The sequence below is a fragment of the Paenalcaligenes sp. GW821-LYS-B07-1 genome (assembly GCF_058803365.1).
On sequence record NZ_CM179516.1, the window covers coordinates 170,143 to 226,617 of the forward strand.

The following is a 56,475-nucleotide window of genomic DNA, read 5'->3' on the forward strand; positions in this document are numbered from 1 at the left end:
TGGTTAATGAGTTGATCGAAATTGTTGGTGTTTAAGTCTTGAACCATGATGGCCTACCTTACTCAAAAAGAATGAAATTCGGACGCTGGCATTGCCGTGTCAGCAGAAGGATCTGCCTTTGCTTTTCATTCAATAAATTAATTGAATGATAGTGAAAAGTACAATCTAGGTCAATTCAAGTAGGCATTGAGGTGTTCTATACGGCAATCTGTCGCATAATAGCTTTTGTACTAGGCGTAGCAGAATTTACCCATTTGCGAAGTGCTTGCAGGGCAGGCATGGCATAACAACTAGGAGCAGAATTATGATGTTCAGACGTGACCCTTTTCATATTCTAGAAGCGTATATTCAGTCTGTTGGGGATATGCAGCAAAACTATGCTCAGCTGAAAACCGCACTGCAAAACATCAACAACATCATTGATTTTGCCGAGCACAAAGTGGGTGCTGCCCTTGAAGCTGAACAGGCAGAGGAAATCAGTGAGGTAGGTTTGCAGTGGTTGGAAGGTGTGCGTCAGGGCGGCAATATGGATACGCTGCGCGACCAAGCCAAACAAGCGCTGGACTAAGCTAGACCACATACGGCTACACCAAGAAAAACGCCCCTTACGGGGCGTTTTTTTCTGGCATAACTAGCAAAGCGGTATCTACATCCGGCTAAAAGCGATCCACCCTAAACGGATGTATATCCATAGGCAAATGCTCTCGGCAAATCAATCGTGCAATCAGTTCTCCGGTAATAGGGCCTGTGGAAAAACCGATGTGGCCGTGCCCGAATGCGCACAGCACTTGTTGATGGCGCGGAGCAAAGCCCAGTACCGGCAAGCTGTCGGGGGTAGAGGGCCTATTGCCAGCCCATAGCTGTGAGGTATCCATGCTGTGGGCTAGCCCCAAGGCTTCGCGAGCAGCAGGGTATAGCCGCTCAAGTTGAATAGGATTAGCACGACTTTGTGGGTGTGCCAGTTCAACGCCGCTCAGTAAGCGCAACTGATCTTGCATAGGAGCAGCCACGTAGCCTGCAGCCACATCGTACACCGCACGCCGTAAGGCTGGGCCTTCGGGCATAGGTAGGCTGACGTGATAGCCACGTTCAGCCACTAGCGGAATACGGTAGCCCAGTTGTTGGCACAGAGGCGCACTTAATGCACCCGCTGCAAGCACTACGGTTTGGCTTTTGTAATGTTGCTGCTTACCGTACAACTGTATGTAGCCTTCGGCTGTATGTAGCTGTTGTACTTGATCGTTTACCCATCGGCCACCTTGTTGCTGGAATAGCTGCTGGTAGGCCAAGAGTAACTCACCGGGTGTGGCGACTGTAGCGGTTTCCGTTAGCCAAATAGCGCGGTGAAAAGGGTGCTTAATCGCAGGTTCTAGCTCACGTAAGGCCTGTGTATCTAACACGTCGAATTTCACGCCATGACGTTCAAACAGTAGGCGATCGGCCTCGCTACCAGCAAAACCTTCTGCACTTCTATATAAGCGTAGCCAACCTTCTTGGCGAATAAGGTGCTCGCTGCTGGTACGTTGCGCCCACTTTTGGTGATAGCTCAGTGCCGTGGCAGTAAAAGGGGCGAGTGCAGCTACGGCTTGTTCGCGTCGCTGAGTGTTCGCGTTCGCCATAAAGCGCAGCAGCCATGGCGCTAGGAAAGGTAGATTGCTATAGCGTATACGCAAGCCGTTATCCCGGTTCAGCGCGTAGCGTGGCAAATGTTTCCAGATACCAGCGCTGGCCATGGGAAAGATAGAACCATTGCTGATGACGCCGGCGTTGCCAAAACTGGCTTTGTCGCGTTCGTAGCCCGCATCAATAATGGTGACAGATAGCCCACGCTCTTGCAGCGCCAAGCCGCAGGCAGTGCCAACCATGCCGCCACCAATAATGGTGACGGCAGGAGAAGATGAGTAGGGATCCATAGCGGGTGGCTTAGAACACGACGTCCGAAGGAATATCGCTAGGCTCAATGCCCGCTAACTTCAAGCTGTCTAGAATCCAGCCACTGATTTGGCCCAGATCACGGTTGTAATCCACCCAAACGTTTAAGAAGTCACGCCAATCAGTATTGGTCTCTTTGGCAAAGGCCAAGTTAGAGGTCAACCCTACGATGGGGTCAGTCAGCATAGAGAACTTGCCGATGCTAGGGTTCTTTTTCACGGCAGTCAGACCCAGCAGCACAGCGAACACAGCGCAGTCCACTTTCTTGCTTTGCAGCGCTAGCATCACCTCATCGCGTGTAGCGAAGGCGGTAATTTGGGCTTGTGGTGCATAGCGGCGTGCGGCCATTTCTTGTGTGGAACCTAAGTCTACGGCGATGCGCACTTCAGGCTTGTTTAGGTCTGCCCATTTACTGGCTTGAACACTTTCCTGCGCCACAATGCCGTAGGGGTGCAGATACGTGGGGTGCGAGAAACCAATGGATAACGCGCGCTGTGGGGTGGGGGTGAGCGCCATCGCCAAGTCCACTTTGCCGGTTTGCAGCTGTATCACCGAGTTGCCGTAGGTGGAATCCACATATTCCAGTTCCACATCCAGAATCTTGGCGATGTCCTTAGCCATTTCTACCGATGCACCCGACCATTCTTTGGTAAAGGGGTCACGGGTGAAGTATGGAGGCTCACCTACCAGCGCTGCAATGCGTAGCTTCTTGGTGCGACGAATACGCTCCAGTGTGGACTCAGTGCCTGAGGGGGCGGACTGAGCACTTGCACTGGCAATAGGCAGGCTCAGACCTAGAGCGGAAGCGGCGGCCAGCTTAGCAAGTTGGCGACGGGACATCTGATTGGGCGCATCGTTATTGTAGTGGTCCATGGTTGTCTCCTATAGGACTGGTTACAGCGTGGTGTTGATCCCGTTGATGGGCAAAATCAAGAATGGTTTCTATGCGTTGAGCAATGTGTAGCAAAGCATGGTCTTGGTGGTGCTTACCCAGCAGTTGTATGCCCATAGGTAAGCCTTCCTCGCTGATTGCACTAGGCAAAGCGATGGCGGGTTGTCCGCTTAAGTTGGCAATGGCATTGAGGTTGGGTTGGGTAAGAAAGTAGAACGTGTCTACTTGATTCAACGGACCGGCTACCGCTGTGGCTCCCGGCAGTAGCAAAGCATCTACCGCTTGTAGGCTATGTTCCAAGGCTTGGGTCAGTCGTAGCTTGTCTTGTGTGGCTTGCAGATAGGCGCTGGCAGGGATGTTTTCTCCTACTAAAACGCGACCTCTGAAAATTTGGCCGTATGCCTCAAAGTGTTGGCGCACTTTAGGACCAAATACGTAAGCCACTTCAGCCATCATTAAGAGTGCGCTGCTGGTGTGCAGTGCTTCTAAACTAGGAAGGGACACCGGTACTATCTCTACACCTGCGCTTTGCAACTGCTGTTGTACCCCTTCCATCACGCTGTGCACTTCGGGCTGTAGTAAGGCTTTCAGCCCCCAGTGGCTGGTAGGAATTCCTAACCGTATGGGGCGATTGGGTGCAGCAGAGCGTGTAGCCTGTGGGCACAATGCTGTGAAAATTCGTTCGCAGTCTTCCACGCTATGCGCCAAAGGCCCAGCATGGTCCAGACTGACGCTGAGCATACGTACACCGTCTAAGGGCACCGCACTATAGGTGGGTTTTAGCCCCACTAGGCCGCAGTTTGTACTGGGTGATCGTATAGAACCTGCTGTGTCTGTACCAATAGAGGCCATACAGAGCTCAGCCGCTACGGTGGTGCCAGAACCGCTAGATGATCCACCCGGAAAGTAACCGGCTTTCCAAGGGTTGGTCGCAGGGGGGACAGGCAGGTCGAAGGAGGGGCCGCCAAACGCAAACTCATGGCAGTTGGCTTTGCCCAGAATGATGGCACCAGCAGCGCGTAACCGTGCCACAGCCGCCGCATCTTGTGTGGCTGCTGGTTGGTGTTGCTGTGAGAATGAACCGCCACTGGTTTTCATCCCCGCTACATCCATGTTGTCTTTGATGGATAGGCCTACGCCAAACAGTGGGGGTAAGGCATTAGGGTGGGTTTCCAGCTGTTTCTGCTGTTGTGCGGCTTGTTTTAAGGCGCTGTCAGCATGCCAACTGATGTAGGCGTGCAAGTGCGGTTGTTGCTCAGCGATGCGATCCAACTGCGTTTGCACCACATCGGTGATACGTAATTGGCCACTGCGGTAGGCTTTTTGTAAGGCGGCAATATGACGAGGAATCATGACGTAGACTCCAACACCGATTGCACAGCAATAGGGTCCGTAGGCGTGTGTGTTTGATGAGCAATCAGTTGGGCGATGAGTTGCAGCCCGCGCTGGAACTCCTGCTTTTCCTCGGCGCTAGCGGCATCCGGTAAGGTAGTCGCAAGCACAGTCTGTAAAGGTGTTTCAGGCATGAGCGCCTCGCTGGCTAGCGTGGTGAAAGTGGCTAAGAAACGCTTGGGTAGCGGGTTGCTGTGGGCTGTCTATCAGCAGTTTTGCAGGCCCCTCCTCTACCACCACACCGTCTTTCATGAACAGCACTCTATCGGCCATTTCACGAGCGAATTCTATTTCGTGCGTGACGATCACCATGGTCATACCTTCTTGGGCCAAGGTGCGCATCACGTTGAGCACTTCGCCTACCAACTCGGGGTCTAGTGCCGAGGTGGCTTCGTCAAACAGCATCACGCTAGGTTGCATTGCCAAGGCACGCGCAATGGCAACACGCTGTTTTTCACCACCCGATAAACGGTTAGGGAAGAACTCTGCCTTGTGTAGTAGCCCCACTTTTTCTAGCAAGGATTTGGCTTGCTCAGCCGCTTGTGCGCGACTGTGTTTGCGCACGGTGATAGGGCCTTCCATCACGTTTTGCAGCACGTTCATGTGTGGGAACAGGTTGAAGTGCTGAAACACCATACCGGTAGACGTGCGAAAGCACGCTTGTTCAGCATCACTGGGTTGGCGCTTTTTTTGGCCGAAGTCAAAATGTATGTCGCCTACTTGTACTGTCCCGCCATCGGGCTGTACCAGTAAATTTAAACAGCGTAACAAGGTGGATTTCCCGGACCCTGATGGGCCTATCAGGGCCAGCACGGCTCCCTTAGGCACCTCTAAGGAAATATCTTTAAGCACCACATTGTCGCCATACGCTTTGCGCAGATTTCGTACATGAATCATGGTCGTGCTCCCTAGTTGCTGCGAGCCAAACGGTTTTCAATGTGCTGCACCAGCAAGGTGGCTGGGAACAGTACAACGAAATACGCCAAGGCCACCACGGTATAGACCTCTAGTGGGCGGTAGGTTTCGTGTGCAATAAGCTGCCCTTGATACACCAAGTCCGGTACGGCCAGAACCGACACCAATGAGGTGTTTTTCAGCTGCAAAATAGACTGGTTCATCAACGGTGGGATCATGCGTTTGAACGCTTGCGGCAAGATCACACGGCGTAAGGCCTGCCACTTGCGCATGCCTAGTGCTTTGGCGGCTTCAACTTGCCCGGGGTCAATAGACACAATCCCAGCACGGATGATTTCCGAGTAGAAGGCTGCGCCATACAACGACAGGGCCAGTAGCGCCGCAGTAGGGGCTGACAGATTGATATCAATCAGTACGGGTAGGGCGTAGTAGAACCAGATCAAGATGACCAGAAACGGAGTGCATCGGAATAATTCTACGGCTCCGCGTAGCGGGATGCCCAATGCACGTGGGCTGCTGATGCGACCCAGTGCGACAAACAAACCCAGCACTAGCCCGAAAGCAATGCTGAGCACGGTATAAAACAAGGTGTATTCCAAACCTGCCAGCAGGATTTCCTTGTAGCGCCAGACCTGGCTGAAGTCCCATTGATACATAGGCCTATAGCTCCGTATTACGGCAAACAGAATGGGAAAAAGCGGGCGATTACCCTAGACGTAAACCGCCATCTATAGAAAGTTTCTGACCGGTCACATAGCGGGCGTGCGAACTCAGCAAATAAGCTACTGCGCCAGCTACGTCATCAGGTTGGCCAAAACGTCCTAGAGGGGGCATGGGTAAGCGATTTTGCCAATCCACATGTGGATAACGTTGGCTGTCTTTGAGGGTATAGCCAGGTAATACACAGTTGACGGTCACGCCAGTGGCGGCCAGTTCTGCGGCAAGGCTCATGGCCAAGGCTTCGGCAGTGGCTTTGGCGGCAGCGGTGAGGGGGTAGAGTTCACCAGGTTTGAAGCGGTGCGCCACAAAGGAGCTAGTGAGCACGATGCTGCCACAGGAGGATTTTTCTAAATAGGGTCTAGCGGCTTGTACCAGCTCAAGAAATGCCCCTGCCATGCTTTGTACGGCTTCAGCTAAGTCGTGAGACGACGCTTCTTGCAGGTTTTTCTTGCTGGCATGGCCGGCATTGCTGACGACTTGGTCTACGGTGCCGAAGGTTTGTACACAGGTTTCTACTATACATTTGGCCTGTTGGGGTTCGTTGAGGTCGGCAAAGTAGCACTCCGCTTTAGCACCCAAGGCGCGTACGCTGTCTAGCACTTGTTGCATGGCTTGTTTGCTGCTGTCATCAGCGCCACGCGAATGTAAGAGAAGGGAGGTGTGTTCAGAGGCGAGTGTGCGAGCGATGGCCGCACCAATACCTGAACCAGCACCCGTAATGAGGATGACTCTATGTTGTTCCATGTTGCTCCACCGTTGTTATACCTGTATTCAGGTTTTCTTATATCTATGTCGATAAGAATTTTATTAAGGGCAGCATAGCATGGAGCCTATGCTTGCAGAAGTGGCGGCACGTAAATAAATGCTTCGAGTTTAAGGCGTAAAAAAAGCCGGGAATCTGGTGGATTTCCCGGCTAGTTATCAGGCGTTTACTTCAGTAATCGCCACTGACCATCTTTCACGATGATCATCTCACGACCACGCTCATCAAAGCCGCTGTGATCTTCAGGAGTCATGTTGTACACACCTTGTGTGGCCACAAGCTCAGTGGTTTGTTCCAATGCATCACGCAACGCAGCGCGGAACTCAGGCGTACCGGGTTGAGCTGTTTGTGCAGCAACAGGAATTGCTTTTTCTAGCAACAAGCCTGCATCAAATACGTTCGCACCAAAGGTAGCTGGGGCTTCACCATATTTGGCGGTGTAGCGGTCAATGTAGTCTTGAGCAATCGCTTTGGATGGGTTGCTGTCGTCGATTTCAGGCAGCACCAACATCAAACTAGCTGCTAGTACAGTGCCTTCTACTTCAGGGCCACCCAGCGACAAGAACGCAGGCAGTGCCGCACCGTGAGTTTGGTAGAACTGGCCTTCGTAGCCCAGTTTTGCCAAGGTGACTTGTGGCAGCACAGCGGCAGCGCCAGTACCGGCGATCAGCACGGCATCAGGCTTAGCAGAGAACACTTTTAGTGCTTGGCCTGTCACGGAGTTGTCTGAACGCACATAGCGTTCGGTAGCGACAATCTCAATCCCGTTTTCAGCAGCCAGTTGGTTAAACACGTTCAACCAGCTTTCGCCGTAGGCATCGTTAAAACCAATGAAACCTGCTGTTTTAACACCGTTGTCCACCATGTGTTTCACCAAAGCAGAGCCAATGATGTCATCGTTCTGCGTGGTTTTGAAAATCCACTTTTTCTCTGGCGTCATGGGCAAGATCACAGCAGCAGCACCCACTGGCGACAAAATCGGCGTACCGGATTCTGCGGCAAAAGGGATCAAGCTAATCGCATGCGGAGAGCCAGTAGGCCCAATCAACGCATCGATTTGGTGCTCAGAGATCAGCTTACGGAAAGCAGTCACCGTTTGGTTGGTGACGCTAGCATCGTCCAACGCAATGTATTCGATATCCAGATCGCCAGCTTTCTTAGGTAGCAGAGGAACCGTATTGTTTTGCGGAATGCCAACCATGGCAGTAGAGCCGGTGGAGGAGGTAATGACCCCTACCTTGACTTGGGCAGAGGCGATGGGTGATTGCAGAGCAAAAGCAGTAGCCAGAGTCACCAGCAAGGTACGCAGTAGCATGAGTTCCTCGTAGAGAAAGCGGGATAAGGATGGACAGTAGGAATGCAATTTCACACTTCAAGCTAATAATTTTAACGCATAACCTGTGTTGCTTTGGTCTTTAGCGCTAAAACGAAAAAACCTCTGGTGTTTTGCCAGAGGTTTTCAGCTATTTACGCCAGCATTTTCACACTGGCTTGTAGGTAATAGCAGTGCTGTAAATTACAGCATTTCCACTGCGATAGCGACGGCTTCACCGCCACCGATACACAGAGAAGCAATACCGCGTTTCAGGCCTTTTTGTTTCAACGCACCTACCAGTGTTGCGATCAAACGCGCACCGGATGCACCAATAGGGTGACCCAATGCTGTCGCGCCACCGTGAACGTTCACTTTGTCGTGAGGGATGTTCAGCTCTTTCATAGCAGCCATGGTGACCACGGCGAAGGCTTCGTTGATTTCAAACAGGTCTACGTCTTCAATTTTCCAGCCGGTTTTCTTCAGCAGTTTTTCAATTGCACCTACAGGAGCTGTAGTGAACCACTCTGGCTCATGAGCAAACTGTGTGTGGCCTACGATTTTTGCCAAAGGTTTTACACCCAGCTCGCCAGCGGTGGAAGAACGCATCAATACCATAGCTGCTGCACCATCCGAAATGGAGGATGAGGTTGCGGCAGTGATGGAACCGTCTTTTTTGAAGGCAGGGCGCAAGGTTGGGATTTTTTCAGGCATCGCACGTTGAGGTGCTTCGTCTGTATCAACAACGGTGTCGCCTTTGCGGCCTTCTATAGTGACTGGGGTGATTTCAAAGGCAAAGCTGCCATCTTTGCTGGCTTCTGTGGCACGGCGCAGAGATTCCAGCGTGAACGCATCTTGTTCTTCACGGGTGAACTGGTATTTGTCTACGCAGCTTTCTGCAAACAGGCCCATCGCTGTACCTTTTTGGTACGCGTCTTCTAGGCCGTCCAATGCCATGTGGTCATACACAGTGGAGTGACCATAGCGGTAGCCTTGACGACCACGCAGCAACAGGTAAGGAGCATTGCTCATGCTTTCTTGGCCGCCAGCAACAACGACGTCAGCACTACCACCTACCAGCATATCGTGGCCAAACATGGCAGCACGCATACCGGAACCACACACTTTGTGTACGGTGGTCGCACCTACGCTTTTCGGCAGGCCAGCACCAATAGCGGCTTGGCGTGCAGGCGCTTGGCCTTGGCCAGCTTGTAGTACGTTACCCATGATCACTTCGTCGATCAGGGCAGGATCAATACCAGCGCGCTCTACAGCGGCTTTAATGGCAACCGCACCCAGTTCGTGAGCGGCTAGGGAAGAAAGACTACCCATCATGGCACCCATAGGGGTACGGGCAATCGAAGCAATCACAACAGGATCTGACATGGCAAGAGCTCCTCGGGTTGTTGTAGTCAGGTTGATGTCACTCCATTATCCATTAAATTGCTGCACTGCGGCAATTATCTAATCGCTTAGTAAGGGGATAGGGATAAATATTCTCTAATCTACCCTGTGCGACACGCTCTCGGCATTGATTCCACCATTGCGCATCCAGCAATTCTGCATGGTACTTTTTGAAGGCTTCTTTGATACGTGGGTCGCCCAGCAAAAAGTATTCAAATTCTTCGGGAAATACGTCGTTCTTACCAATGGGATACCACGGTTCGCCGGACATTTCAGCCTCTTCGTTGGGCGCGGCTGGAATGGTGCGAAACTGCATTTCCGTCATACGTTGAATTTCATCGTAGTCATAGAAAACAAGGCGTCCCAAGCGGGTAAGGCCAAAGTTCTTGTACAGCATATCACCCGGGAAGATATTGTTTGCTGCTAATTCACGTATGGCGTCGCCGTATTGTTTAATCGCGCCTTCAATGGCGTTTTCGCTGGCACGAGACAAGAACAAGTTCAGTGGCAGCATGCGGCGCTCAATGTACACATGGCGCAAAACCAGTGAACCGTCGCTTTCTTCTATTTGCGACGGTACTTCACGGCGCAATTCTTCCAGTAATTCAGGGTCAAAACGGTCTAGCGGTAAGGCTACTTGTGAATATTCCCAGGTATCGGCCATACGCCCTGCACGGTCGTGTTTTTTCACCAGTTGATAGCGTTCCTTGACAGTGGCGTGATCCATGCCGCTTTTGCGTATGCGGTCGCGTATCAGCTTGAATACGTAAGGGTACGACGGCAAGGTAAACACGCACATCACCATCCCTTTAATACCGGGCGATAAGGTGAATTGGTCTCTAGAATGTGCTAAATGGTAGAGAAAATCGCGGTAAAACAGCGTTTTCCCTTGTTTTTGCAAACCGATGGCGTTGTAGAACTCGGCCTTGGATTTGCGGGGCAGCAAAGTCACCAAGAAATTCACATAGGCGGATGGAGTCTCCATATCCACCAAGAAATAGGCGCGAGTAAAGCTGAACAGCGTACTGATGTCGTCACTGGTGTCCAACAAGGCATCCAGTGAAATGGTACCAGCGGGGGTGTGTGTCAGCGCAATAGCAAAGGGGTGAATGTTGCCGTGGTTGATAAAGCGCCCCACGATATACGCACCTTTGTTACGGAAGAACAGCGAGTTTAAGACTTGGAATTGGCAGTCTGGGCCTAAACGGTGGCCGGGATCATCAGGCAAGCGTTGGCGCAGCGTATGCACAATGCGGCGCGCCAAGATACGTACTTCGGCAGGCAAATCCGCGAACGGGGCGGCCAAGCCAAAATCCTGAATCATGGTTTTCAGGGTAGGCACCAAGCCCTGTTCTAACGGGTAATAGGCACGGTACGAAGGGCGGCTACCATCCAGATATTCGGTAGCGATAGCAGGGCGTACAAAGAGGAAATCGTTGTTGAAATAGTTACGATGCAGTACGCGGCAGGACACCGAGTTAAAAAACGTTTCTGCACATTCTGGCTGATGGTGACGTCGTAACAGCCCTACAAATTCCCGTTTTACCTGATGCCAAAATTGGTGCTGGGGTTCATCCAAATGGGTAAGTTGGCTATGCTCATCGGGCGTGGTGCGGTTTCCTTTAAGCGCTGAGCTAAGGATGGCGGCACATTCGCGTACGCGTATATCGTAATATTCGATGCGCTCACGAGACAGATGTTGTATGGCATGCCACGCGGCAGACTCGAACAGTACTTTGGCACGCTGCGCACTGTAACGAAACAGCGCATAGTGGCGGTTAAAGCCATTCAGAATGGTCTGGGCAATATCCAGTGGAGAAGGGCCTTTAGGTGAAACTGGGGTGATGCTGGGACTATCTGACTCAAACATGGCTGCGTGTTACCAAGGTGAAAAGTTCCAGAAAGTGCGCTTCAGCAAACAAAGATTGGCTGAGGCAAGGGGCTGTCCTATTATGCCTGTTGCACAGCACGAACGTAATGATTGGAGAAGACAGAATGCAAGATACCCAAGAAGCAGTGACCTATCCGTTTGGTGACACATTGCCTGAGCCTAGTCAGATCATGGAAGTTGCCCCAGGCGTTTTTTGGGCTCGCTTACCCTTACCATTTGCCTTAAATCACATCAACGTGTGGTTGTTGCGCGATGAGTATGAAGGGCAGCAAGGGTGGATGATTGTGGATTGCGGCGTGAATAAAGAGGTGATTCGCGAGCAATGGGAGCAGTTGTTTGCCACACAATTGCAGGGCTTGCCGGTATTGCGCGTGTTGGTCACTCACATGCACCCTGACCACGTGGGCTTGGCAGGCTGGCTGTGTGAACACTGGAAAGCGCCGTTGTACATGAGCATGACGGATTACACAGTGGCCTGTTTGTGGTCGCAGCGTCGTCATGATGCCAAAGCAGCGCAGCAAAGTGGTGAGAACGCGGCGGCGCACTTTGGGCGTAACGGTTTGAGCGACCCAGAGTCCCAACAAAAAATCAAAGAACGCGCGGGCTATTACCCTGGGTTGGTGTCCGATATGCCCAGCAGCTTCCACCGTTTGATGGCAGGTCACAGCATTACGATTGGTGCTAACCAATGGGAAATCATTGTGGGCTACGGTCATGCGCCAGAGCACGTATCGCTGTACAGCCCAGCGCTGAATGTACTGATTTCTGGCGACATGATGCTGCCACGTATTTCTACCAACGTCAGCGTGTTTGACCATGAGCCTGAAGCAAATCCACTGCCCTGCTTTTTGACCTCTCTGGATGAGTACCGTGTATTGCCCGAAGATGTGTTGATTTTGCCGTCGCATGGCAAAGTGTTCAGAGGTTTGCATGGCCGCATAGATGACTTGCAACAGCACCACAAAGACCGTTTGGTCGACACTTTAGAAGCCTGTGGTAGTGCCGGCCTGAATGCCGCAGGGTTGGTGCCCGTGCTATTTAAGCGCGAGCTGGATCTGCATCAACTCACCTTTGCGATGGGTGAAGCCTTAGCTCACTTGCATGCGCTGTGGTACGAGGGTAAGCTGCGCCGCGAAAAACGCGCAGATGGCATCTATTATTTCGTGTGTAGCTAATGCCATCGTGGCTGCACCGCCTCTGCAGACTTTATGCTAGCGTATACCTTTAGCTAATTTCTGCAGGGTACAGTCACTATGAGTCAGTCCTCCTACCGTCATTTGGATACGTTGCTTGCTCATTTAGGGTTAGCCGAGTTTGACCCTCAAACAGGCGCTGCTCCCGTGGCGATTCCTTCCGTGCGTTCCAGTACGGTGAGATTCCGTTCGTTGGAAGACTTGGATGCTGCCCAAGCAGCACAAGCCGCAGGCCAGCGCAGACCTGCTTACGGCAGGGGCGGGCTGGATACACATGCTGCGTTAGAGCAGGTGTTTTGTGAGTTAGAGCAAGGCCAGTATTGTGCGCTTGTTCCTTCTGGCATGGCATCAATTGCCTTAAGTATTACCGCCTTGGCGCAGCACGGCGACCATGTGCTGATCACTGATTCTGCCTACGCTCCTGTACGGCTTTATGATTCTGGTTTGGCTAAACGTTTGGGCATCGATATCACGTATGTGAAACCAGATGTAGCATCTGTGCGTGAAGCCATACGTCCTAACACCAAAATTCTGTACTTGGAGTCTCCCGGTTCGCTGTTGATGCAAATGCTGGATGTGCCTGCCTTAGTAGCCGTAGCCAAAGAGCATGGTCTGGTGACTGTCGCTGATAACACATGGGGCTCTGGCTATGCCTACAGACCATTAGAGCTAGGCGTGGATGTATCAGTGATTGCCGCGACTAAATATGTGGCGGGTCACTCTGATTTGATGATGGGTGCTGTGGTGGTGGGTGATAACCCAGCCCTGATTTCTGCGGTGAAGAAAACGAATTATGCCTTGGGTTATTCGGTGAGTGCTGATGACGTGTGGCTAGCGTTGCGCGGTGTGCGTACCTTGTCGGTACGTATGCGTGAAAGTGCATCCAATGGCCTGAAACTGGCCGAATTCTTGAGTTCCTTGCCCGAGGTAGAGCGTGTGTTCCACCCGGCATTACCTAGCGACCCAGGCCACGCATTATGGAAACGTGATGCCACTGGCTCTAACGGCATGTTGGCCTTCAGTTTGAACCTGCAACCAGAACAAGCACGTCGCTTTGTGAATGCGTTGACGCTGTTTGGTATTGGCTATTCATGGGGAGGTTTCGAGAGCCTAGTGCAGTATGTAGAGCCAGAGCTGGTAGCACCGCACTCCTACTGGAATCACAACACTAAACCATTGATACGTTTACACGCAGGCTTAGAAAATGCGCAAGATTTAATTGCGGATATCTCTCAAGCATTGGTAGCGGCTAAAGCAGCATGACGAATGTTGTACCGGCCACAGGGCCTGTGTTGATTTTGTACACCGGCGGCACTCTAGGTATGGAATTAGGTGCCGACGGTTGGGCACCTGCAGCCGGGTTTGAGCAGCGTATTCAACACGCGCAAGCCACTTGGCCGCAGGCTCAGTCTCTGCCCGCGTGGCGCTATGCAGCCATAGACCCGCCTATAGATAGTGCCAACATGACGCAGCAACTGTGGCTAAGCATGCGCGATGTGATTGTGCAGGCCGCCGAGCAGGGTTGTAGTGGCGTAGTAGTACTACATGGCACAGATACATTGGCCTATAGCGCAGCAGCATTAAGTTTCTTGCTGGGCGGTGTAGGTATTCCCGTTGTGCTAACGGGGTCTATGCGGCCTGCTGTACAACCTGATACGGATGCATGGGCCAATGTGTTTGGTGCATTGTCGGCTATCACTGTCTGTGCTGCAGGTGTGTTTGTGTACTTTCACCAGCGTTTGTTACGCGGCACACAGGTAAGCAAATGGCACAGTGATGCCGATGACGCATTCAGAGCGGTACGCCATGAAGGTGCTGAGTCTATTACTGGTCATGTACCTGTTGCACTGAATTTTCAGGTGCAGCGTCAGCCGGTATCTTTAGTAGTAGTGCCGTTTTACCCCGGCTTTCAGGCTAATGCCTTACAAAGTCTTGTGGATACGGGCGTACAGGGGGTGATTTTGGAGTGCTACGGTACTGGCACAGGCCCAACAGAGGACGCTGAACTCTTGGCCGTACTACACCGAGCTACCGCACAAGGGGTGGCTGTAGTGGGAATTAGCCAATGCCCAGTGGGTAGCGTGCTGCCAGGGCAATACGCAGCGGGCAGTTTGTTGGTGCAGGCAGGGATGCTACCTAGCGGCAGCATGACGCGAGAAGCAGCCTTAGCCAAATTATTTGCCTTGTTGGGAGCGGGCATCACGGCCCAACAACTGCCCGACTACTGGCTTACCGATTTTTGCGGTGAGTTGGCGTAACGCTTAATAGTCATCGTGTTTTAAGCGATCAATACTACGTCTATCACGCTTGGTAGGGCGACCAGCGTGAATGCTTAAGGCAGGCTCCGGAGCCAAGCGGCGCTGTTCAGCCGCACTTTCGCGAGCATGAATGCTTTCAGGCGTTTCGTTATACAGCGTACGGGCAACGGTAGCCGGGCCACGAACGGAGCTAATGGCTTGTACGATCACTACCGTAGCCGGGGGCTGCTTGGTGATGGAAATTTCATCACCCACCTGAATATCACGTGCTGGTTTTGAGCTCTGGCCATTCACCAGCACGCGTCCTTTATTGATTTCATCTACGGCTAGGCTGCGAGTCTTGTAAAAGCGTGCTGCCCATAACCATTTGTCTAAACGGGTCTTGTCCATATCACAAAGTAGGATAAAGATATGATAGAAATCACAGTATAGTAGTAATCACACAGCGCTGTTTCGGCTGTACATTCCGCTCTGCAGTATTCGGGCAATTCATGCGTGACCCAGGAGGTTGAAATGAGTTTTTCGGATTTAAAACAGTTTGGCATCGATCTGGAATTCCCCTATAAAAAACGATACGACAACTACATAGGGGGGCGTTGGGTACCTCCTGTAGCGGGGAATTATTTCGAGAATATCTCGCCCATTACCGGGCAAGTATTCTGCGAAGTCGCACGATCAGACGCCGATGACATTAATTTGGCCTTAGATGCAGCGCACGCGGCGCGCGAGGCATGGGGTAAAACCTCGGTAGCCGAGCGTTCCAATATCTTGTTGCGCATTGCAGATAGGATAGAGCAAAACCTAGAAAAACTAGCGGTGGCAGAGTCCATCGATAACGGCAAACCTGTACGTGAAACACGCGCAGCTGACTTGCCACTGGCAGTAGACCATTTCCGCTATTTTGCGGGCTGCATCCGCGCTCAAGAAGGCGCTATTTCCGATATAGACAGCACCACGGTGGCGTACCATTTCCACGAACCAGTGGGCGTGGTGGGGCAAATTATTCCGTGGAACTTCCCACTATTGATGGCAGCATGGAAGCTGGCTCCCGCTTTGGCGGCAGGTTGTCCCATCGTGCTGAAACCGGCTGAGCAAACACCCGCATCTATCTTGGTGTTGATGGAAGTCATTGGTGATTTGTTGCCTCCGGGCGTGCTGAACGTGGTGAACGGTTTTGGTAAAGAAGCCGGTAACGCATTGGCCAGCAGCCCACGCATTGCCAAAATTGCGTTCACAGGGTCCACGCCTGTGGGTAAAACCATTTTGCACCATGCGGCTGATTCGCTAATCCCCGCTACGGTAGAGCTAGGCGGCAAAAGCCCTAACATCTTCTTTGAAGACGTCATGCAAAACGACGATGCTTTCCTGAACAAAGCATTGGAAGGTGCCAGCATGTTTGCCCTGAACCAGGGCGAGGTATGTACAGCGCCAACACGTATGTTGGTGCAAGAATCCATTTACGAGCGCTTCATTGAAAAAGTGGTGGCTAGGGTAGAGCGCATTAAAAAAGGTAACCCGTTGGATGCTGCCACGATGGTGGGGGCGCAGGTATCTCAGGCACAGATGGACCGTATTCTGGGGTACATCAACCTAGGGCGTGAAGAGGGTGCTACGTGCTTAACGGGTGGTGATAGAAACCGTATGCAAGGGCTGGATGCTGGTTTCTATGTGAGTCCCACTATGCTGCGTGGTGATAACTCCATGCGTGTGTTCCAAGAAGAAATCTTTGGCCCGGTTGTGGCGGTGACTACCTTTAAGGACGAAGAAGAAGCCATTGCCATTGCGAATGACACATCCTATGGTTTGGGCGCAGGGGTATGGAGCCGTGACGGTTCACGAGCCTACCGAGTAGGGCGTGGCGTACAAGCCGGTCGCGTATGGACTAACTGCTACCACTTATACCCAGCGCACGCTGCATTTGGTGGCTACAAGCAGTCCGGTATTGGTAGAGAAACACACAAAATTGCCCTAGGTAACTACCAGCAAACCAAGTGCATGCTGGTGAGCTACAGCCCAGACGCTTTGGGCTTCTTCTAACTTTCTGATGAATCAGGCAGCGCAACGGCATTGGTGGTTGCGCTGTGTTCTAACAAACTGATCAATCTGCGAGTCAACAAGGGGTGCGTGAGCGTACCCCTTTCTGCTATCCCAATCTCTCTGGAAAACGCATGTTTGCCTAACGGGAGCATGCGCACGCCTTGAGGAAAGGGGTAATGCGCGGCGGTCACTGGCACAATGCCTACGCCTATACCTTTTTCTACCGCGTGTATTAACCCTCCTATTTCATCCAGTTCTACAGCGTCATGCACTGATAACTTATGCTGGCGTAAAAACTGTTCTATGCGTCGTCCACCAAAGGACGTGCGCACATAGCGCACAAACGGAGCGTGTTGCAGCAGATGCTGCCAATTGGCGCCAGGATGATGGTCAGAGGCAATCAGCACAAAAGGCTCATGCAGTAAGGTGTGCCATGTGATGTCGGGCGGCAGCGTGTACGGTGGACGCACCATGACAGCCACGTCCATATCGCCAGTATCTACTTGGGCAATGATGTTTAACGAGTCACCGGGTATGACACGTAGCGAAATCCCGGGGTATTCCTGCCTGAACGCCGCCATCGCATCAATTAACCACGACTGCTGAGCAGAGGTGATAGCACCTAATACCAAGGTACCTTGAGCGCCATCGCTATAGCTCATGTTTCCCAACTGCTGCATGGCGGTAACGATATGCTCGGCGCGTGAATGTACCTCACGGCCCTCTAAGGTTAGCGTGGCACGTCTGGCGCTGCGGTCAAACAAGCGTAGTCCTACGTGTTGTTCTAACCGTTGGATCTGCGCGCTTACCGCGCCTTGTGTGAGGCCTATGTGCTCACCGGCTTTGGCAAAGCTACCGTAACGCACTACCGCTAGAAAGGTACGTAATTCACTCAGCATAATTGATCAATTAAATTGATGGAAAACATAAAAAATTATAGCTTTCCATTAAAAATAATTGGTGAGAGACTAACTACGTCTATTTACTTTTTTGAAAGGCAGAATATGGCGTTGGATGCTGAAATTGTGAAGACTCTGGAAGGGGTCACAACGGCCACAATCACTACTGTTTTGTTGAAATTGGGGCTACGTAATACGTGGATACGCGGCACCAAACCGCTGGCGGAAGGGCAGCCGCGCATAGTGGGGCCTGCTTTTACCCTACGTTTTATTCCGGCGCGTGAAGACTTAGCGACGACCGCATCGTGGAGTGCACCTAACTCTACCCGTGCTGCGATTGAAGCTATGCCCGAAGGGTGTGTGGCGGTGGCAGATGCTTTTGGTGTGACCGACGCTGGTGTGTGGGGCGACATTTTGTGCGAGCGCATGGTGAAGCGCAACATTAAAGCGATGGTGACAGATGGCGTGATGCGGGATGGTGCTGGTGTGAAGGCCTCTGGCTTGCCGGTGTGGAGCCAAGGTCAAGCAGCATCGCCTTCAGTGGCGAGTATGACGTTTATCGGTTGGGAAGAGCCCATAGGTTGCGGCGGCGTGGCGATTTTCCCCGGCGATATTATTGTGGCCGATCAAGATGGTGCGGTGGCTATCCCCGTTGCGTTCTTGGACAAGGTGTTGGAATTAGCGCCTGAGCAAGAGCGTCTAGAAGGTTGGGTGGTAGAGCAAGTGCGGGCAGGGCATCCATTACCCGGCTTGTACCCGGCAAATGAAGAAAACATGGCGCGTTATAGAGCCTACCGTGCTGAGCAGGAAGCTAAAGAGGTCAAAAATGGATAAGTTAGACGAGAAATTCAGCCGTTTAGGTACAGACAATGCTCCAGGCCAAGAAGTACGGCAGCGTGAAGGCGCTGAGTTTCAAGCCTTGCTGCGTGGTGAAACTCTAGAAGGTCGCCCTGTGGATTTTTCCCATGGTGATGTGGATGCCTTCCCGCCTGTGGATAACGCCTTGGCTGTGTTTTCCGAGGGCTATCATCAAGGGGGCGCGCAAGCCTATACCGAATATAGAGGTAAGGCAGCGATTCGTCATGAAGTCGCCAAACACCTAGGTACGTTCACGGGTAGCGCAGTGGATGCGGAAGAAGAACTCATCATCACTACAGGCACGCAAGGCGCATTGTTTTTAGCTATTGCGGCGTGTGTCACGCGTGGCACCAAAGTGGCCATCGTGCAGCCAGATTACTTCGCGAACCGCAAACTGGTCAGCTTTATGGAAGGCGAGTTAGTGCCGGTACAGCTGAATTACCATGCGACGCGTACGGCAGCAGGTTTAGATTTGGATCAGCTAGAAGCGGTATTCAAATCTGGTGTAGAAGTATTCTTGTTTTCTAACCCCAACAATCCTACTGGTGTGGTGTATTCCCGTGAGGAAATCGTGCGCGTGGCGCAGCTAGCGGCACAGTACAACGTGACCGTGATTGTGGATCAGCTGTATTCACGTTTGTTATATAGCGGAGAGCAGTACACCCACCTGCGTGCACAACCCGATATGAACAGCGATAACTTGCTGACTATTATGGGGCCATCTAAAACCGAATCCTTGAGTGGCTTCCGTCTAGGTGTTGCATTTGGGGCGGCGCGTTTAATACAGCGCATGGAGAAATTGCAGGCCATTATTGCCTTGCGTGCGGCGGGCTATAACCAAGCAGTGTTGCGTACGTGGTTCAATGAGCCAGATGGGTGGATGTCGCAGCGTATTATTGAGCACCAGCGTATTCGTGATGCTATTCTAGACATCCTGCATGCAGTAGATGGGGTGAAGGTGCGGCCATCACAGGCTGGTAGTTATTTGTTTCCCCAGCTACCTGATCTGGTTGTGAAACCAGAAGAATTTGTGCGTATTTTGCGCGTGCAAGCAGGGGTGACTGTCACCCCGGGTAGTGAGTTCGGGCCTAACGTCACCCACAGTATACGTGTTAATTTTTCACAAGATTATGGGGCAACCGTGCAGGCAATGCAGAGTGTCGCCATCTTAATCCAGAGGTATAGAAAATGAGTAGTAACCAATCCGCCACTCCCGCTCCACAAGGTAATTATTCTCCCGCTACGCGCGAAGGGAATTTGATTTTTACAGCTGGCATGACACCACGTCGTGCTGGTGTGTTGATTCGTACTGGCGGTATTAGCAGCAGCGATCCCGTAGATGTACTGCGTGAATCGGCTGAGTTGGCCGTACAAAATGCACTGACAGCTGCTCGCAGCGTGCTGAACGAGTCTGAGCAACTGCGCAAAGTGGTGAGCATGACTGTTTACGTCGCCAGCACTGACCCTGAGTTCGATAAACACCCTAAAGTGGCTGATTTCGCGTCTGACTACTTGGCTGCTGAATTGGGTGCAGCAGGTATTAGTGCACGTGCTGCTGTGGGCGTTTTCACACTGCCTAGCAAATCGCCACTGGAAATTTCTCTGGTCGTCGCGGTTTAACGGTATGAGATTCTAGGCGGGATACCTTCCTGTCTAGGGTAGAGAAGCCGTGTAATCAAGGGTGATGGGCTGCCATCACCCTTGGCTTGTTTTGGTTATAACAATAACTTCTAATAACTAGAAGATATTATGTTATGGCTAAATGTTAAGTTTTGAAATAAGCAATAGATGCGATAATAAATCGCTCTTTTCGACTGTTTGCTGGGTGGCAAGCAGTCTTGTTCTGAAGTAACCATGCAACCAAAAAATCAAACCAGTGCGGCTACCTTGATACGATTGGACGCCGTAAACAAGACTTTTCCTTTACCGGATGGTTCCACTTTTAATGCCATACGTTCCTTAACGCTAGATATCGCGGAAGGACAGATATTTGGTCTGATTGGTAAAAGTGGTGCAGGTAAATCAACGCTGCTGCGAATGATCAATTTGCTGGAACGCCCTGATAGCGGTCGAGTATTGTTGGCAGGACAAGATTTGACCACGCTGTCCAAGCGCGATTTACGCATGGCTAGACAAGACTTGGGCATGATTTTTCAGCAGTTCAACTTGCTGCAAAATGCCACTGTTTTTGAGAACGTCGCGTTTCCGCTGACACTGCACCGCAGAGTGAACAAGAAAGAAGTAGATACACGAGTGCGCGAGTGTTTGGAATTGGTGGGCTTGAGTGACAAGATTCATCACTATCCCGCTCAATTGTCTGGTGGGCAGAAGCAACGTGTAGCGATTGCCCGTGCATTAGCGCCGCGTCCCAAAGTGATGCTGTGTGACGAGCCTACGTCGGCACTGGATACAGAAACAACGCGCTCGGTATTAGATACTTTACGCGATATTAATCACCAGCTGGGCGTAACGATTGTGATCGTGACGCATGAGTTGCCAGTCGTGTTGTCGTTGTGTACACGAGCAGCGATTCTGGAAGCAGGCCAGTTGGTAGAGGTAGTAGATGTAGCCGACCAAAATACCCCGCGTTTAAGTGCACTGGGGCGTGAGTTGGCTGAAGAAGCACGACGTGCTGAGTTATTGCAGAAATTTTATGCCCAAGAAGGGCTAAGTGCCGCATAAGGGTGTAGAGCATGCTAGATAATATTATTCCCATTCTTCCCGACTTGTGGCTGGCCATAGGCCAAACCTTTTTAATGTTGGGCATAGGGGTGAGCGCAGCCATTGTCTTAGGTGGCCCACTGGGCGTATTGCTGTTTTTGATGAGCCCAGGCCAATCACTCAGTAGCCCTAAAATCTATTTGGTCGTGAGCTGGGTAGTGAACACCATACGTTCGTTCCCGTTCATTATTTTGCTGGTGGTATTGGCTCCTTTCACACTGAAAATTGTAGGTGAACCCATTGGCCCATTAGCGGCATCAGTGCCGTTGTCCGTCGCTGCGATTCCCTATTTGGCACGTCTGGTAGAGCAAAGCCTGCGAGAAGTGCCGCGTGGTGTGATTGAAGCGGCCCAAGCCATGGGTGCATCAGAGTTGCAAATTGTGTGGCGTGTGTTGGCGCGAGAAGCCCGCTCTGGGTTGATTCTTGCCCTCACTGTACTAGCAGTAAGCTTTCTATCCTACTCAGCGGTTGCTGGCGTAGTAGGTGGCGGCGGTATTGGGGATTTGGCCATTCGTTACGGCTACTACCGCTTCCAAACCGATGTGATGTTGCTGACGGTAGCGATACTGATTGTGATCGTGCAGATCATACAGTTTGGCGGTAATGCCTTGGCACACCGACTGGATAAACGTTCGTAATTTTTGTTGTACTTTTATCGTATTACTCAAGGGGTATTCTCATGTTGAAGCTACGCCGCCAGCTTATGCTAGGCACCATTGCCGCCATGCTAACTCTGGGCACCAGCGCTGCTCACGCAGCAGATCCAAACAAACCAAGCTTGGTGTTTGGTGCGACGGCTGGCTATAACTATGATGTGCTGAAGTTGGCCATTGTTCCTCAGTTGGAAGAGCAAGGCTACAAGGTCAAACTGGTAGAGTTCAACGATTACGTGCAGCCGAATATTGCGTTGGCTCATGGTGCGTTGGATGCCAACCTGTTCCAGCACATTGCGTACCTAAACCGTTTTAAAACAGACCAAAACTTGCCATTGAGTGATTTGGTTCAGAGTACAACTGCCCCTATGGGTATTTACGCAACTGGTCGCGACAGCTTGGCTGATGTGCAAGACAAAGACCGTTTCACTGTACCTAACGACCCAAGTAACTTGGCACGCGCTTTGCAACTGCTGCAACAGCACCAAGTGATTGTGGTGAAGCAAGATGTAGACCCACTGCGTGTGACCGAGCGTGATGTTGTGGAGAATCCTAAAAACATCCGTTTGCAGCCAGTAGAAGCAGCTCAGTTGCCACGTACTATTGGCGGCGTAGAGTATGCAGTTGTACCCGGTAACTTTGCGATTGCCTCTGGCTTGGATCTGACCAGCGCTGTAGCGTTGGAGCAGCCCCCAGTAGACTATCAACAGGTAGTGGCTGTACGTACAGAAGACTTGGACAAACCATGGGCTAAAGACTTGGCTGATGCGTTTAAATCCGAAGCTTTTAAAGCAGCGTTGGATGAGCATTTCCCAGGCTACGTACGCCCAGCAGGTCTGTGATATAGCGAGATATTCACATGAGTAACCATGTGAATAGAAAAACCCCCCTGATGCCAATGACATCAGGGGGGTTTTTAATGGGTATGTGAACCTAGCTAATCACCGGTAAAGGTACAACGCTAGGTGTGAATACCCAATGTGTTATTGCGTTAACAAGCCGTTTGCCAGTTCCAGCATTTGTGGAATACCACGAGCCATACTTGGATTGGTGACGTATTTACCGCCTATAGCCAAGCTAGGTGTAGCTTCAATACGGTAGGCACGTGCCAAATCGTTAGCTTTGGAAATCTTGGTGTTCACGCCAAACGAGTTGAAGGTTTTGGTGAACTCGTCTTGATCAACGCCTTGATCAACCGCCCATTGGGTCAGCGCTTTAGCATCAAACAGTGGTTTTCTTTCTTGGTGCAAAGCTTTGAATAGCGCTTCGTGTAGATCCAAACGATCCATGGCTTCCAAGGTGTAATACATGCGCTGCAGATCTACCATGCCGGCATTAAAGGCGATAGGTACACGTTGCAGAACAGTATTTTCAGGAAGTTTTGTAGCCCATTCTGCTACCAGAGGTTCGGCAGTTGCGCAGTGTGGGCAGCTATAGGAGAAAAACTCCAGTACTTCGGTTTTGTTAAGTGTATCCGAGGGCTGAGCCTGTTCCAGCGTGACATACGTTTGTGCTTGCTGGGCCATGGAGGGAGCACTGAAAAGGGCACTCAGTGTTAGTACACTGCTAGCCGCCAGACGAAGAACTGAAGTTTTGTTCATTATAGGATTTCCTTCCTGCTAGATAATAGGCTATAGGACAGTGAGGATCGCATAAAGTTCAAGGCTGACGCACAACAGAGGTAGCGATTTGTTCGTTACCCAACGTGATGCGAGCTTGATTCATAGCATCCAGACCATTGAAAGGGCCTACACGTACACGATTCAGTGTGGTGCCGTTTACCTCGGCAACCTGTACTTCGGCAGGTAAGCCCAACATCAAAATACGCGCCTTGGTAGCATCCGCATCGTTAGCAGAACGGAATGCACCGGCCTGCAAGAAATAACGCTGCGAAGCAGTCGCTTTAGGCGGTGCTGGTGGCGGTATCATAGCGAGCTGTTTAGGCTCGGTGTTGTTCGCTGCAGTAGGTGCAGATGCTGCAGGTTGAGTGGCTGCCGTTGTAGGCGCTGGCACTGCCGGAGGCTTAGCAGCCTCCGGCAGGGTTGCAATCAATTCACCTAGTACGTCTTCATCACGGCGTGTGCCGCCTGAGGGGGCAACAGGACTCAAGCTATCTGGCTGACCATTGGCACCAGTGGTAGGGCGTGGATACAGACCTATATTTGGGTCTGGAGCATCACGCACTTCAGGAAGCAGTACATTGGGAGCAGCACGGCTTGCCTTGTCATTAAAAGGCATGGGCGCTTTAGTGATGTAAAACGCGACTAATGCTGCTGCCGCCAAACCCAGAATGAGGCCGATGATGACACCAAACAGGGTACTGCCACCGCCGCTGGAGGATTTGCTAGATCGGGTATTCTTGCGTCGTGTTGCCATAGTTCCTACATTTTTTCAGGTGCAGACACACCCAGTACACTCAGACCGTTAGCAATGACTTGTGCGCAAGCAATAGCCAAAGCCAGACGGGCACGTTTCAGCGGCAGGTCGTCTACATTGACGCGCTCGGCGTTATACCAAGCGTGGAAGTCTGCTGCACAATCACGCAACCAGAAGGTAATTTGGTGCGGAGCCAAGTCATTGGCTGCCAATTGCAGCATGGCTGGGTATTCAGCCAAACGTTGCAGCATGGTCAGCTCGGTTGGTGCCACCAACAAGCTGGTATCGGCTTGTTGGATTTGCTCCAGCGCTTCGCCGGATTGGTTCACCATCGAGTGTATACGTGCGTGTGCGTACTGGATGTAGTACACAGGGTTTTCTTCACTGCGTGACAGTGCTAGGTCTATATCAAACACAAACTCGGAATCGGCGCGGCGTTGTGCAAGGAAGAAGCGCACAGCATCTTGGCCCACCCATTCAATCAGTTCGCGCATGGTGACGTAGCTACCTGCACGTTTGGAGATTTTGACTTCTGCGCCATTACGCATGACTTTGACCATGCTGTGCAGAATGTATGCGGGGTAATCTTTAGGGATACCAATATCAAGGCCCTGCAGACCGGCGCGCACACGAGCGATAGTACCGTGGTGGTCTGTACCTTGAATGTTGATAGCGTGGTGGAAACCACGTTCCCATTTGGCGACGTGGTAAGCCACATCGGGTACGAAGTAGGTGTAGCCGCCCTCACGCTTTCGCATCACGCGGTCTTTATCGTCGCCAGTGCCCAGTTCTGTAGTGCGTAGCCACAGAGCGCCTTCTTCTTCGTAGGTATGGCCAGCTTTTACCAGAGCATCTACCGTTTTTTCTACACGGCCACTGGTGTATAGCGAACTTTCCAAATAGTAGTTATCAAACTTCAGACCGAAAGCTTGTAGATCCAAGTCTTGCTCACGACGCAGGTAGGCAACCGCAAAGCGGCGGATGTCGTCTAGGTTGTTCACATCGCCAGAGGCTACAACGGTTTCTACGTCGGCTGCACCTACGCTTTTACCTGCGCAGAAGTCTTCAGCGATATCTTGGATGTACGAACCACGGTAGCCATCTTTAGGGAATTCTTCTGACTCAGGGTCGATACCGCGAGCACGAGCTTGCACACTAATCGCCAAGTTCTCGATTTGGTTACCCGCATCGTTGTAGTAGAACTCGCGAGTGACATCAAAGCCTTGCGTAGCAAACAGACGGCAAACTGCGTCGCCCAAAGCTGCTTGACGGGCGTGGCCTACGTGTAAGGGGCCTGTTGGGTTAGCGGATACGAATTCCACCAAAACTTTATCGGTACGTGCTGGTTGAAAACCATACTGCGTACCTTGTTGGGCGATGGTTTGCAGTACCGCTTGGTGTGCCGCAGTAGTCAGGCGGAAGTTGATGAAACCAGGGCCAGCGACTTCAGCGGTAGCGATAAGCTGTTGTGCATCGGGGTTGGCTGCTACGTGCGCCACGATTTCCTGTGCCAATTCACGAGGGTTTCGTTTTGCTGGACGAGCCAATTGCATAGCAATATTTGAAGCAACATCACCGTGTGCAGCCACTTTTGGGCGCTCAAGGGTGATCGTAGGTGACGCGTCAGGAACGAGGGCGTGAACGGCGCTTTGAAGCAGCGCGATGAGCTGTTGTTGTTGCTCTGCAAGCATAGAAATCGTGTGTAGTATCAGGTTGCGTGATGGGGAAACGGAGGTTTACCGCGGCCCATACGTAAAGAAAGTCCAAGGTTTACATGATAGCGTGATTTGCGCTAGATTTCCTCTTTGATTCAAGGTGCTTGGGCGTTTTGCTGCGCCAACCACTGGTAGTAGGCAGCCATATCGACCTCTGCCACTTGATTGTCGTCGCGTGTACGCCAATCTGAAAAACGTCGTAAGAAGGCTTCGACTTGATCGCGTATGTTTCTTCCCAATTCAGGATGGTCTTGTTGATATTGGTTATGAGTAGGGTGTGACGGAGACTGCACACGTCGGTCACTGTTGAGTAGGTAGCGTTCTAGGGCAGAGCGTTCATCGTGCAAGATGGGCGTGCTGACGTTAGTGTCATCGGTGATTAGGTCTTTGAAATTCAGCCCTACAGCGCGAGCTTGCCAGAGCATCCACATCAACGCTACGCGACTCAGATCGCCAGGTTCAGGCTCAAGTAGATCGTGGCCACCACCTATATCAGAGTGAGCGCCTATAAACGCTTGTTCTAATCGGTTCAGATTGCTGGGAACGTCTAGGCTGTATAAGGGGAACATCCAGCGGTGCTCGTTAAGGGCGACGGCATGGGCCACCCAACCCCAAACGGGTGAGACAGATAAATCGTACAGATGATTGGCTGATCCCGACAACCCAAACTGGGCAACCGTATCAAACAATCCCATGAAGCGTGTTTGTATGCACATGGCGAGTAGACCGCGTTGTGGGTGTTGATACTGAAACCAGCCGTTTTGCGTGTGTTGCACAATCAGGTTGGCAAAGTGTCTGGCTAATGCTGCGCCACGGGAAAAACCTAGTATGTCTATGGGAAGTACAGCTTGCCCTTGTCGCTGGCCACGCTCGATTTGGTTGAGTAAATGTGACCACTGATTTTGGATGATCTGATGCGCTTGGCTGGCCGTGATGGCATCCCAATCTACGTAATATGGGTTGCCAGGGCCAGACTGATAGAAGCTTTCGCCTTCATACAGCCTACTTAATAATTGCACATTACTTTCGGTGTGTTGGTTCTGACGTGTGCCGTCAAAGGCAAACAACACCAAACCGGTGGGGTCAGCATAATGGCGAGGTTGCTGCTGTGCATAACCTAGGGCTTGTAGCCCAGCAACCGGGCCTAAAGGGTCAGGCTCTACGTAATAGCCTGGTTCCGGTAGATAAGTACGGTAGCCATTATGGTGCCAACCCGTGATCGGATCGGCGTACTGCCCGGGTAGGCGTAAAGGTAGGTCTACACGATTTACCAACAACTGAGCATGACCAAAAGGAGTAAGCTGCGCCGCCCACACTATCTCGCCATGCTGATCGGTCATGCTGTGAGGTGCACCCAACCAATCGCTATGTATGTGGTATAGCTCGCTGCTTTGATCGGGTAGATAGCGCAGCATGGCTATAGGCACATTATGTGCATAGATATAACGACGCGATTCGTAAACTGGGGCTGTAGGGCTGATACGGCGCTCTTCTAGCTCTAGCCGGGTGCCGTTGAAATAGAACGATCTGCTGTCATTGGGGTAGTGCGCTGCAATGAGCTGCCCAAACGCATTGTGCTCATAACTGGCCAACAAGTCGTGTTGGTTCCATATTTGTTGTAGCTGTCGTTGTGGGCTGTAGCGTAGCGAGAGGACTTTGTTTCCCTGCTGTACTGTTGTAGGTAAACCAGAGGCATCTCGCTCTATGCTAGGTATGGTTATAGCATTGGAATGCCGCAGAGCGCCTTCTTCTGACCAAGCATAGTACTTAGGAGAGTCTTGGTTACGTTGCCAGACTACAGTTTGTTGCTGGTCGTTATACCCAAAGCCATAGCGTTCTTGTGACTGCAGAATAGGTGAAAGGTGATGTTCAGCCTGCAGTGTGCTAGAGGTAGCGTGGTAATAGCGCGTGCTGAGGTAATACAGTTTTTTATCTGAACTCACCGACAACGCATAAGCTTGCCCTGCTGTGTTGTAGTTCAGTTGGGTTATGAGGCCATTTGAATAGGCATAACCACCCGGCAGGCTACGTAACAAGGGTGTATTTTGGCCCATACTGTCTTGCCATGTTATGCCGAGTAACTGTGCAGAGGATTCGGCCCAGGCATAGCGCAAGTAACCACCTTCAGGCAGCGCATGCTCTTGTAATCTGCCTTGAGCATCGTAAACGTAAATATCTTCAAGCGTAGGGAACAGTTGGCGGGTGATGGTGCGGGTCAGTAAGTTGCCCGCTGCGTCGAAGCGCTGTTCTTGAGTTTCAGCAGGGTGTTCTACGCGCAGTTGTGTGGGCTGTGACCACAGTACGTTGGTTTGGCTACGAGCACGATCTGAACGATACTGTAACTGCCAGCGCAGAGGGGTAGAGTGGCGGTAAACCGTGAGCTGGTCACCATTGGCACGAGTTTGACGTAGCGGTAGGCCCTTTAAGTCATAAAACCAACGCGTGGTACCGCTAAGGGCGCTAGACCATTGCTGTAGTTTGCCCCTAGTGTCGTAATCTAATTGCAGACCGGCCCAACCAGCGTGACGAGGCGTGAGTGTTATACCTTGTGCGTGTTGTTGCAGGTTAAGGGTGTTGATCTGTAATTGCCCTTGCTGTGGTGAGGACACCTGCAGATCAGGGGGAGGACAGCCCGGGCACGTAGTTCCAGTAGTGCGAATTAAGCGTCCAGAGTGGTTGAGGTATTGCTGTTGTTCACCAGCTTTGCTTTGTATGCGTATAGGTTGCTCAGCAGAGGCAGGGTAGTGGATAGTGACTGACTGTTGGCGATCTTCTTGTGCTGAACTGATGGCGCGCCCTTGCTGGTCATAGGCCCAATACCGTAAGCGATAGAGCTGACCCGTGGGGCTGTTGTGTTGGATGCTAATGCCCGTTAGCGCAAAGGGGTGGCCGTTTTGATGCTCAACTTCGTATAAATAATGCAGATTACGGCCATCGGGATATTGCACACGTTGTAACCGTAGCAACTGAGACGAGACTGGCTGATCATAATGGTAGGAGATGGTGCCTACAGGGCTATGTAGCTGCTGCAGGTAATAACGTGAGCCGTGTTGCAGGTAACGTAGTTCCAACTGTGTGTGGGTGGTACGTATCCTGTGTAGCTGCGCGGGCCATTGGCTATGGTCTGGGTAGTAGTCAAGATAGGTATGGTGCTCACCCTGCTGCATATGATGCAGTTTGCCTACTACAAAGGTATAGCTGTCACCATTATGGCGGTGCCACGTATAGGTGTCTGGTTTTTGGCCCACTCGTATGAAGCCAAAGGGCGATGGCTTTTCTGTCAGTGTGAGGTCAGACTCACCGGGTAGTTTCACAACATAGCGTCCTGCAGACACAGTAAGACTGAGTTCATAGTTGTGCTGCCATTGGGCGCCTAGAATGCCCAGAATTAAGCCCTGTGCGCTGTAGTAGCGGCCAAAGCCCATGTTGTTTCTGTGCGGTAGTGCAAAGAGATCCCAGTCATGATGGGTTTTGTTGCCGGTGGCCGTATGTATGGGATTACCCGCCGTAGGATCAGGTAACTGATACGGCTGGTTTGGGCTACCTAGTTTGGCATTACAGTGCTGGTCTGCGGTAGGTGCTTGGCATTGCTGGGCATGCAGTGCACCTTGCCAGAGAAGCAGTAGGCTGTATAACAGTAGACGCAACATAAGGCTGAGCCCTCAGACATAAAAAATCAGCTTCTATACTGCAATTTTTTGCGCTAAGCGCGTTACCATAGGGACCATGATGATCTATTGGAGAAAGTGCTATGTTGCTGGTGTTTAGTTCTAAAGCTGCCCCCAACGTCATGATGTTTGCGGAGCATGCATTGCTGGTATTAAAAGCGGCCGGGCGTCCTTACCTTGATGCGCTGCCAGAGCAAGGCGTTATCCCGCATGACCAATTGGCTGCAGCCATTGCTAGTATAGAACGTGCTATTTCATTGGACCCTTCCCATCAAGATTCTGAACACGAAGAGGATGAAGAGAACACTAAACACCCTATGCAGTTGCCAGTAAGTTTCAGACAGCGTGCTTTTCCTTTGCTGGATATGATGCGCCGTTCTGCAGAAGCAGATGTAGATGTGATGTGGGAACCTGCTCATACCGAGTGGTAAGCACAGAATGCAAAAACGCCCCTGGTAGGGGCGTTGTAGCGGCACTGCCAGGGTAGCAGGCAGGCGCTTATAAGTAGCGTGCGCTAATCAGGATCACTGTATTAAGCGCATTCAGCTTCTGCTCGTTTCGCCAGTTCATGACGATTAACGGCACTCAAGATGGCCTTGAACGTAGATGTCAGGATGTCCTGATGAATACCTACGCCAAAACCACTCTGGTTATCGGCAATACGAGTTTCGATATAGGTAGCAGCTTTAGTATCAATGCCACTGCCAATCGCGTGCTCGGTATAGTCCATGACCTTGATAGGCATATTCAAGGCATTGATGAAGGCCGCCAAAGCACCGTCACCGGAACCTTGTAACGAACGCTCTTCACCGTTCACTTTCACTATCAGATCAATGGTGACGCGTTGGTTGCCGTCATCATCTTTAGGGGCACTGTTGATGGTGTGTGTGACCAGTCTCCAAGGTCCTTTGGTATCCAAGTACTCGCTTTCGAAAATGCTGTATACCGCTTCTGGTGTGACTTCTTTGCCTGTTTCTTCGGTTTCGCGCTGAATGGCACGGCTGAATTCGATTTGCAGACGACGAGGCAATACCAAGCCATGTTCTTGTTCCAGCAAGTACGACACACCGCCTTTACCAGACTGGCTGTTGACGCGAATAACAGCATCGTAACTACGGCCCAAGTCGGCAGGGTCGATTGGCAAGTAAGGAATTTCCCAAGGCTCATCCGCTTTCTGTAATACAAAGCCTTTTTTGATGGCGTCTTGGTGGGAGCCAGAGAATGCGGTGAACACCAAATCGCCAGCGTAAGGGTGACGTGGGTGTACAGGAATCTGGTTGCACTCTTCCGCGCACAAGCGGATAGCATCTATGTCAGAGAAATCCAAACCTGGATGCACACCTTGGGTGTACAAGTTCAGCGCCAAAGTGACCAAACACACGTTACCAGTACGTTCGCCATTACCAAACAAGCAGCCCTCAACACGATCAGCACCAGCCATTACGCCGAACTCAGCGGCAGCAACAGCGGTGCCACGGTCGTTGTGGGGGTGCAAACTGATCAGAATGCTGTCGCGACGGGCCAAATTGTTGTGCATCCATTCAATTTGATCAGCGTACAAGTTAGGGGTAGTGGCTTCGACCGTAGCGGGCAAGTTCAACACAATAGGGTCTGCCGGACTTGGGTCCCACGCTTCTACTACGGCATTACATACGTCTAAGGCGACTTCAGGTTCGGTAGTGCTGAACACTTCTGGGGAGTATTCGTAGCGCCATTTGGTGCCAGGCTGAGCCTTAATGGCTTCTTTAATCATTTTGGTGCCGTTCACCGCTAACTGACGCACTTCATCTTTGCTCATTTTAAAGACGATTTTGCGGAATGCTGGTGCACATGCGTTGTACAGGTGGATCATGGCGGTTTTAGCGCCAGTCATTGCTTCTACGGTACGTTCAATCAAGTCCTGACGCGATTGTGTCAAACAGATAATGGTGACGTCGTCAGGAATGCGTTTTTCGTCTATCAGTGTACGTACAAAGTCGAAGTCAGTTTGCGAGGCAGAAGGGAAGCCTACTTCGATTTCTTTGAAACCAATGTTGACCAACATGTCGAAGTAACGCAATTTGCGCGCTACGCTCATGGGCTCGATCAGGGATTGGTTACCATCACGTAAGTCAGTAGACATCCAGATAGGCGGAGTCTCGATGCGTTTGGATGGCCAAGTACGCTCGGAAAAATCGCGGGCGAAAGGTTTAAATGGAATGTATTTGGAAGCGGGATGGGTAATCATTGATGCACCTGTCAGGCGAAAAAAGCATATAAACTTTTTGCCGTCACCAGAACCACTACGTCATGCTAATGACGGCATATAAACACGTGGCTGAATACTGGCTGCCGAACTACCACTAGGCTCTAGGCCCGGCAACCGGGCGCTAGTAGTAGTGGTAGTAGGGTAATCTGGGACAGGGAAATAATTGCACGCACAGCAGCACCGGTGCGACCAGATTGGCCGGCGGAAGCAATGTTGCGAGAAATAGTACGTGCGTTATCCATAACTATTAGTCAAACATGAAATTCGGCTGATTGCAAGTCATTTGTAGGCGCGGCGTCAGCATTGCGATGCGTATTCAGCAAAGCGGCTTGTCGTTCTGCCATGCGAATTTTGTCGAACCGGTTATTGCCTAATTCTTGTGCAGCGCGTTGTAAGTCACCGATAGTAATAGGATTACGACGCTCAGCCCAGGTCCAGTGTATGACCTCACACGCATCTGGTGAGAGCTGTGGAACCAGTGTGTTCAGGGTGTTTTCACTAACGGCGCGTTGTTGCCACAGTCCGTGGGTGAATACTACAAAGCTGTACAGCATGTAGATGATCAGCAGCGTACACAGCAAGCCAATAAACCACCATACATAAGTACCGTAGTGCTGAATGAACGATAAGCCGTCGGCCCCCAAGGCGTGCAGACCGGAATAGTCGATGGTGTCGCCAAAACGTACTAGACGTTGAAGCAAGGGCCACCATATCAGCGCCACCACAATGACGACGATGAGGCTAAGTAGTTTCTGAGGCATAGTCAGGCGCATCAGCGTATTGCGTAGCAGAGCGCGATCGGAGCGTTGAGTAGCAGAAGCTGTTTTCATGGCAACCTAAATTTGAGGATCTGGGAAAGTCTGACAAGCTGGTATTGTTGCAGAAAGCCCGTCATGCCCCCAGTTTTTGGCACCCAAAATTGTTGGTTTTAGCCCACTGTGAGAAAGGGCAAATAGTGTCCAAATATTAGTAGTTGCGTTTTTTGGAACTGAGGATGATAATGGTTCGCATGTATATTTGTATATGTAACGCTATTACTGAGCGTCAGGTGAAGGAAGCTGTAGACAGCGGTGTTTCCACCATGTCTGATCTACAAGCCCAACTTGGAGTAGCTACGTGCTGCGGAGCCTGCGCGGACACTGCCGTTGAGTATTTGCCCGGTGGGCAATATGCCAGCGAAGGTTCGCTGTTCGCTACGCCAATTGCACGTGCACCTGAAACTGTTGAAATGGCCGCAAACGAGTCACAATTGCGCTCAGCTCGCACGGTTTCCTACGCCACCTTGTCCTGATTCGACTTTACTCATACTCATTCTCAAGCTAAGTGTTTGAGAATGCTTCTCTTTTTTGCCTTTTTTCGCGCTAATTATTCTGGCTTAAAGCCTCAGATAATGGTGTCCGGGCTGTTATAGTTAGGTCTGTTTGGCTTAACGTAGCTTTCCGGAGGCGAGAACAATGAAAGGCGACACCAAAGTTATTTATTACCTGAACCAGCAGCTTAAAAATGAGCTGACGGCGATTAACCAGTACTTCTTGCATGCCCGCGTGATGAACCATTGGGGCTTTGGCAAACTGGGGAAGATAGAATACAAAGAGTCCATCGGCGAAATGAAACATGCCGATTTGTTGATTGAACGTATTTTGCTGCTGGAAGGCCTACCTAACCTGCAAGATCTGCACAAACTGCGTATTGGTGAAGACGTGCCTGAAATGCTGGCATGTGACTTGGCTTTGGAAAAAGCCGCTCATGTGACCGTGAAAGAAGGTATGGAATATTGTGAAAGCGTGAGCGATTTCGTTTCTCGCGATTTGCTGCTGAAAATTCTGGACGACACTGAAGAGCACATCGATTGGCTGGAAACTCAGCTGGAATTGATTGAAAAAGTGGGTGTACAGAACTACCTGCAATCACAAATGGGCGACGAATAACGCACTTTTGTACTGTCAATACAAAAAACGCTACGTAATGTACGTAGCGTTTTTTTATGTATCTAGATTTTACAAAGCAGGTTTATCGGCTTGGGCAACCTTCAACTTGGCCCCATGCATTGTTAGGACCGCAGTATTTATTACGGGCATCCCATGAGCAACTAGGGCGTTCAAAGAAGCCTTTTTGCGAACATGCGGCGAGTTCTCGTTGAAACTGTGGAATCCAACTGCTGTTGCCACCCACGTTAGGCACAGGGGCTGTAGGTGGTGGTGGGGGGATAGTGACATCCACAGGCTGTATCGCTTGTTGTCCCGTGCTGCGATTGCCGCCGCTAGATGGACCTATACGAGCCAAACCCTGTAAACCGCTAGGTGACCTAGCACCTTGCTGTCGCAAATCAGAAAGCGCACTAGCAGACAGTCTGGTGCTGGCTAGCGCAATAGGTGGATTGTATTGATCAGCAGTTTTTGCGACGATTTTCCACTCGAAACCTTCAGGTTCCTCAGGCACGCCCAAACGGCCATTGACCAGAGGCTGGGGAGCAGGGGTGACATACGGCTTGCCATCAGCATCTAGCGTAGGCATAAGCTGAGCAGCCTCTTCAATCGCCACCATGTTGGGAGCACGTAATGGGCCATTTTCTACTAGCCAGTTACCCATCTGGATACCGCCCCAGACCGAGGCTCCCAAAGCTAGTAACACGATTGCAAGAATTAAACGCCAGGACATAGTAAGTGTTCGCTGTGATGGTAGCGGCTGGCCCTTTCACAGGAAAGGGCCAGAGCTTGAAGTTTACATTGTAGCGAAAACCTGTCCGCCATGTTCACGCATGGCATGGAATTCTATGCCGGGGTTGAGGTCTTGAGCCACACGCAACTGTGCAGGTGAAGAGGCCAAGAATGCGATGGCATCTACGACGTCGTAGGCGATATTAGCCGCGTTGGTCTCCAGAAACTTCTTCATTACTTTTTCGTCAGTAGCTGTAACCCAGCGTGCCAAGTTGTAGCGTGAGGGGGACAAACGTGCGTCTACGTTGTATTCAGTACGTAGTCGATGAGCGACCACCTCAAACTGCAACTGACCTACTGCACCCAGCAGCAGCACACCGCTGGTGAGGTGTGGACGGAACACCTGAATCGCACCTTCTTCGCCTAACTGTGTCAAACCTACGCGCAATTGTTTAGTACGTAGTGGATCTTTAACTTCTACCGCTTGGAATAGTTCAGGTGCAAAGAATGGCAAGCCTGTGAATTGCAGGTTTTCGCCTTCGGTTAGTACGTCACCCAACTGCAGTACGCCATGGTTAGGAATACCGATAATGTCGCCAGCGTAGGCTTCTTCCAGCAGGTCACGACGTTGTGACAGGAAGGACACCACGTTGTTAGGGCGTATTTCTTTGTTAGTGCGGGCTACTTTCAAACGCATACCACGTTGGAAGTGGCCAGAGCTCACACGTACGAACGCTACGCGGTCACGGTGGGCTGGGTCCATGTTGGCTTGTACTTTGAACACTACACCGCTGAATTTGTCTTCGTCGGGTTCCACCGTACGTTGCAACGCGACGCGAGGTCCGGGTGGCGGAGCCATGTCTACCAACGCATCCAATACTTCTTGCACACCGAAATTGTTCAGCGCAGAGCCAAAGAACACGGGTGTTTGTTTACCTTCCAAGAAAGCAGCGTGATCAAACTCGCTAACTGCTTCTTTAATCAGGTGGATTTCGTCACGGGCTTTGGTGAAGTTATCACCAAAACGGCGCTCTGCTTCTGGGTTGTCCAGGCCAGGCAGCTTTTCATCATCTGCGCTGCGGTGCTCTTTGCCAGAGGTAAATACGTGCAGGTGATCAGCACCTAAGTTAAATACACCACCAAAAGCGCGACCCATCCCGACTGGCCATGAGAATGGAATGGCTTCCATGCCCAAATGGTCTTCAATCTCGGACAGTAGGTTCAACGGTTCTTGAACTTCACGGTCTAGCTTGTTGATGAAGGTAATGATGGGGGTGTTACGTGCTCTACAGACTTGCAGCAAACGAATGGTTTGTGGCTCTACGCCGTTCGCCGCATCAATGACCATTAGCGCCGCATCCACTGCGGTCAGTACGCGATAGGTGTCTTCAGAGAAGTCTTGGTGACCGGGGGTGTCCAACAGGTTGATCACGCAGTCACGGTATTCCATCTGCATCACAGACGAGGCAACCGAAATACCACGTTGTTTTTCGATTTCCATCCAGTCGGATGCGGCATGCCGTTCAGCTTTACGCGATTTCACGCTACCCGCAATTTGGATGGCACCTGCAAACAGCAGAAGTTTTTCCGTAAGGGTGGTCTTCCCCGCGTCAGGGTGAGAAATAATCGCAAAAGTTCGGCGGCGCGAAGCTTCTTGGGCAAGGGTGGACATCAGCAGATACGGTAAAAGAGGCTAAAGCCTGTAGAAAAAATCAGGCAAAACGTCTATTTTCGCTCAAATCTGCCAGACTCACAATTATCTTGCCGTGTTAGGCGGTATTTGTAAGGGTAGAAAAGGGAAAAACTATGCACATCATGGTGATAGGGGCCAGTAAAGGACTGGGGCGCGCCTTGGTAGAAGGTGTGGGTGCAGCAGGCGATACGGTGGTTGGTGTGTCACGACAACGGCCACAAAGTGTGCAGTCGGAAAATGGGGCTACCGTGATGTGGGTGGAGGCTGATATGAGCCATCCCGTAGCAGCAGCTGACGCATTGTCTGCTGCCGCGCCACATGCGATTGATGTGCTGATTTATAACGTAGGCATTTGGGAGCCAAAGGCATTTTCCGAAGACTACAATTTTTTAGAAGATAGTGACGAAAGTATTCAAAAACTGGTTGGGGTCAATATCACGGCCACGTTATTGGTGTTGAAACGGTTGCTGCCGCATGTGTTGCGATCTGACAAAGCTCAGGTGATTTTGACCGGCTCTACGTCGGCGCTACGACAAAGCGGACGCCCAGAAGTCGCTTTTGGTTCTAGCAAATTTGCGTTGAACGGTATCGCAGATTCATTACGTGAAGGCTTTAGGGATCAGGGCTTAAAAGTGAGCGTATTGCAACTGGGGTACTTGAATACCGAGGATGCCTTGTCTGTACCAGTGTCAGAGGCCGCAGCGCGTGATGAGGGGCATACCGTTCCGGTGCACGATGTGGTGAATGTGGTACGTACAATGCTGTCGTTGTCTGATGCTTCGTTTATGCGCGAAGTATTGCTGCCTGCGCGATATGACGACCGTTTCTAAGTAACCATCACAGGTACACACGTCACACTCGCAACGTGTGTGCCTGCTGTAGATTACGAACCGCTGTCTAGGCGTACGGCACGTTTGGCGTTGCGCCCACGTAGCCATTCCAATGTCAGTAGCAGAGCCGTTGAAAACACAATCAGAATCGTGGCGATAGCCGCGATAATAGGGCTGATGTTTTCACGAATACCTGTGAACATTTGACGCGGTAGCGTGACCTGCTGAGGGCCTGCCAAGAATAAGGTGGTGATCACCTCGTCAAAGGAGGTAATGAAGGCGAACAGCGCGCCAGCGATAACCCCAGGGGCAATGATGGGTAGCGTCACCGTGAAAAACGCTCGCAGAGGATTAGCACCCAAGCTGTAGGCAGCGCGCACCAAATTGCTATCAAAACCCTGCAAAGTGGCTAATACCGTGGTGAGTACAAAGGGCGATCCCAGTGCCGCGTGGGTCAGCACCAGTCCCATGTAGCTATTGGTGAGGCCGTAAGGGGCGAAGAACAAATACACCCCCACACCCACGACGACTAGCGGCACGATCATGGGGGAAATCAGCATCCCCATCAGCAGGCTTTTACCGATGAAGTTGGCGCGTTGTAAGCCCATGGCTGCCATGGTGCCCAGTACCGTCGCAATAATCGTAGACAGTGGCGCCACGATAAAACTGTTGCGGGTAGCACGTATCCAGTCTTCGGAACTGAACAACGCTTCATACCAGCGCAATGACAAGCCGGACATGGGGTACAGCAGTAGGCTACCTTCGCTGAACGACAAGGGGATGATCACCAGTATAGGAATCAACAGGAAGATCAAAATCAGCCAACACAGCAACCGTTGTACGATACGCCAGATGCGTTCTGAAGGAGAGAGATAAGGATTGGGTGTCATAGTCGTTTCCTTTAGCCCAGTCCCAGTTCGCGACCCGATAGGCGGCGATACAAGGTGTATAGCACCAAGGTGCCAGCTAACAACAAGAAGCCTAATGCACTGGCCATGCCCCAGTTAATGGTCTGGTTGGTAAAGTAGGCCACGTAGTAACTGATCATTTGGTCGTTAGCGCCACCCAACAAGGCGGGGGTGATGTAATAACCTATAGAAATGATGAATACCAGTAAGCAACCAGCCGCTACGCCAGGATAGGTTTGTGGCACATACACTTTCCAGAACGCTGCAAACGGGTGGCTACCTAGTGAAATGGCGGCGCGTTGATACGTAGGTGGAATTGAACGCATCACACTATATATAGGTAAGACCATGAAAGGCAGCATGATGTGAATCATGGCGATGTAGACCCCGACGCGGTTGAACAGTAAGTCCAAAGGCACATCAATGAGGCCTAATTCCATCAAGGTTTTATTAATGAGCCCTTGGCGTTGCAGCAGCACAATCCACGCCGCAATACGCACCAGCACCGACGTCCAAAAGGGGATCAGCACGCAGATCATCACCAGATTGGCGCTGCGCGCACTCATGCGGCTCATCCAGTAGGCGAGCGGGAAGCCTAACAGCAAGGCCATTACTGTTACGCCCAGACTGATTTCAAAGGTGCGGGCAAAAATGTCTTGGAAGGCAGAACTACCTTCGGGGACTTTGACGATGTCACCTTGGGTGTCACGCTTCAAATCCAGCGAGGCTAGCAGGTAATAGTCAGAGTAAGCGTTATCGTTGTTGGCAATGGCACGCCAGTACTCCACCTCGCCCCAGCGAGGATCTATAGCAATCAGTTCATCGCGTATGACCTCAGGCGACTTGGTGTCTATGTCGGCCAATGGCATTTTGCGCACGGTCTTAAAGATTAAGGTGCGATAACCAGCGATTTCGTAATTTAAACGGCGTGCTAAAAGGCCAGAACCAGCGCCGTCTTTGGCGTGTTGCAAGTCTGTAGCCAAGGCGACGAAGCTTTCCGCTGGTGGTGCATTTTGTTGATCCCAGGTTTTAAGCGCAAGTAGCGTGCGTGGCATGTGCGCGATAACCTCTGGGTTATCCACGGCTCTAAATAGCAATGCTGCAACGGGAATAACAAAAATCACCAACAAAAAGATGGCCAATGGAGCCAATAAACCGGCCGCTTGCCAGCGCTGTTTGCGGTGTGCTTTGACCACGGCTTTTTTAATGTCCGCTGTGGACAGCGTCATGGAAGAGTTCATTCAGATGTACCCGTAAAGGAGGCCGCACTCTCTACTCTATAGAGAGTGCGGCCTCATCACAGAAGGCTTATTGAGTAGACCAAGCAGTGAAACGTTGATCCAGCTCTTCACCGTGATCAGCCCAGTAGTCATAGCTGGACAACAGCGCGTGTTCGGCGTTTTGTGGCGAGTTAGGCATTTGTGCCAAGGTGGCCTCATCCAAGTTGTCTATGGCTGACTTATTGATAGCGCCGTAGTTGATGCTTTGAGCGTGTTTGATCTGTTGCTCAGGTTGTGCTGAGAAGCTGATGAATTCTTCTGCCAGTGCTTTGTTTGGTGAACCCATAGGGATCACATAGTAGTCCAAGTCGTAGATACTACCGTTCCAGACAATACGTAGGTCTTGGCCTTCGGCGTTAGCAGCGGCAATACGGCCGTTATATACCGTAGACATGACTACGTCGCCTGCTGCCAGCATTTGCAAGGGTTGTGCACCGGCTTCCCACCACTGAATATGGGGTTTCAGTTCGTTGAGTTTATTAAAAGCGCGGTCTACACCTTCAGGTGTGCTCAATACTTGGTAAACGTCTTTAGGTGCGACGCCATCTGCCATTAAAGCAAACTCTAAGTTGTAGCGAGCGCCTTTGCGTAATGCTCGTTTACCTGGGAATTTTTCCACATCCCAAAAGTCAGCCCACCCGTTAGGTGCGTCTTTCAGTGATTTACCGTTGTATGCCATGACGGTGGACCATACAAACACGCCCATGCCACAGTCGTGCACCGCTTCGGGGATAAGTTGATCTTTAGCGATGATGTTGTCCCAATCAAGTTGCTCAAATAAACCTTCGTCACAGCCACGGCTAAGGTCGGCGGTCTCAACTTCCACTACATCCCAGACTACGTTATTGGTGTCTACCATGGCTTTAATTTTGGCCAATTCACCGTTATAGGGGACGTTCAGGATTTTGATGTTTTTTTGTTTTTGTAGCGGTTCAACAAAGGCGGTTTGTTGTGCTTCGCCGGCAGCGCCGCCAAAGTTCACAATGGTCAGATCACGAGCAAAGGCGGACTGAGCTCCAAATGCCAACATACTACTGATTACACCAATTGCTACCTTGTGGGATGTTTTCATGGTTGTCTCCGTTATATCTAGGTATAGGATGTACTGATGCTACTGAGGGTGACTCAGGCGGTAAAAACGCGGGCAAAGGCTGAGGGTAGTTGTAGTGATAGCCATGCGCCCGGAGCAAGACTGGTATCTGAGGACAATTGACTGATCTGCTGTTTGATACTGACCTCTTGCTGATCATGGGTCTTGCAGATCAAGCGTACGTGGTCGCCCAAGTACACGGTGTTTGTGATTTGTGCCTGTAGGCAGTTGTGGGTGGGCTCGGCCATGATTTGAATACGTTCAGGGCGAATGCTCAGTACAGCGGCTTGCCCGGCAGAGGCGTGGTTAACGTTCAAACCGTGGATCACACTATCGCCACCCAGTGTAATGTGGCACATGTCGCCGTCAGCGTGTGAGACCGTGCCAGTCAGTAGATTGTTATCCCCCACGAAACTCGCTACAAATGGATTTTGTGGTGCTTCGTATAAGGTGTTAACTGACGAAATTTGCTGAATAATGCCGTCGTTAAATACAGCGACGCGATCCGACATGGTCAGGGCTTCGCTTTGATCGTGGGTAACATATACAAAAGTGATGCCTAGCGATTGATGCAGTGCTTTGAGTTCCAACTGCATGTGTTCGCGTAATTGCTTATCCAATGCGCCTAAGGGTTCATCCATCAACACCAGCTTGGGTTCAAACACCAGTGCACGCGCGAGCGCAATACGTTGTTGCTGACCACCCGACATTTGAGCGGGATAACGTTTTGCAAAAGCCTCCATTTGCACCATTTCCAGTGCTTTGCGTACTTTGGCTTTACGTTCGGATGCCGGTAAGCGGCGAACTTTGAGAGGATACTCCAAGTTCTTTTCCACAGTCATGTGGGGGAACAGAGCATAGTTCTGAAACACCATCCCTATATTGCGCTGGTGAGGCGGGACGCGGTTGATGTTTTGTTGGTCTAAATAGATGTTGCCAGTCGTGGGGTATTCAAACCCAGCCAACATCATTAAACAGGTGGTTTTACCAGACCCGGAAGGTCCGAGCAGGGAAAGGAACTCTCCTTGCTGAATATCCAGATTGAGATCTTTAACTACAAATGTCTCGCCGTCATAGGATTTTTGTACCTGCTCAAAGCGCACCAGTGGTCGTGTGGACACTGATTGGTCTCCTTATTTGTCTCATTTTGATCTTTTAATAAGGGGCAATATAAGTGAAGCTAGTGGACATGACATAGAGCCATTTAGGTTAAAAAGTAAGGATCCACTTTTGAGATAAAACTTTAGTCTCAGTGCAATTTTTAGTGCTAAAGGCAGTGATGATGCGGCGCACAACGAAACACGCCCCAAAATGGGGCGTGTTAGCGTACTCATGCAGTAAAGGGTAAATCCCTAGGGTCAGGAAGCCGTGTTGGCGGGGCGTCGTGGACGACGCTGGCCTGCTGGTTTACCTTGGCCTTGAGGCTTGCCTTGACCTTGGCGCGGAGCCGATCGGCGTTGATTGCTGCGGGGGCGATCACGTTCACGGTCAGGGCGAGCAGGACGGCTACGCTCTTCGGTGGCCGCACTGCGTACAGGTGGTTTGAAGTCAGGAAACTCAATACGAGGAATGTCCTGATTGATCAGTTTTTCGATGGTTTGCAGCATACGGCTTTCGGTACGATCCACCAAGGACAGTGCCAAACCATCACTGCCTGCACGACCTGTACGACCAATACGGTGTACGTAGTCTTCAGGTACTTGTGGCAGTTCAAAGTTGATTACATACGGCAACTGGTCAATATCAATACCGCGTGCCGCAATGTCGGTGGCGACTAGCACCACGACCTTACCGCTTTTGAAACCATCCAGTGCACGGGTACGAGCAGATTGGCTCTTGTTACCGTGTAGAGCGGCGGCATTTAAACCATCTTTGCTCAGTTTCTCGGCTAGTCTGTTGGCACCATGCTTGGTACGGCAAAACACCAATACTTGGTGCCAGCCGCTTTCACGGATGATGTGGCTGATTAGTTCACGTTTATGGCTCTGCTCAGTCAGCACCACGTTTTGCGTGATGCGCTCAGCGGTTGTGTTGCGCGGAGCAACGGAGACCTCAATAGGGTCTTTCAGAATTTGGTGTGCCAGTGCACGAATCTCGGACGAAAACGTAGCTGAGAACAGCAAGTTTTGACGCTGTTTAGGCATCAAGGCGAGTACACGGCGAATATCACGGATGAAGCCCATGTCTAGCATGCGGTCGGCTTCATCCAGCACCAAGGTTTCAGTGCGAGACAAATCAATGGTTTTTTGACCGCAGTGATCCAGCAAACGGCCTGGGGTGGCAACGACCAAGTCTACGGGCTTTTGCAGCGCACGGATTTGGGGGTTGATGTTCACACCACCAAACAGCACCAGTGAGCGAATGCGGCTATGGGCACCGTATAAACGTACCGATTCTTCTACCTGTGCCGCCAATTCGCGGGTTGGGGTCAGAATCACAACGCGGGGTGAACCGGGCTGTAGTTTTGGAGCGGGTTGAGTCAACAAACGATGCAGAATGGGCAGCGTAAAACCAGCTGTTTTACCCGTACCAGTTTGTGCGGCGGCGAGTAAATCGCCACCTGTCATCACGTGAGGAATAGCCTGGGCTTGAATGGGCGTAGGGTGGGTATAGCCTGCATCAGTGATAGCCTGCAACAAAGGGGCGGCCAATCCTAATGAGGCGAAAGTAGTGTCAGAATTCAAGAGAGTTTCCAGCAACCAACCTTATTGCTTTCAGGGCAATACCAATCCAGGTCGGTGACAAGCAGGTAGATAAACCAGGCGCACTAAATGGCCTGACAGTAGCGCGTTGTAATTGGTAAGAACGCGTAGAGAAGCATAAATTATAACGTGTTCAGTCCACGGTGTGGAATTGCTGCGGTAGAGCGTGTTTTCGCTTATTTGGGGCTAGTCGTGTTCAGCGGTAGCAATACTTCCAAACATGTATGACCGGGTCGTGACTGCACATGCAAGGTGGCGCCTATATGTTGCATACGATTGGCCATGCTGCGCATACCTATACTAAGGCCAGCGGTTTGTACGGCATCCACATCAAACCCTATGCCATTGTCTTCGATGATGAGCTGCAATGTGTGAGTATCTGACTGTTGTACAGCAATGCTCAGGTGCGTGGCTCGACTGTGTTTGACGACGTTGGTGAGGGCTTCTTCCACCAGTCTAGTTAAGGCCAAAATTTGCAACGGTGACGGGCGTGGTTCCCAGTGTGGGCCAATGACCCAATCGGCCTTTATATCTAGGGAATCAAACAAATTCCCAAAGCGATAACGCAGGGGGGCAATCCATGTGGATGGTAATTCGGGTACATCCAGTTTGGCGCTGGCACCTGCATCAATGAGCTGACGTAAGTCGTCCCGCAGCAGTTTCAGAATAGAGAGAAACTGTTGGTTGGGTAGTGGCGTTTTCTGCTGCTCAATCATCGCCATAGACCGCATCAGTGAACTGCCCAGCCCATCGTGTAAGTCTTGAGCAATATGCAGGCGCTCTTGGAGCCTAGAGTTGTTCAGTGCCAGCTCATGCTTGCGTGCTAGTGTGTCTCGCAGTTCTTCCCTGGCCTCAGCGACGCTGAGGGTGAGCTCTTTGTTGAACTGCTCAATACGACGCATCGTGTTCACTAACCGCCAGCTTAGCAACGCCGACATGAACAACATGGTGAGTAGGCTGGTATACGCCGAGTACAAATGTACCGAGGAAGACAGCCCTAGTATGGTGAGGGTGTCATGCACACTGGTCGCAAAATAGCTCAGTAAGCACAGCGATAGCCATATTTGCTCAGCTTGTTTGTTACGCCATGCACGAATGGGAAAGAGTAAGCAGGTACTCCAAAAGACGATAAGGGCGATAAAAAACACCCCTAACAGTACCAACGGTACAGCGGCTGGGGATGCGAGCAGCACGGCCGGTGAGGCGAGCACAAACAGGACTATGGCCGCAATGCATAATCGCCTAATGTGTGTGTAGTTACCGAAACTCCACACAAACAAAGAGAAGCTAAGAATAAAACTGAGGAACAGTAAGATGTTCACTCTGGATAACTGTAGTGAATCGCTAAACAGAGGGCCAGTTTCGTGTCGCATCTGTAATGAACAATACAACACCCACAGCAGGGCTTGCAGCGCGTACAACCCATAACTTTGCTCATTGCGACGGCGTAGCCAGATAAAGAACGCCAGCGTTCCTAATACGCCTGTCACTCCTAGGTTCAGTAACAGCAAGGCTTGGTTGTGCCACCAGGCGGTGCGTTGTGTAGCTAAGACCGTAGGAAGGGTGCCTAGCTCTATGTACTGCAATCCTGTGAACTGTGTAGTCGCACCGCTTACCCATATCCAGATGGTATTTAGACCGGGTTTTAACAGGGCGTCGGGTAGCACCCAATAGCGTGGAATACCGATGCTGCGTGATAACGGTTCGCTAAGGTTGGCGTCCCGCCAGAGCAAGGAGTGGTTTAAAAATACAGCGCCCGCCACACCCAGAGAATTAATGTGCAAAGCGAGGGGTTGGTTATCGCAGTTGGGGTTTTGCCACTGCAGCTTGTACCACGCATTACCTCGGTAGGCAGGCCAGCGGCTAGCCCAGCCTTTGTCGGGCAGAGTCGTTGTGTGCCAACTCTCTTCAGGCGGTGGTGATAAGGGCTCACCTACTGCCTGAGCGACTTCTACCGCAATGAGTCTAGGCTCGCATGTGTTGGGGGGCTGGGTTTGCGCCTGCGCCGGAGCCATAAGCGCACATAACCCTAGCGCCAGAGTGATCACGTTGCCGCAGTGGCGAAGCAAGATAACGAGCATGCTGCGGTAGGTGATACCCATGAATGAAAAGTCTGCAAGTTAGGAAAGCAGCCCCTGTGATCGTGCTTTAACGACAGCACGGGTGCGGGAAGACACCGCTAGTTTACGGTAGATATGCTTCACATGACATTCCACGGTGAATCTGGATAGCTCTAGTTTTTCAGCTATTTCACGATTGGTTAGGCCGTCGGCTACGAGTTGCAGTATTTCCTGCTCACGTGTGGTGAGTGTGGAGTTCGCTGTTTGTGAGGGCTCTGGTGGCGCGGCAACAGGTTGTGCTGGCGCAGGTTGTAGTTCCGCAATGATACGTCTGGCCATGAATGGATCAATGGGAGCGCCACCACGCAGCACGCTGCGTATGGACAGGGCTACTTCCACATCTTCACGTTCTTTCAGCACATAGCCTGTAGCACCGGCACGTAACGCAGCCAAAATGGCGTCTTCGGTGCTCCATGCTGAAATCACCAAAATACCTAAGGAAGGATCAGCGGCGGATAACTCAGCAATAAGGTCTAGACCATTTCCATCAGGCAAACCCAGATCAACTAAGGCCAAAGCGACCGGATGCTCAGCTAGTCGGGCACGGGCTTCGGCTAGATTAGCGGCAAAAATTAAGGCATCAGGTGTATAGCCCAGTTGTTGCAAGATGAGATCTAGTCTGTGTTGGACCAGATTATCGTCTTCCACAATCAGCACGGGTGCGGGTAGCGTGAGTTCTGTGGCGATGGGGGCAGAAGGTGACATGAGCGCAACTTTCAAGAAAAGATCTGGGAACAGCAATTGACTTCACTATGGCCTAAAACAAGGCTTTCGGGTATCCCTGAAAGCAGTGATAAACCGTAAAAATAACAAAAATACACAAAGCTGAAGCCAGCACCATACTGTGTGGTGCTGGGTAGGTACAGAAGAGCTGTATTTACTGCTCAGTAGGTATATCGAGAAATGAGGTGACTTGTGTGTGTGTACTACGGCGGTCCGGTGATTGGCGACTGATTTGTACAGTGTGCCAACCATCTTGGCGGGCAGCGTCTAGTTCTTGATGTGTTGCAGACACATACAACAACTGTTCAGCAGGGATCCCTAAGGTTTCGCGAATGCTGCGATAGGAGCTGCTATCGCGTTTAGAACCTACCGAGCCATCAAAATGCCCATTGATGAGCGGCAGTACATTGCCATGATCACTATGGCCAAACAGTAGCTCTTGTGCAGCAATGGTACTGGACGAATACAGGTACACAGCCTGCCCAGCGTTATGCCAGCGTTTGATCTGTTCATAGGCATCTTCGTAAATATGCCCCGTGAACTGTCCGCTGATATAGCCTTCTGCCCAGATCATGGCCTGTAGTTGTTTGAGCGCAGGTGAGGGCTTGTCTATATCTATATAGTGCAACAACTCGGCGATCAGCCGGTCTAACCCAGCTAACGGTAGTTGAGCCTCGGTACGCAACGACAGTAGCGCGCTTTTCACAGCGGGTTGCGTGTGCTGTTGCCGCAGAAAATTGGCGATATGGCGTCTCGCATAGGGAGACAAGGTTTGATGCACAAAGGCAAGGTCTGTCGTGGTGCCTTCTACATCGCAGAGGATTGCAGAAATCATAAGGTGGCGCCAAACATTGGCGTAGTCGTTTACGGTGAAACAAGTACTGACAGCTTAAGGCAGAGAGCCTACGTCATAGTATCATCGAGTTTTGTGACGAGCCAATGTGTCGCGAAGCGATAACCAATGTAAAGAGATCTTGTCCTGTACAGCGGCTCACGATACTCTTTTCTCTCTACTTTTTTGCCATGTGAACATCATGAAAAATTCTTTACGACTATGGTTGATTTCCGCGATGGCACTGTTGCTAAGCGGTTGTGGCTACAACGAAATTCAGCGCCTAGATGAGCAGGTCAAGGCAGCGTGGTCGCAAACACTGAATCAGTACGAGCGTAGGGCTGAGTTAGTACCTAAATTGGTAAGCTCTGTGAATGCGTATATGGTGAATGAGCGTAGCGTATTGGTGGAAGTCACCGAAGCACGTGCACGTGTAGGTAGCATCCAAATTACGGCAGAAGACCTGGATAACCCAGCGGTGATGGAACGTTTCCAGCAAGCGCAGGGTCAGTTGTCCTCTGCATTGTCTAGACTGTTGGCGGTATCGGAGAATTATCCACAGCTGAAAAGTGACGGTTTATTCCGCGACTTAATGACTCAACTGGAGGGCACAGAAAACCGCATTGCTACTGAACGTGGTCGTTATGTGGAAGCGGTGCAGGCCTATAACGTGTATATCCGTCAGTTCCCAGCAGTAGTAACGGCCAAACTGTTTGGCTATAAAGTGATGGAAAACTATGGCGTAGACCGTGAGTACGATATTCGCCGTGATCCAGAAGTGAAGTTTGATTTGCCTGCATCGGCAACCGCTAGATAGTCGCTCACAGGACATGACTATGCGTAGTAACACCGCCGTTTTGCTGCGTTATTGGCGCAGTCTGTTGATGGCATGGTTGTTGGCTGTGGTGTGCTTGCCAGTGCAAGCCGCCACTGTTCCTGTGCCTAAGTTGAATGATTGGGTCACCGATACCACGGGTACGTTGAGTAGCGCTCAACAACAAGCCATGAGCCAGCAGTTGCAGGCGCTGCAACTGGAAAAAGGCGCACAGCTTTTTGTGTTGGTAGTTCCTACAACGGGTAGCGACACTATTGAGAGCTATGCTCGGCGTGTGTTTGATGTCTGGAAAGTAGGGCGCAAGAAGGTGAACGATGGCGTACTGCTGTTGGTGGCTAAAGACGATAGGCGCCTACGCATAGAAGTAGGGTATGGGCTAGAGGGTGCCATTACCGACTTACAGTCCGGTCGCATTATTCGAGAGCAAATTACCCCCGATTTTGCGCAGGGCGACTACGCTGCGGGCATACAAGCGGGGGTGAATAGTTTAGCCGGCTTAATTCGCGGTGAAAGTTTGCCACCGGTTGCGCAAAGTGATGAGGACGATGAAAGCCCGGCTATTGTGCTTATCCCCTTGGCGTTTTTTGCGTTGGTGATGCCTATGGCAGCAGCGGCGCTGATGTCGGGCGTGTTTGTGTTCATCTTGTTTGAAAGCCTACCACTGGCATTAATAGGTGCCGTTGTGGGCTTGGTGATCTCGATCATAGGTTATGTCATCGGTGCGGGCGGGCGTCGCTCTGGCGCGGGTAGAGCATCCAAATATGGCGGAGCCTTAGATGGGCTAGCCAGTCATGGCCGTAAACGCGGTCGTGGAAACTTCCCCGGAGGCGGTGGTGGTTTTGGGGGCGGCGGCTTCGGCGGTGGTGGAGGTTTTGGCGGAGGCGGCGGTGGCGGCAGCGGAGGCGGTGGCGCTTCCGGCAGCTGGTAGGAGGGAATCATGGCAAGAATGTTGAAAAATATGATGGGCGTGTCGCAGGTGCAAGGCCATTGGTTACGGCATAAGCATTTCACCGCCCAAGTGCTGGATCAGGTAGCGCAACGTATACATGCGAGTGAGCAAGGGCATAGCGGTGAGTTGGTCTTAGCAGTAGAGGCAGTGATGCCTAGCCACGAGACGGATAGCCATTTACGTGCCTTAGAAGTGTTTGGTCGATTACGTGTATGGGATACGCCGTTAAATAGCGGCGTGTTGTTGTATTTGGCGTTAGATCAGCGCTACATAGAAATTGTGGCTGACCGTGGTATTACGGCGAGTGCAGAGCAGTGGCAAGCAGTGTGTACTAAATTACAGCAAGCATTTAGCCGTAAAGCCTATGTTGAGGGCTTGCTTCAAGCAGTAGAAGAAATAGAAGCTATTTTGCGCAGTGTCGCACCACCCTTGTCCTTGTCGGATGAGCCTAATTATTTACCGGATGAACCCGTGCTGCTGTAAGCATCACGATACTGCTTCACCATTATTGATGTGTTTACCCCTGTTTTTTAGGTTTACATGACTCACGCATTGACTTCACGTACTACGGGCTTTCAGGCGCATTGTCTGGCAGAGGCAGTGCGCTTGAAAGAAAGTGGCTGGGGGCCGTTGGAAGATGCGGCCGAAGTACGGCGAGCCATTGCCCAAGGCGGTAGCCTAGAAGATAGGTTGGTGTTTAGAGCCGCGCTGTTGGCGCAGCGTGAGGGCTGGGTAGCGGCGTATCAACGATTGAGTCAGGTAGGGCGCTGGTTGCTACCCGCATGGCTGGTATTAGCGGTGGTAGCGGGGCTGAGTGCCGTATGGGGTGTATTGGGTGCTGGTGCATACATTAACGTGATCACCGCCGTAGTGAGCTTGGTGGGGCTGAATGTTCTGACACTAGTGTTGTGGTTAAGTAGTTTTCTCTTTAACAGCGATTCTGCACAGCAAGGTAGTGTGCTAGGTAAGTTGAGCTTAAAACTAGTAGGCCGTTTTGCGCGGGGTGAGGCGGCGACTTTGGTGCTGGGCGCAGGCGTAAACGTAGTGGTACGCCAAAAGTTGGGTCGTTGGTTGTCGGGACTCATTAGCCACACATTTTGGCTATGGGCCACCTTGGTCGCTATTTTGGCATTGCTGTGGGCTTTGTCCGCTAGACGTTACGGCTTTGGTTGGGAAACGACGTTGTTGTCGCCAGATAGCTTTGTGGCGCTGGTAGAGAGTTTGGGTAGTGTGCCACGTTGGCTGGGTTTTGATGTGCCGTCTGCTGAATTGATACGCATGAGTGATGGCTTAACTCGCCTGACACCGAATGATCAACGCGTGTGGTCAAGTTGGTTATTGGGCTGCTTGGTGTGTTATGGCTTGTTGCCACGTTTGGTGGCCTGGTTATGCAGTGCTGGTGTAGTGCGTTTTCGCTTACGGCATTTGCAAATAGATAGACAACTGCCGGGCTGGATAGAGCAGCAAGAACGATTATTGCCAGTGCATGTGCGGGTGGGCATTGATGCGGAAGCTCCTACCGATCAGGTTGCTGTTGCTCAACCTACTCTCTTTGAATTCCCTCAAGCCACTGATACGGTGTGTGTGGCCGCGATAGAGTACCCACAAGACCGTAGCTGGCCACCATTACCGATGCCAGAGACGTGGATTAATGCGGGTGTGGTAGATACACGCGTACAGCGTGGGCAGCTACTGCAACTACTGCATCAACGTTCGCCAGATTACCTGTTGCTGGTATGTGATGCTAATCAGACCCCAGATCGTGGAATCGTGGCATGGTTAGGCGAGCTCAGTAGCTATGGTCGTTATTGCGCGATTGTGCTGCAGGCTGCTTCTGAGACTGGAGTGCAGCCAGAGCGCCTACAAGCGTGGCGCGATAGATTGAGCGCGGCAGGTTTCACATCTGAACAACTGCACATCAACCTGCAGTCTTTATTCCCCCATTCTTAATGAGCTATGAATAACCAGTCTTCTCTTTTGCGTTTGGCGGTAGTTGGGCATACCAATACCGGTAAAACATCATTGTTGCGTACGTTGACGCGCGACACAGATTTTGGGGAAGTGCGCAATAGCCCGGGGACTACGCGCCATGTGGAAGCCGTACGGCTGACCGCTGATGGTCAAGCTGTGGTGGAGTTGTTTGATACCCCTGGCATCGAAGACAGCATGGCGTTGCGTGATTATCTTGAGCGTTTGGTGCAGCCGGGTGAGCGTTTGGATGGGCCCAGCGTTTTAGAGCGTTTCTTGCAGATGCCAGAAGCCGTTGGTCGCTTCGAGCAGGAAGCCAGAGTGGTGAAGCAGTTGTTGGCCTCGGATGCAGGGTTGTATGTGATTGATGTGCGCGACCCAGTGCTAGCCAAGCACCAAGATGAACTGCGTATTTTGGCGTGGGCAGGCAAACCGTTGCTGCCAGTGCTGAATTTCACGCGTAGCGAAGAGCAGCGTATTGATGAGTGGCGTGCTGCGCTGGCGAGTGTGGGTCTACATGCAATTAGCGAGTTTGATACGGTAGCACCGCCGCTCAATGGTGAAGAGCAGTTGTACGAACGCTTAGCGCTATTGGTTAAAGAGTCACATGCCCAAACGCTGAAGGCGCTGATTACGAATGTGCAGCAACAACGTGCGCAACGATTAGAAGATGCGTGGCGCTTATTGGCTGATTTGCTTGTTGATGTGGCGGCATGGCGTATGGTGAGCGAACCCGATGAGCGTTCTATGCAAGAAAGCACACGCACCATGCAAGAGCAGGTACGTAAGCGCGAAGAGCGCTGCGTGAAAGCACTGCTGAAACGATTTAATTTCACCTCTAGAGACTACTTGCCAGATACCTTGTCGTTAGACGGTACGCGTTGGGAAATGGATCTGTTTAATCCCGATGCTTTAAAAGACTTAGGTGTGCACATGGGTAAAGGAGTAGCCGCGGGTGCCTTAGCAGGTGCTACGGTGGACTTATTGACGTTGGGCTTTAGTCTGGGTAGCGGAACCGTGATAGGGGCTGCTGCCGGCGGTGTGTGGCAGGGTTTGGATAAATGGGGCCAACGCTTGCTAGGGAAATGGCAAGGGAAAATGGAACTCACAGTGGATGACAGCGTGATACGTGTTTTGGCATTGCGCCAAACAGCATTAATTCATGCATTAGAACGTCGGGGTCATGCTGCTCAGATACCCATTGCTATTGCCCGCTCTGTGGTGGCTTTGGATACTGAGACGGCAAATGAGTCAGAGACAACGACCCCATTGGTTGATGAACCCAAAGCTGTAGATTGGCGCAAAGGTGGCTTGCCAGTAGAACTCATGGAAGCCAGATTGCATGCAGAGTGGAGCGCAATGCTGCACATGCAAACAGCATCAGGCCGCAGAGAGCAGGCGGTAGCTGCTCTAGCGGCCCGGCTACGTGTTTAACGGTGGGTAATCAGCCTTTCTTGCTGATCAGGCCATAGATAAAGAGTACGATGATAGCGCCGATGACAGAGCCTATCAGGCCTACTTGCGCACCTTGCTGATACAAACCTAGGCTTTGCCCTAAAAAGCCGCCTACCAGCGAACCTATGATCCCCAGTACAGTTGTCAGGATAATGCCCATGCTTTGGTTGCCTGGCATGATTGCGCGTGCCAGCAAACCTACGATGAAGCCTACGAGTAGCATCCAGATAAAGCCCATAATCCGCTCCCTGTTACATATCAAGACGTTTCTATTGTAGAAACTGTGGAGAATGTCTGCGTGCTAGATACGTAATAAATTTTGTCAATTTTTGTTAATTGAATACGTATATGTAATTTAAATTAGAAGGGAATTTGTAATTTCAATTGAATGTAAATAATTATAAATAATGATAAGAAACAAGATTAAGAGAGTGAAGAATGAATGCTGGAACACAGATTGGATTGTTACGACTACATAGCATTGATACGTTAGGTAACAGCAAGCTGGGTGCTGCTAACATCTAGTAAGCAATAAATGCTATTAGGCTAGGCCCAGCAAGGCGTAGAGCAGTGTCTTAGCAGCAGAATTGTTGTTTTGATGCGCTGCGACGTAAGGGCTTGTATCTACAGCATAGAGACTAGGTGTTTTTGCAGTTCTATACCTATTTCTCCAATAAGAAGTGATAAAAACATAAGAAGCATTAATTGTGAATAAGAGTTAATATCTGGCCTGCAAAAGAATCTAATATCATCAAAGATTGTAAATAAGTTTAATGTGTGACAATAAATTGCCGTACTGTGTTTATAATTTCCGAAAATACTTATCTGCTTCATTTTGTATGCGGCCGGAGACAGCAATGGGTGATATGCCAAATGGGGCGAAGCAAAGAGTAAGATTCTGGGGTTGTGTGGGCATTTTTTTATTGATGCTCTTCACGACAGGACTTTCTCAGGCGGAAGATAGTAACGATGTGGTACTGACTTTTGTGGGTCAGAAGGCGGGCGATGACGAAGCCCATGTCTACACAATGAGCTATGCCGAGCTATATGCTTTCCCCGAACAGAGAATACAAACGTCCACACAGGTGACCTATGGTTCCCATATTTTCAATGGACCCTTAATACGTAACGTATTAGACCAATTCAATTTTGTGGGTGATACCGTCAGATTGGAAGCGCTGAACGGGTACATTATTGATGTGCCACTCAGTGACTTCAGACGTTTTGATGTGATTTTTGCGCACTCTATGAGCGGGCTGCGCCTGTCCGTCAGGCATTTTGGCCCGGTCTGGGTGGTGTATCCCCGTGACTCCATTAAAGAGCTGCAAGATATACGCTACGACATGCGTTGGGTATGGCAGCTACGCACTGTGGTGGTCTACGATAGTGCTAATAATCCTAGTCTCAGTAGTTGTCTTTACTGTGACGATGCATCGCAAGGATAAGCAATAGATAGTAGTGCAGGTAAGTCCTGCATATGATTGAATGTGCGCTGTACACCTAGCTCCAACAATGGGGCTGGGTTGTGTTTGGGGTCATAGGCCCACACCGTTGCACCAGAGGCTACGCCAGCCGTAATGCCTGTCACGCTATCTTCAATAATTAAACAGCGTTCAGGTGTGCAACCCAGTACAGACATGGCTTTCAGATAGACATCTGGATAGGGTTTGTTGCGGGGTACATCGCCGCCGCTAAAAATACGATCCTCAAAATACGGTAATAACCCTGTCATATCCAACTGCAGATGCAGCTTGTGATATTCACTGGCCGAGGCACAGGCCATTTTTTTGCCCCAGTGTGTTTGTACGGCTTGTAGCGTAGGGATGATGCCGGGTACAGGCACCAGTTTTTGGCGTAGGGATTGCATTAGTCGCAAGTGGAATTCATCTATCCAGTCTTGTTCTAGTTTTTTGCCTGTGCGGGCTTGAATCAGCTGTAGCTCATCCCGGGTGGATTTGCCGATGAACAGCGTTTCGCACTCGTCGGTGCTCAGGTGCCATCCTAGGTCCGCTAGCATTTCTTGCAGCAGTCGTAAGGCCAGTGGTTCGCTGTCTACTAAGACGCCATCGCAGTCAAAAAGAATGGCCTCATATTGCATGATTCCTGCTACCCCAACAATGTATTACCCATGTGTATTGTTACACAGTACTGTGTAGTGCTGTAGAACGATCCAAGGTCAGCCCCGTGTGTGTGAACGGGTCTGATACCTAGTAATGGACTATAGCGAGATGGTATGGTTGCCATCATCAAGCGGCACATACTGCACAGGCTGCACCAGCACAGTTATGCAATACCGAATTGCGTGTGCCAGCTCGTGTGCCTGGGCCGCGTACATCTGGGCCTGCCAGTGCTTGCTGTGGCGTTAGCGCACGACGAGGGCCATCTTTGAATTGCAGGCTACGAGGTGCTGTAATCTTCAGGCTAAGCGTACCTGTTTCGCAATCTGGACAGGTGCTGGGATCATGGCGACGTGCCATGGGACGTAATGCACTGACTATGCTGTCACAGTGGGAGCATTCGTAATCGTAAAGAGGCATTGTGATCTCACTAATCAGTCTGCCCACCCTATAACGCGTTTGCCATAGGGTGGGTTGTAGCTATTACCCGCGGGTGGTTTTTACACCAGGACGGCCGAAACGAGCAGCTTCATTCAGTGCTCCTTTAGGCAGAATATCGGTATCGAAAATTCCGGTAGGAATGGACACAGATGCGGATGCGTTAGGCAGATCAACGACACCGCCGTAACGGCCTTCAACAGGTGCTGCGGTCAGCAGCATGTAGGCTTGCGCTGGACTCAGGTCGGTGACACGAGAGATGTAATCGATAGCAGCCAGACAGGCTTGTCGGTAGGCAACGGTGGCATCCAGATAGGTGTTCACACGGTTTTCTACGCTGATACCAGTGAAGCTCAGCCAGTCGTCGTAACGTACATCGTGTTTGCCTGGAACGTAGATAGGTGCAGTGATGCCGTATTTGGCCATGCCGCCTTTGATCAGGTCAAAGCCCAGATGTGCTGCGCCATCCATTTCAATTGCACCACAGAAAGAGATCTCGCCATCCCCTTGTGAGAAGTGCAAGTCACCCATAGACAGACCTGCGCCTTTTACGTACACAGGGAAGTAAATGCGTGAACCGATGGTCAGGTTTTTGATGTCCAAGTTACCGCCGTGCTCACGTGGAGGCACAGTACGAGCCGCTTCAGCAGCGATGCGATCAAACTCGGCGCCTTTAAGACCACGCAGCACGGCTGTGTCGGCGTAAGGCATGTTGGCTTGTTTTTTAGCGCCCAAAGGAGCTTCGCGACGATTCCACTCACGCAGCAGATCGTGAGAAGGCAATGTACCGATCAAGCCAGGGTGCATCATTGCGCCAATACGCACGCCAGGAATGTGTCGGGAGGTGGCATACATACCGTGCAAATCCCAAATCGCTTTGTCAGCATCAGGGAAGGTATCTACCAAGAAACCACCACCGTTTTCTTTGGCGAAAATACCAGAGAAACCTACAGGAGTGATACAGCGAATATCCAGTAGGTCTACAACCAGAATATCGCCAGGTTCAGCGCCTTCTACGTGTACAGGACCAGTTAGTGGGTGAGCACGGGTTAGGTCTACATCGCGTACATCGTTCACACTATCAGTGTTTTTGATCTGGGCATCTAAGAAGTCCAGACATTCCAAGATGATTTCTTCACCCGGTTTAACGCTAGTGAGTTCTGGAATGTCAGGGTGCCAGCGGTTATGACCGATTTCTGCCTGTTCAGATAATGGAGCTCCAGGTTTAATTTTAATGTGCTGCATAAGGTCTCCTTTTTAGAGCGAAGGACGCTTGCTTGTTTGTTTATAAATATATATGCCGAGTGATGTATTACGTCAGCTTCCGTAATAACAGCATGGTGTGATGGGCTTTGTCAAAGAGGGAAAATAGGCGTTGAGTTCTGAAATTTCACCTTCTGAACACATGACTGACGCCGTCCAATTTTGGAATAAAAAAGGTATTACCTCTTATGTCGTTGTGTTTCATAGGCTTGAGGGCATGTTAACGATCGTTAGAGTTTTGCATCATCATGCTGCGTACGACGTTTTGGCAGTTTTTGTAGTAGCGCCACCACGAGAATCTAAGGGTAAACACGAATTTCTGGTGCGTTTTTTTATTTGTGTTTATTTTAGTAAATAGGGCGTTTGGCGAGTCCGAGTATTCCTGGAAACAGGCCTCGTGATCGCAAGGTATTTTTTCTCTGGAGCTCTGGCACGCCTGGCGTGCCTGCACATCTTTTTAATGAGCAACAGAGGAAATAATCATGAAGTTGATTACTGCCATTATTAAGCCCTTCAAGCTAGACGATGTTCGAGAAGCGTTGTCTATGCTTGGTGTTCAGGGCATGACCATCAGCGAAGCGCGAGGCTTCGGTCGACAAAAAGGACACACCGAGCAGTACAGGGGTGCGGACTATATTGTCGATTTTCTTCCCAAACTACGAATTGAAATAGCTGTCAGCGACCACGACACCGATAGGGTGATCGAGGGGCTGTGCGCAGCGGCATTCACCGGCAATATCGGCGACGGTAAGGTGTTTGTGTTGCCGT

Annotated in this window: 55 protein-coding genes (2 of these 55 cut by a window edge); 22 read left to right on the top strand and 33 right to left on the bottom strand. The window is 51.0% G+C overall.

Annotated features, from left to right (window positions below):
* Positions 1-47 carry the 5' portion of a thioredoxin gene (gene trxA, locus AC3QL0_RS00805; RefSeq protein WP_493009634.1) on the bottom strand. The gene continues 274 nt to the left of window position 1, outside the view, so the window shows 47 of its 321 coding nt (coding positions 1-47); the start codon lies at positions 45-47; the stop codon falls past the left edge of the window.
* 257 nt (positions 48-304) lie between these two features.
* Between trxA and AC3QL0_RS00810 the strand changes: the two genes are divergently transcribed.
* Entirely contained in the window at positions 305-568 is a 264-nt protein-coding gene (locus tag AC3QL0_RS00810) for a hypothetical protein (RefSeq protein WP_493009635.1), read from the top strand.
* Between the two features lie 88 nt (positions 569-656).
* Here the strand turns inward: AC3QL0_RS00810 and AC3QL0_RS00815 are convergent, their stop codons facing one another.
* From AC3QL0_RS00815 to aceK, 10 genes are all read right to left on the bottom strand, one after another.
* Positions 657-1,913, bottom strand: coding sequence for an NAD(P)/FAD-dependent oxidoreductase (locus AC3QL0_RS00815; protein WP_493009636.1), 1,257 nt, complete (start codon positions 1,911-1,913; stop codon positions 657-659).
* A gap of 10 nt (positions 1,914-1,923) precedes the next feature.
* Positions 1,924-2,805 carry a transporter substrate-binding domain-containing protein gene (locus AC3QL0_RS00820; protein WP_493009637.1) on the bottom strand — a complete coding sequence of 294 codons (882 nt, stop codon included), beginning with the start codon at positions 2,803-2,805 and terminating at the stop codon, positions 1,924-1,926.
* Positions 2,789-4,177: an amidase gene (locus AC3QL0_RS00825; RefSeq protein ID WP_493009638.1), complete on the bottom strand. Its 1,389-nt coding sequence runs from the start codon at positions 4,175-4,177 to the stop codon at positions 2,789-2,791. Before AC3QL0_RS00825 ends, AC3QL0_RS00820 begins: the two co-directional genes overlap by 17 nt.
* Entirely contained in the window at positions 4,174-4,350 is a 177-nt protein-coding gene (locus tag AC3QL0_RS00830; RefSeq protein WP_493009639.1) for a hypothetical protein, read from the bottom strand. Before AC3QL0_RS00830 ends, AC3QL0_RS00825 begins: the two co-directional genes overlap by 4 nt.
* Positions 4,343-5,113: an amino acid ABC transporter ATP-binding protein gene (locus AC3QL0_RS00835; RefSeq protein WP_493009640.1), complete on the bottom strand. Its 771-nt coding sequence runs from the start codon at positions 5,111-5,113 to the stop codon at positions 4,343-4,345. The genes AC3QL0_RS00830 and AC3QL0_RS00835 overlap by 8 nt, the downstream gene beginning before the upstream one ends.
* A gap of 11 nt (positions 5,114-5,124) precedes the next feature.
* Positions 5,125-5,787, bottom strand: a complete 663-nt coding sequence (locus tag AC3QL0_RS00840; RefSeq protein WP_135866911.1) for an amino acid ABC transporter permease — start codon at positions 5,785-5,787, stop codon at positions 5,125-5,127.
* A gap of 49 nt (positions 5,788-5,836) precedes the next feature.
* The gene (locus AC3QL0_RS00845) at positions 5,837-6,595 is read right to left on the bottom strand and encodes an SDR family NAD(P)-dependent oxidoreductase (protein ID WP_493009641.1); all 759 of its coding nucleotides are present in this window, start codon (positions 6,593-6,595) and stop codon (positions 5,837-5,839) included.
* A gap of 185 nt (positions 6,596-6,780) precedes the next feature.
* Positions 6,781-7,929 carry an ABC transporter substrate-binding protein gene (locus AC3QL0_RS00850; protein ID WP_493009642.1) on the bottom strand — a complete coding sequence of 383 codons (1,149 nt, stop codon included), beginning with the start codon at positions 7,927-7,929 and terminating at the stop codon, positions 6,781-6,783.
* A 201-nt stretch (positions 7,930-8,130) separates the two neighbouring features.
* Complete coding sequence (locus AC3QL0_RS00855; RefSeq protein ID WP_493009643.1) at positions 8,131-9,312, bottom strand: acetyl-CoA C-acyltransferase; 1,182 nt, start codon at positions 9,310-9,312, stop codon at positions 8,131-8,133.
* A gap of 52 nt (positions 9,313-9,364) precedes the next feature.
* Positions 9,365-11,200, bottom strand: coding sequence for a bifunctional isocitrate dehydrogenase kinase/phosphatase (gene aceK, locus AC3QL0_RS00860; protein WP_493009644.1), 1,836 nt, complete (start codon positions 11,198-11,200; stop codon positions 9,365-9,367).
* A 125-nt stretch (positions 11,201-11,325) separates the two neighbouring features.
* Here aceK and AC3QL0_RS00865 point away from each other — a divergent pair, with 125 nt between their 5' ends.
* The 3 genes from AC3QL0_RS00865 (at position 11,326) to AC3QL0_RS00875 (ending at position 14,672) form a co-directional block, all read left to right on the top strand.
* Positions 11,326-12,396 (top strand): MBL fold metallo-hydrolase, encoded by a 1,071-nt coding sequence (locus AC3QL0_RS00865; protein ID WP_493009645.1) that lies wholly within the window; start codon positions 11,326-11,328, stop codon positions 12,394-12,396.
* Positions 12,397-12,474: 78 nt separating this feature from the next.
* The gene (gene metC / locus AC3QL0_RS00870; RefSeq protein ID WP_493009646.1) at positions 12,475-13,677 is read left to right on the top strand and encodes a cystathionine beta-lyase; all 1,203 of its coding nucleotides are present in this window, start codon (positions 12,475-12,477) and stop codon (positions 13,675-13,677) included.
* Positions 13,674-14,672, top strand: coding sequence for an asparaginase (locus tag AC3QL0_RS00875; protein ID WP_493009647.1), 999 nt, complete (start codon positions 13,674-13,676; stop codon positions 14,670-14,672). Before metC ends, AC3QL0_RS00875 begins: the two co-directional genes overlap by 4 nt.
* Positions 14,673-14,675: 3 nt before the next feature.
* Here the strand turns inward: AC3QL0_RS00875 and AC3QL0_RS00880 are convergent, their stop codons facing one another.
* Positions 14,676-15,062, bottom strand: a complete 387-nt coding sequence (locus tag AC3QL0_RS00880) for an RNA-binding S4 domain-containing protein (RefSeq protein ID WP_493009648.1) — start codon at positions 15,060-15,062, stop codon at positions 14,676-14,678.
* 123 nt (positions 15,063-15,185) lie between these two features.
* Here AC3QL0_RS00880 and exaC point away from each other — a divergent pair, with 123 nt between their 5' ends.
* Positions 15,186-16,709: an acetaldehyde dehydrogenase ExaC gene (exaC, locus tag AC3QL0_RS00885; RefSeq protein ID WP_166406756.1), complete on the top strand. Its 1,524-nt coding sequence runs from the start codon at positions 15,186-15,188 to the stop codon at positions 16,707-16,709.
* On the opposite strand, the gene AC3QL0_RS00890 is transcribed toward exaC, so the two are convergent.
* A complete protein-coding gene (locus AC3QL0_RS00890; protein ID WP_493009649.1) occupies positions 16,706-17,608 on the bottom strand; it encodes a LysR substrate-binding domain-containing protein in 903 nt (300 codons plus the stop codon). The genes exaC and AC3QL0_RS00890 overlap by 4 nt on opposite strands.
* Before the next feature lie 105 nt (positions 17,609-17,713).
* Here AC3QL0_RS00890 and AC3QL0_RS00895 point away from each other — a divergent pair, with 105 nt between their 5' ends.
* The 6 genes from AC3QL0_RS00895 to AC3QL0_RS00920 all read left to right on the top strand — a co-directional run bounded on the left by AC3QL0_RS00895 (position 17,714) and on the right by AC3QL0_RS00920 (position 22,682).
* On the top strand, positions 17,714-18,442 hold the full coding sequence (locus AC3QL0_RS00895) for a ribonuclease activity regulator RraA (protein ID WP_493009650.1): 729 nt from the start codon (positions 17,714-17,716) through the stop codon (positions 18,440-18,442).
* Positions 18,435-19,658, top strand: coding sequence for a pyridoxal phosphate-dependent aminotransferase (locus AC3QL0_RS00900; RefSeq protein ID WP_493009651.1), 1,224 nt, complete (start codon positions 18,435-18,437; stop codon positions 19,656-19,658). The genes AC3QL0_RS00895 and AC3QL0_RS00900 overlap by 8 nt, the downstream gene beginning before the upstream one ends.
* Positions 19,655-20,086: a RidA family protein gene (locus tag AC3QL0_RS00905; RefSeq protein WP_135861728.1), complete on the top strand. Its 432-nt coding sequence runs from the start codon at positions 19,655-19,657 to the stop codon at positions 20,084-20,086. The genes AC3QL0_RS00900 and AC3QL0_RS00905 overlap by 4 nt, the downstream gene beginning before the upstream one ends.
* 234 nt (positions 20,087-20,320) lie before the next feature.
* Positions 20,321-21,148, top strand: a complete 828-nt coding sequence (locus AC3QL0_RS00910; RefSeq protein ID WP_493009652.1) for a methionine ABC transporter ATP-binding protein — start codon at positions 20,321-20,323, stop codon at positions 21,146-21,148.
* Positions 21,149-21,159: 11 nt separating this feature from the next.
* Positions 21,160-21,825 carry a methionine ABC transporter permease gene (locus AC3QL0_RS00915; RefSeq protein WP_135861732.1) on the top strand — a complete coding sequence of 222 codons (666 nt, stop codon included), beginning with the start codon at positions 21,160-21,162 and terminating at the stop codon, positions 21,823-21,825.
* A gap of 41 nt (positions 21,826-21,866) precedes the next feature.
* A complete protein-coding gene (locus AC3QL0_RS00920; RefSeq protein ID WP_493009654.1) occupies positions 21,867-22,682 on the top strand; it encodes a MetQ/NlpA family ABC transporter substrate-binding protein in 816 nt (271 codons plus the stop codon).
* Positions 22,683-22,823: 141 nt separating this feature from the next.
* On the opposite strand, the gene AC3QL0_RS00925 is transcribed toward AC3QL0_RS00920, so the two are convergent.
* From AC3QL0_RS00925 to AC3QL0_RS00940, 4 genes are all read right to left on the bottom strand, one after another.
* A complete protein-coding gene (locus tag AC3QL0_RS00925) occupies positions 22,824-23,441 on the bottom strand; it encodes a thiol:disulfide interchange protein DsbA/DsbL (protein WP_493009656.1) in 618 nt (205 codons plus the stop codon).
* 58 nt (positions 23,442-23,499) lie between these two features.
* Positions 23,500-24,216, bottom strand: a complete 717-nt coding sequence (locus AC3QL0_RS00930; protein WP_493009657.1) for an SPOR domain-containing protein — start codon at positions 24,214-24,216, stop codon at positions 23,500-23,502.
* Positions 24,217-24,221: 5 nt separating this feature from the next.
* Positions 24,222-25,907 carry an arginine--tRNA ligase gene (gene argS / locus AC3QL0_RS00935; protein WP_493009658.1) on the bottom strand — a complete coding sequence of 562 codons (1,686 nt, stop codon included), beginning with the start codon at positions 25,905-25,907 and terminating at the stop codon, positions 24,222-24,224.
* Positions 25,908-26,026: 119 nt separating this feature from the next.
* Positions 26,027-29,581, bottom strand: coding sequence for a phospholipase effector Tle1 domain-containing protein (locus tag AC3QL0_RS00940; protein ID WP_493009659.1), 3,555 nt, complete (start codon positions 29,579-29,581; stop codon positions 26,027-26,029).
* Positions 29,582-29,682: 101 nt separating this feature from the next.
* Between AC3QL0_RS00940 and AC3QL0_RS00945 the strand changes: the two genes are divergently transcribed.
* Complete coding sequence (locus tag AC3QL0_RS00945) at positions 29,683-30,030, top strand: DUF1840 domain-containing protein (RefSeq protein WP_493009660.1); 348 nt, start codon at positions 29,683-29,685, stop codon at positions 30,028-30,030.
* 101 nt (positions 30,031-30,131) lie between these two features.
* Here AC3QL0_RS00945 and leuA read toward each other — a convergent pair whose 3' ends face one another.
* Together leuA and AC3QL0_RS00955 are read right to left on the bottom strand one after the other, a co-directional pair.
* Positions 30,132-31,826, bottom strand: a complete 1,695-nt coding sequence (leuA, locus tag AC3QL0_RS00950) for a 2-isopropylmalate synthase (RefSeq protein ID WP_493009661.1) — start codon at positions 31,824-31,826, stop codon at positions 30,132-30,134.
* A gap of 272 nt (positions 31,827-32,098) precedes the next feature.
* Positions 32,099-32,677: a hypothetical protein gene (locus AC3QL0_RS00955; RefSeq protein ID WP_493009662.1), complete on the bottom strand. Its 579-nt coding sequence runs from the start codon at positions 32,675-32,677 to the stop codon at positions 32,099-32,101.
* Positions 32,678-32,856: 179 nt separating this feature from the next.
* Between AC3QL0_RS00955 and AC3QL0_RS00960 the strand changes: the two genes are divergently transcribed.
* Both AC3QL0_RS00960 and bfr read left to right on the top strand, forming a co-directional pair.
* The gene (locus AC3QL0_RS00960; RefSeq protein ID WP_493009663.1) at positions 32,857-33,138 is read left to right on the top strand and encodes a (2Fe-2S)-binding protein; all 282 of its coding nucleotides are present in this window, start codon (positions 32,857-32,859) and stop codon (positions 33,136-33,138) included.
* A gap of 163 nt (positions 33,139-33,301) precedes the next feature.
* Positions 33,302-33,775, top strand: coding sequence for a bacterioferritin (gene bfr / locus AC3QL0_RS00965; RefSeq protein ID WP_135861746.1), 474 nt, complete (start codon positions 33,302-33,304; stop codon positions 33,773-33,775).
* 82 nt (positions 33,776-33,857) lie between these two features.
* Here the strand turns inward: bfr and AC3QL0_RS00970 are convergent, their stop codons facing one another.
* Positions 33,858-34,505: a hypothetical protein gene (locus AC3QL0_RS00970; protein ID WP_493009664.1), complete on the bottom strand. Its 648-nt coding sequence runs from the start codon at positions 34,503-34,505 to the stop codon at positions 33,858-33,860.
* 63 nt (positions 34,506-34,568) lie between these two features.
* Positions 34,569-36,176 carry a peptide chain release factor 3 gene (locus AC3QL0_RS00975; protein ID WP_493009665.1) on the bottom strand — a complete coding sequence of 536 codons (1,608 nt, stop codon included), beginning with the start codon at positions 36,174-36,176 and terminating at the stop codon, positions 34,569-34,571.
* Positions 36,177-36,310: 134 nt separating this feature from the next.
* Between AC3QL0_RS00975 and AC3QL0_RS00980 the strand changes: the two genes are divergently transcribed.
* Entirely contained in the window at positions 36,311-37,027 is a 717-nt protein-coding gene (locus AC3QL0_RS00980) for an SDR family NAD(P)-dependent oxidoreductase (RefSeq protein WP_493009666.1), read from the top strand.
* 53 nt (positions 37,028-37,080) lie between these two features.
* Here AC3QL0_RS00980 and AC3QL0_RS00985 read toward each other — a convergent pair whose 3' ends face one another.
* The 8 genes from AC3QL0_RS00985 to mtnC all read right to left on the bottom strand — a co-directional run bounded on the left by AC3QL0_RS00985 (position 37,081) and on the right by mtnC (position 46,685).
* Positions 37,081-37,917: an ABC transporter permease gene (locus tag AC3QL0_RS00985; RefSeq protein ID WP_493009667.1), complete on the bottom strand. Its 837-nt coding sequence runs from the start codon at positions 37,915-37,917 to the stop codon at positions 37,081-37,083.
* 11 nt (positions 37,918-37,928) lie between these two features.
* Positions 37,929-39,176: an ABC transporter permease gene (locus AC3QL0_RS00990; protein WP_493009668.1), complete on the bottom strand. Its 1,248-nt coding sequence runs from the start codon at positions 39,174-39,176 to the stop codon at positions 37,929-37,931.
* A gap of 67 nt (positions 39,177-39,243) precedes the next feature.
* Complete coding sequence (locus AC3QL0_RS00995; RefSeq protein WP_493009669.1) at positions 39,244-40,287, bottom strand: ABC transporter substrate-binding protein; 1,044 nt, start codon at positions 40,285-40,287, stop codon at positions 39,244-39,246.
* Positions 40,288-40,340: 53 nt separating this feature from the next.
* Positions 40,341-41,426 (bottom strand): ABC transporter ATP-binding protein, encoded by a 1,086-nt coding sequence (locus AC3QL0_RS01000; RefSeq protein ID WP_493009670.1) that lies wholly within the window; start codon positions 41,424-41,426, stop codon positions 40,341-40,343.
* Between the two features lie 237 nt (positions 41,427-41,663).
* Positions 41,664-42,989, bottom strand: a complete 1,326-nt coding sequence (locus tag AC3QL0_RS01005; protein ID WP_493009671.1) for a DEAD/DEAH box helicase — start codon at positions 42,987-42,989, stop codon at positions 41,664-41,666.
* Between the two features lie 194 nt (positions 42,990-43,183).
* The gene (locus tag AC3QL0_RS01010) at positions 43,184-45,109 is read right to left on the bottom strand and encodes a sensor histidine kinase (RefSeq protein ID WP_493009672.1); all 1,926 of its coding nucleotides are present in this window, start codon (positions 45,107-45,109) and stop codon (positions 43,184-43,186) included.
* An 18-nt stretch (positions 45,110-45,127) separates the two neighbouring features.
* On the bottom strand, positions 45,128-45,832 hold the full coding sequence (locus AC3QL0_RS01015; protein ID WP_493009673.1) for a LuxR C-terminal-related transcriptional regulator: 705 nt from the start codon (positions 45,830-45,832) through the stop codon (positions 45,128-45,130).
* A 172-nt stretch (positions 45,833-46,004) separates the two neighbouring features.
* Positions 46,005-46,685, bottom strand: coding sequence for an acireductone synthase (mtnC, locus tag AC3QL0_RS01020; protein WP_493009674.1), 681 nt, complete (start codon positions 46,683-46,685; stop codon positions 46,005-46,007).
* A 199-nt stretch (positions 46,686-46,884) separates the two neighbouring features.
* Between mtnC and AC3QL0_RS01025 the strand changes: the two genes are divergently transcribed.
* The 5 genes from AC3QL0_RS01025 to AC3QL0_RS01045 are packed head-to-tail and all read left to right on the top strand — an operon-like array spanning position 46,885 to position 51,868.
* Positions 46,885-47,499 (top strand): LemA family protein, encoded by a 615-nt coding sequence (locus AC3QL0_RS01025; protein WP_135861763.1) that lies wholly within the window; start codon positions 46,885-46,887, stop codon positions 47,497-47,499.
* A gap of 19 nt (positions 47,500-47,518) precedes the next feature.
* Entirely contained in the window at positions 47,519-48,445 is a 927-nt protein-coding gene (locus tag AC3QL0_RS01030; RefSeq protein ID WP_493009675.1) for a TPM domain-containing protein, read from the top strand.
* Positions 48,446-48,454: 9 nt separating this feature from the next.
* Positions 48,455-48,949, top strand: coding sequence for a TPM domain-containing protein (locus AC3QL0_RS01035; RefSeq protein ID WP_493009677.1), 495 nt, complete (start codon positions 48,455-48,457; stop codon positions 48,947-48,949).
* Between the two features lie 57 nt (positions 48,950-49,006).
* A complete protein-coding gene (locus AC3QL0_RS01040) occupies positions 49,007-50,416 on the top strand; it encodes a DUF2868 domain-containing protein (RefSeq protein ID WP_493009678.1) in 1,410 nt (469 codons plus the stop codon).
* A 6-nt stretch (positions 50,417-50,422) separates the two neighbouring features.
* Positions 50,423-51,868 carry a DUF3482 domain-containing protein gene (locus AC3QL0_RS01045; RefSeq protein WP_493009679.1) on the top strand — a complete coding sequence of 482 codons (1,446 nt, stop codon included), beginning with the start codon at positions 50,423-50,425 and terminating at the stop codon, positions 51,866-51,868.
* Between the two features lie 10 nt (positions 51,869-51,878).
* On the opposite strand, the gene AC3QL0_RS01050 is transcribed toward AC3QL0_RS01045, so the two are convergent.
* On the bottom strand, positions 51,879-52,127 hold the full coding sequence (locus AC3QL0_RS01050) for a GlsB/YeaQ/YmgE family stress response membrane protein (RefSeq protein WP_493009680.1): 249 nt from the start codon (positions 52,125-52,127) through the stop codon (positions 51,879-51,881).
* Positions 52,128-52,797: 670 nt separating this feature from the next.
* Here AC3QL0_RS01050 and AC3QL0_RS01055 point away from each other — a divergent pair.
* Positions 52,798-53,334, top strand: a complete 537-nt coding sequence (locus AC3QL0_RS01055) for a putative pterin-binding protein (RefSeq protein ID WP_493009681.1) — start codon at positions 52,798-52,800, stop codon at positions 53,332-53,334.
* Here the strand turns inward: AC3QL0_RS01055 and AC3QL0_RS01060 are convergent.
* The 3 genes from AC3QL0_RS01060 to fmdA form a co-directional block, all read right to left on the bottom strand.
* Positions 53,307-53,987, bottom strand: coding sequence for an HAD family hydrolase (locus AC3QL0_RS01060; RefSeq protein WP_493009682.1), 681 nt, complete (start codon positions 53,985-53,987; stop codon positions 53,307-53,309). The genes AC3QL0_RS01055 and AC3QL0_RS01060 overlap by 28 nt on opposite strands.
* Before the next feature lie 148 nt (positions 53,988-54,135).
* The gene (locus tag AC3QL0_RS01065) at positions 54,136-54,426 is read right to left on the bottom strand and encodes an FmdB family zinc ribbon protein (RefSeq protein WP_135865904.1); all 291 of its coding nucleotides are present in this window, start codon (positions 54,424-54,426) and stop codon (positions 54,136-54,138) included.
* Positions 54,427-54,489: 63 nt separating this feature from the next.
* Entirely contained in the window at positions 54,490-55,689 is a 1,200-nt protein-coding gene (gene fmdA, locus AC3QL0_RS01070; protein WP_135865906.1) for a formamidase, read from the bottom strand.
* 500 nt (positions 55,690-56,189) lie between these two features.
* On the opposite strand from fmdA, the gene AC3QL0_RS01075 reads away from it, so the two are divergent.
* On the top strand, positions 56,190-56,475 hold the 5' portion of the coding sequence (locus AC3QL0_RS01075) for a P-II family nitrogen regulator (protein WP_493009683.1). Its footprint extends 53 nt past the window's final position; 286 of the gene's 339 nt are visible here — the first part of the coding sequence; the start codon lies at positions 56,190-56,192; its stop codon lies beyond the right edge, outside the window.

What these genes read in the sequence shown, in the direction of transcription:
- metC (WP_493009646.1), top strand. Translation starts at nt 12,475, where the DNA reads ATGAGTCAGTCCTCCTACCGTCATTTGGATACGTTGCTTGCTCATTTA.
- AC3QL0_RS00975 (WP_493009665.1), bottom strand. Translation starts at nt 36,176, where the DNA reads ATGTCCACCCTTGCCCAAGAAGCTTCGCGCCGCCGAACTTTTGCGATT.
- AC3QL0_RS00920 (WP_493009654.1), top strand. Translation starts at nt 21,867, where the DNA reads ATGTTGAAGCTACGCCGCCAGCTTATGCTAGGCACCATTGCCGCCATG.
- AC3QL0_RS01040 (WP_493009678.1), top strand. Translation starts at nt 49,007, where the DNA reads ATGACTCACGCATTGACTTCACGTACTACGGGCTTTCAGGCGCATTGT.
- AC3QL0_RS01010 (WP_493009672.1), bottom strand. Translation starts at nt 45,109, where the DNA reads ATGGGTATCACCTACCGCAGCATGCTCGTTATCTTGCTTCGCCACTGC.
- AC3QL0_RS00985 (WP_493009667.1), bottom strand. Translation starts at nt 37,917, where the DNA reads ATGACACCCAATCCTTATCTCTCTCCTTCAGAACGCATCTGGCGTATC.
- AC3QL0_RS01030 (WP_493009675.1), top strand. Translation starts at nt 47,519, where the DNA reads ATGCGTAGTAACACCGCCGTTTTGCTGCGTTATTGGCGCAGTCTGTTG.
- AC3QL0_RS00815 (WP_493009636.1), bottom strand. Translation starts at nt 1,913, where the DNA reads ATGGATCCCTACTCATCTTCTCCTGCCGTCACCATTATTGGTGGCGGC.
- AC3QL0_RS01035 (WP_493009677.1), top strand. Translation starts at nt 48,455, where the DNA reads ATGGCAAGAATGTTGAAAAATATGATGGGCGTGTCGCAGGTGCAAGGC.
- AC3QL0_RS00810 (WP_493009635.1), top strand. Translation starts at nt 305, where the DNA reads ATGATGTTCAGACGTGACCCTTTTCATATTCTAGAAGCGTATATTCAG.
- AC3QL0_RS00835 (WP_493009640.1), bottom strand. Translation starts at nt 5,113, where the DNA reads ATGATTCATGTACGAAATCTGCGCAAAGCGTATGGCGACAATGTGGTG.
- AC3QL0_RS00865 (WP_493009645.1), top strand. Translation starts at nt 11,326, where the DNA reads ATGCAAGATACCCAAGAAGCAGTGACCTATCCGTTTGGTGACACATTG.
- argS (WP_493009658.1), bottom strand. Translation starts at nt 25,907, where the DNA reads ATGCTTGCAGAGCAACAACAACAGCTCATCGCGCTGCTTCAAAGCGCC.
- AC3QL0_RS01065 (WP_135865904.1), bottom strand. Translation starts at nt 54,426, where the DNA reads ATGCCTCTTTACGATTACGAATGCTCCCACTGTGACAGCATAGTCAGT.
- AC3QL0_RS00845 (WP_493009641.1), bottom strand. Translation starts at nt 6,595, where the DNA reads ATGGAACAACATAGAGTCATCCTCATTACGGGTGCTGGTTCAGGTATT.
- bfr (WP_135861746.1), top strand. Translation starts at nt 33,302, where the DNA reads ATGAAAGGCGACACCAAAGTTATTTATTACCTGAACCAGCAGCTTAAA.
- AC3QL0_RS00825 (WP_493009638.1), bottom strand. Translation starts at nt 4,177, where the DNA reads ATGATTCCTCGTCATATTGCCGCCTTACAAAAAGCCTACCGCAGTGGC.
- AC3QL0_RS01015 (WP_493009673.1), bottom strand. Translation starts at nt 45,832, where the DNA reads ATGTCACCTTCTGCCCCCATCGCCACAGAACTCACGCTACCCGCACCC.
- AC3QL0_RS00850 (WP_493009642.1), bottom strand. Translation starts at nt 7,929, where the DNA reads ATGCTACTGCGTACCTTGCTGGTGACTCTGGCTACTGCTTTTGCTCTG.
- AC3QL0_RS01025 (WP_135861763.1), top strand. Translation starts at nt 46,885, where the DNA reads ATGAAAAATTCTTTACGACTATGGTTGATTTCCGCGATGGCACTGTTG.
- AC3QL0_RS00840 (WP_135866911.1), bottom strand. Translation starts at nt 5,787, where the DNA reads ATGTATCAATGGGACTTCAGCCAGGTCTGGCGCTACAAGGAAATCCTG.
- AC3QL0_RS01050 (WP_493009680.1), bottom strand. Translation starts at nt 52,127, where the DNA reads ATGGGCTTTATCTGGATGCTACTCGTAGGCTTCATCGTAGGTTTGCTG.
- AC3QL0_RS00990 (WP_493009668.1), bottom strand. Translation starts at nt 39,176, where the DNA reads ATGAACTCTTCCATGACGCTGTCCACAGCGGACATTAAAAAAGCCGTG.
- AC3QL0_RS00980 (WP_493009666.1), top strand. Translation starts at nt 36,311, where the DNA reads ATGCACATCATGGTGATAGGGGCCAGTAAAGGACTGGGGCGCGCCTTG.
- fmdA (WP_135865906.1), bottom strand. Translation starts at nt 55,689, where the DNA reads ATGCAGCACATTAAAATTAAACCTGGAGCTCCATTATCTGAACAGGCA.
- AC3QL0_RS00955 (WP_493009662.1), bottom strand. Translation starts at nt 32,677, where the DNA reads ATGAAAACAGCTTCTGCTACTCAACGCTCCGATCGCGCTCTGCTACGC.
- AC3QL0_RS01060 (WP_493009682.1), bottom strand. Translation starts at nt 53,987, where the DNA reads ATGCAATATGAGGCCATTCTTTTTGACTGCGATGGCGTCTTAGTAGAC.
- mtnC (WP_493009674.1), bottom strand. Translation starts at nt 46,685, where the DNA reads ATGATTTCTGCAATCCTCTGCGATGTAGAAGGCACCACGACAGACCTT.
- AC3QL0_RS00940 (WP_493009659.1), bottom strand. Translation starts at nt 29,581, where the DNA reads ATGTTGCGTCTACTGTTATACAGCCTACTGCTTCTCTGGCAAGGTGCA.
- AC3QL0_RS00900 (WP_493009651.1), top strand. Translation starts at nt 18,435, where the DNA reads ATGGATAAGTTAGACGAGAAATTCAGCCGTTTAGGTACAGACAATGCT.
- AC3QL0_RS00930 (WP_493009657.1), bottom strand. Translation starts at nt 24,216, where the DNA reads ATGGCAACACGACGCAAGAATACCCGATCTAGCAAATCCTCCAGCGGC.
- AC3QL0_RS00895 (WP_493009650.1), top strand. Translation starts at nt 17,714, where the DNA reads ATGGCGTTGGATGCTGAAATTGTGAAGACTCTGGAAGGGGTCACAACG.
- exaC (WP_166406756.1), top strand. Translation starts at nt 15,186, where the DNA reads ATGAGTTTTTCGGATTTAAAACAGTTTGGCATCGATCTGGAATTCCCC.
- AC3QL0_RS00910 (WP_493009652.1), top strand. Translation starts at nt 20,321, where the DNA reads ATGCAACCAAAAAATCAAACCAGTGCGGCTACCTTGATACGATTGGAC.
- AC3QL0_RS01045 (WP_493009679.1), top strand. Translation starts at nt 50,423, where the DNA reads ATGAATAACCAGTCTTCTCTTTTGCGTTTGGCGGTAGTTGGGCATACC.
- AC3QL0_RS00925 (WP_493009656.1), bottom strand. Translation starts at nt 23,441, where the DNA reads ATGAACAAAACTTCAGTTCTTCGTCTGGCGGCTAGCAGTGTACTAACA.
- AC3QL0_RS00905 (WP_135861728.1), top strand. Translation starts at nt 19,655, where the DNA reads ATGAGTAGTAACCAATCCGCCACTCCCGCTCCACAAGGTAATTATTCT.
- AC3QL0_RS00820 (WP_493009637.1), bottom strand. Translation starts at nt 2,805, where the DNA reads ATGGACCACTACAATAACGATGCGCCCAATCAGATGTCCCGTCGCCAA.
- leuA (WP_493009661.1), bottom strand. Translation starts at nt 31,826, where the DNA reads ATGATTACCCATCCCGCTTCCAAATACATTCCATTTAAACCTTTCGCC.
- AC3QL0_RS00995 (WP_493009669.1), bottom strand. Translation starts at nt 40,287, where the DNA reads ATGAAAACATCCCACAAGGTAGCAATTGGTGTAATCAGTAGTATGTTG.
- AC3QL0_RS00970 (WP_493009664.1), bottom strand. Translation starts at nt 34,505, where the DNA reads ATGTCCTGGCGTTTAATTCTTGCAATCGTGTTACTAGCTTTGGGAGCC.
- AC3QL0_RS00890 (WP_493009649.1), bottom strand. Translation starts at nt 17,608, where the DNA reads ATGCTGAGTGAATTACGTACCTTTCTAGCGGTAGTGCGTTACGGTAGC.
- AC3QL0_RS00880 (WP_493009648.1), bottom strand. Translation starts at nt 15,062, where the DNA reads ATGGACAAGACCCGTTTAGACAAATGGTTATGGGCAGCACGCTTTTAC.
- AC3QL0_RS00830 (WP_493009639.1), bottom strand. Translation starts at nt 4,350, where the DNA reads ATGCCTGAAACACCTTTACAGACTGTGCTTGCGACTACCTTACCGGAT.
- AC3QL0_RS00855 (WP_493009643.1), bottom strand. Translation starts at nt 9,312, where the DNA reads ATGTCAGATCCTGTTGTGATTGCTTCGATTGCCCGTACCCCTATGGGT.
- AC3QL0_RS00960 (WP_493009663.1), top strand. Translation starts at nt 32,857, where the DNA reads ATGTATATTTGTATATGTAACGCTATTACTGAGCGTCAGGTGAAGGAA.
- aceK (WP_493009644.1), bottom strand. Translation starts at nt 11,200, where the DNA reads ATGTTTGAGTCAGATAGTCCCAGCATCACCCCAGTTTCACCTAAAGGC.
- AC3QL0_RS00945 (WP_493009660.1), top strand. Translation starts at nt 29,683, where the DNA reads ATGTTGCTGGTGTTTAGTTCTAAAGCTGCCCCCAACGTCATGATGTTT.
- AC3QL0_RS00875 (WP_493009647.1), top strand. Translation starts at nt 13,674, where the DNA reads ATGACGAATGTTGTACCGGCCACAGGGCCTGTGTTGATTTTGTACACC.
- AC3QL0_RS00915 (WP_135861732.1), top strand. Translation starts at nt 21,160, where the DNA reads ATGCTAGATAATATTATTCCCATTCTTCCCGACTTGTGGCTGGCCATA.